At 71.0% G+C, this 55753-nt stretch carries 53 protein-coding genes, 1 tRNA gene and 1 pseudogene (1 of these 55 cut by a window edge); 24 read left to right on the top strand and 31 right to left on the bottom strand.

Annotated features, from left to right (window positions below; all coding sequences use genetic code 11):
• Both IE318_RS25780 and IE318_RS25775 read left to right on the top strand, forming a co-directional pair.
• Positions 1–47, top strand: partial view of a DUF427 domain-containing protein gene (locus IE318_RS25780; RefSeq protein WP_030176678.1) — the 3' portion only. Its footprint begins 259 nt before the window's first position; 47 of the gene's 306 nt are visible here — the last part of the coding sequence; the start codon falls outside the window, past its left edge; its stop codon occupies positions 45–47.
• Between the two features lie 282 nt (positions 48–329).
• Complete coding sequence (locus IE318_RS25775) at positions 330–2675, top strand: FUSC family protein (protein WP_229903746.1); 2346 nt, start codon at positions 330–332, stop codon at positions 2673–2675.
• Between the two features lie 60 nt (positions 2676–2735).
• On the opposite strand, the gene IE318_RS25770 is transcribed toward IE318_RS25775, so the two are convergent.
• From IE318_RS25770 to msrB, 3 genes are all read right to left on the bottom strand, one after another.
• A complete protein-coding gene (locus IE318_RS25770) occupies positions 2736–3065 on the bottom strand; it encodes a hypothetical protein (RefSeq protein ID WP_189904088.1) in 330 nt (109 codons plus the stop codon).
• A 116-nt stretch (positions 3066–3181) separates the two neighbouring features.
• Positions 3182–3655 carry a GNAT family N-acetyltransferase gene (locus tag IE318_RS25765; RefSeq protein ID WP_189904086.1) on the bottom strand — a complete coding sequence of 158 codons (474 nt, stop codon included), beginning with the start codon at positions 3653–3655 and terminating at the stop codon, positions 3182–3184.
• Between the two features lie 365 nt (positions 3656–4020).
• The gene (gene msrB, locus IE318_RS25760; RefSeq protein ID WP_189904084.1) at positions 4021–4488 is read right to left on the bottom strand and encodes a peptide-methionine (R)-S-oxide reductase MsrB; all 468 of its coding nucleotides are present in this window, start codon (positions 4486–4488) and stop codon (positions 4021–4023) included.
• Positions 4489–5056: 568 nt separating this feature from the next.
• Here msrB and msrA (IE318_RS25755) point away from each other — a divergent pair.
• The gene (gene msrA / locus IE318_RS25755; RefSeq protein ID WP_030176669.1) at positions 5057–5611 is read left to right on the top strand and encodes a peptide-methionine (S)-S-oxide reductase MsrA; all 555 of its coding nucleotides are present in this window, start codon (positions 5057–5059) and stop codon (positions 5609–5611) included.
• Positions 5612–5878: 267 nt separating this feature from the next.
• On the opposite strand, the gene IE318_RS25750 is transcribed toward msrA (IE318_RS25755), so the two are convergent.
• Complete coding sequence (locus tag IE318_RS25750; protein WP_189904082.1) at positions 5879–6517, bottom strand: RraA family protein; 639 nt, start codon at positions 6515–6517, stop codon at positions 5879–5881.
• 229 nt (positions 6518–6746) lie between these two features.
• Here IE318_RS25750 and IE318_RS25745 point away from each other — a divergent pair, with 229 nt between their 5' ends.
• From IE318_RS25745 to IE318_RS25735, 3 genes are all read left to right on the top strand, one after another.
• The gene (locus tag IE318_RS25745; protein WP_189904080.1) at positions 6747–7469 is read left to right on the top strand and encodes a TetR/AcrR family transcriptional regulator; all 723 of its coding nucleotides are present in this window, start codon (positions 6747–6749) and stop codon (positions 7467–7469) included.
• Positions 7470–7885: 416 nt separating this feature from the next.
• Positions 7886–9643 (top strand): AfsR/SARP family transcriptional regulator, encoded by a 1758-nt coding sequence (locus IE318_RS25740; RefSeq protein ID WP_229903745.1) that lies wholly within the window; start codon positions 7886–7888, stop codon positions 9641–9643.
• Positions 9644–10188: 545 nt separating this feature from the next.
• Positions 10189–10680, top strand: a complete 492-nt coding sequence (locus IE318_RS25735; protein WP_229903744.1) for a molybdenum cofactor biosysynthesis protein — start codon at positions 10189–10191, stop codon at positions 10678–10680.
• Positions 10681–10740: 60 nt separating this feature from the next.
• Here IE318_RS25735 and IE318_RS46550 read toward each other — a convergent pair.
• The 6 genes and pseudogenes from IE318_RS46550 to IE318_RS25715 form a co-directional block, all read right to left on the bottom strand.
• Positions 10741–10946 (bottom strand): annotated as a pseudogene (locus IE318_RS46550) (NADP-dependent oxidoreductase); the annotation flags it as partial.
• Between the two features lie 50 nt (positions 10947–10996).
• Positions 10997–11305, bottom strand: coding sequence for a DUF6510 family protein (locus IE318_RS45180; RefSeq protein WP_229903743.1), 309 nt, complete (start codon positions 11303–11305; stop codon positions 10997–10999).
• A gap of 1 nt (position 11306) precedes the next feature.
• The gene (locus tag IE318_RS25730) at positions 11307–12062 is read right to left on the bottom strand and encodes a ferredoxin reductase (RefSeq protein WP_189904077.1); all 756 of its coding nucleotides are present in this window, start codon (positions 12060–12062) and stop codon (positions 11307–11309) included.
• Positions 12032–12631 (bottom strand): molybdopterin-dependent oxidoreductase, encoded by a 600-nt coding sequence (locus IE318_RS25725; protein WP_189904075.1) that lies wholly within the window; start codon positions 12629–12631, stop codon positions 12032–12034. The genes IE318_RS25730 and IE318_RS25725 overlap by 31 nt, the downstream gene beginning before the upstream one ends.
• 137 nt (positions 12632–12768) lie before the next feature.
• Positions 12769–13503, bottom strand: a complete 735-nt coding sequence (locus IE318_RS25720) for a sigma-70 family RNA polymerase sigma factor (protein ID WP_229903742.1) — start codon at positions 13501–13503, stop codon at positions 12769–12771.
• 186 nt (positions 13504–13689) lie between these two features.
• On the bottom strand, positions 13690–14151 hold the full coding sequence (locus IE318_RS25715) for a DUF5709 domain-containing protein (protein ID WP_189904073.1): 462 nt from the start codon (positions 14149–14151) through the stop codon (positions 13690–13692).
• Between the two features lie 424 nt (positions 14152–14575).
• Here IE318_RS25715 and msrA (IE318_RS25710) point away from each other — a divergent pair, with 424 nt between their 5' ends.
• Entirely contained in the window at positions 14576–15085 is a 510-nt protein-coding gene (msrA, locus tag IE318_RS25710) for a peptide-methionine (S)-S-oxide reductase MsrA (RefSeq protein ID WP_030176642.1), read from the top strand.
• A gap of 106 nt (positions 15086–15191) precedes the next feature.
• Here the strand turns inward: msrA (IE318_RS25710) and IE318_RS25705 are convergent.
• A tRNA-Pro gene (locus tag IE318_RS25705) sits at positions 15192–15265 on the bottom strand.
• 169 nt (positions 15266–15434) lie between these two features.
• Here IE318_RS25705 and IE318_RS25700 point away from each other — a divergent pair.
• Together IE318_RS25700 and IE318_RS25695 are read left to right on the top strand one after the other, a co-directional pair.
• Positions 15435–16142: a thiamine pyrophosphate-binding protein gene (locus IE318_RS25700; RefSeq protein WP_189904068.1), complete on the top strand. Its 708-nt coding sequence runs from the start codon at positions 15435–15437 to the stop codon at positions 16140–16142.
• A 70-nt stretch (positions 16143–16212) separates the two neighbouring features.
• Complete coding sequence (locus IE318_RS25695; protein WP_189904066.1) at positions 16213–17133, top strand: transketolase family protein; 921 nt, start codon at positions 16213–16215, stop codon at positions 17131–17133.
• Between the two features lie 54 nt (positions 17134–17187).
• Here the strand turns inward: IE318_RS25695 and IE318_RS25690 are convergent, their stop codons facing one another.
• The 13 genes from IE318_RS25690 to IE318_RS25630 all read right to left on the bottom strand — a co-directional run bounded on the left by IE318_RS25690 (position 17188) and on the right by IE318_RS25630 (position 29172).
• Complete coding sequence (locus tag IE318_RS25690; RefSeq protein ID WP_229903741.1) at positions 17188–18612, bottom strand: MFS transporter; 1425 nt, start codon at positions 18610–18612, stop codon at positions 17188–17190.
• Positions 18613–18768: 156 nt separating this feature from the next.
• Positions 18769–19128, bottom strand: coding sequence for an MmcQ/YjbR family DNA-binding protein (locus IE318_RS25685; RefSeq protein ID WP_189904064.1), 360 nt, complete (start codon positions 19126–19128; stop codon positions 18769–18771).
• A gap of 30 nt (positions 19129–19158) precedes the next feature.
• Positions 19159–19653 (bottom strand): GNAT family N-acetyltransferase, encoded by a 495-nt coding sequence (locus IE318_RS25680; RefSeq protein ID WP_189904203.1) that lies wholly within the window; start codon positions 19651–19653, stop codon positions 19159–19161.
• A gap of 50 nt (positions 19654–19703) precedes the next feature.
• Positions 19704–20282, bottom strand: coding sequence for a helix-turn-helix domain-containing protein (locus tag IE318_RS25675; RefSeq protein ID WP_189904201.1), 579 nt, complete (start codon positions 20280–20282; stop codon positions 19704–19706).
• Between the two features lie 85 nt (positions 20283–20367).
• On the bottom strand, positions 20368–21270 hold the full coding sequence (locus IE318_RS25670; RefSeq protein ID WP_189904062.1) for a LysR family transcriptional regulator: 903 nt from the start codon (positions 21268–21270) through the stop codon (positions 20368–20370).
• Positions 21271–21331: 61 nt separating this feature from the next.
• Complete coding sequence (locus IE318_RS25665; protein WP_030176622.1) at positions 21332–22531, bottom strand: glycine C-acetyltransferase; 1200 nt, start codon at positions 22529–22531, stop codon at positions 21332–21334.
• Between the two features lie 37 nt (positions 22532–22568).
• Complete coding sequence (gene tdh / locus IE318_RS25660; RefSeq protein WP_189904060.1) at positions 22569–23597, bottom strand: L-threonine 3-dehydrogenase; 1029 nt, start codon at positions 23595–23597, stop codon at positions 22569–22571.
• Between the two features lie 226 nt (positions 23598–23823).
• Complete coding sequence (locus IE318_RS25655; RefSeq protein ID WP_189904057.1) at positions 23824–24498, bottom strand: GAF domain-containing protein; 675 nt, start codon at positions 24496–24498, stop codon at positions 23824–23826.
• Positions 24495–25184, bottom strand: coding sequence for a GTP-binding protein (locus IE318_RS25650; protein WP_229903740.1), 690 nt, complete (start codon positions 25182–25184; stop codon positions 24495–24497). Before IE318_RS25650 ends, IE318_RS25655 begins: the two co-directional genes overlap by 4 nt.
• Entirely contained in the window at positions 25162–25539 is a 378-nt protein-coding gene (locus tag IE318_RS25645) for a DUF742 domain-containing protein (protein WP_189904055.1), read from the bottom strand. The genes IE318_RS25650 and IE318_RS25645 overlap by 23 nt, the downstream gene beginning before the upstream one ends.
• Positions 25536–25970: a roadblock/LC7 domain-containing protein gene (locus IE318_RS25640; protein WP_030176607.1), complete on the bottom strand. Its 435-nt coding sequence runs from the start codon at positions 25968–25970 to the stop codon at positions 25536–25538. Before IE318_RS25640 ends, IE318_RS25645 begins: the two co-directional genes overlap by 4 nt.
• Positions 25971–26176: 206 nt before the next feature.
• On the bottom strand, positions 26177–28399 hold the full coding sequence (locus tag IE318_RS25635; RefSeq protein WP_189904053.1) for a sensor histidine kinase: 2223 nt from the start codon (positions 28397–28399) through the stop codon (positions 26177–26179).
• Positions 28400–28668: 269 nt separating this feature from the next.
• Complete coding sequence (locus IE318_RS25630; RefSeq protein ID WP_030176601.1) at positions 28669–29172, bottom strand: MarR family transcriptional regulator; 504 nt, start codon at positions 29170–29172, stop codon at positions 28669–28671.
• A 48-nt stretch (positions 29173–29220) separates the two neighbouring features.
• Here IE318_RS25630 and IE318_RS25625 point away from each other — a divergent pair, with 48 nt between their 5' ends.
• The 4 genes from IE318_RS25625 to IE318_RS25610 all read left to right on the top strand — a co-directional run bounded on the left by IE318_RS25625 (position 29221) and on the right by IE318_RS25610 (position 34808).
• Positions 29221–30495 carry an ABC transporter substrate-binding protein gene (locus IE318_RS25625; RefSeq protein ID WP_229903739.1) on the top strand — a complete coding sequence of 425 codons (1275 nt, stop codon included), beginning with the start codon at positions 29221–29223 and terminating at the stop codon, positions 30493–30495.
• A gap of 52 nt (positions 30496–30547) precedes the next feature.
• Positions 30548–31969 (top strand): APC family permease, encoded by a 1422-nt coding sequence (locus IE318_RS25620; protein ID WP_189904051.1) that lies wholly within the window; start codon positions 30548–30550, stop codon positions 31967–31969.
• Positions 31970–32038: 69 nt separating this feature from the next.
• Positions 32039–33061, top strand: coding sequence for an acetamidase/formamidase family protein (locus IE318_RS25615; RefSeq protein WP_189904049.1), 1023 nt, complete (start codon positions 32039–32041; stop codon positions 33059–33061).
• 223 nt (positions 33062–33284) lie between these two features.
• Entirely contained in the window at positions 33285–34808 is a 1524-nt protein-coding gene (locus IE318_RS25610) for a chitinase (RefSeq protein WP_189904046.1), read from the top strand.
• A 177-nt stretch (positions 34809–34985) separates the two neighbouring features.
• On the opposite strand, the gene IE318_RS25605 is transcribed toward IE318_RS25610, so the two are convergent.
• Entirely contained in the window at positions 34986–36425 is a 1440-nt protein-coding gene (locus IE318_RS25605; RefSeq protein ID WP_189904044.1) for a purine-cytosine permease family protein, read from the bottom strand.
• 94 nt (positions 36426–36519) lie between these two features.
• Here IE318_RS25605 and IE318_RS25600 point away from each other — a divergent pair, with 94 nt between their 5' ends.
• The 5 genes from IE318_RS25600 (at position 36520) to IE318_RS25580 (ending at position 41714) form a co-directional block, all read left to right on the top strand.
• Positions 36520–37179, top strand: coding sequence for a TetR/AcrR family transcriptional regulator (locus IE318_RS25600; protein WP_189904042.1), 660 nt, complete (start codon positions 36520–36522; stop codon positions 37177–37179).
• 229 nt (positions 37180–37408) lie between these two features.
• Positions 37409–39031, top strand: a complete 1623-nt coding sequence (locus IE318_RS25595) for an amidohydrolase (RefSeq protein ID WP_189904039.1) — start codon at positions 37409–37411, stop codon at positions 39029–39031.
• A 133-nt stretch (positions 39032–39164) separates the two neighbouring features.
• A complete protein-coding gene (locus IE318_RS25590; protein WP_030176577.1) occupies positions 39165–39521 on the top strand; it encodes a PRC-barrel domain-containing protein in 357 nt (118 codons plus the stop codon).
• Positions 39522–39574: 53 nt separating this feature from the next.
• Complete coding sequence (locus IE318_RS25585; RefSeq protein WP_189904037.1) at positions 39575–41101, top strand: MFS transporter; 1527 nt, start codon at positions 39575–39577, stop codon at positions 41099–41101.
• Between the two features lie 124 nt (positions 41102–41225).
• A complete protein-coding gene (locus IE318_RS25580) occupies positions 41226–41714 on the top strand; it encodes a hypothetical protein (RefSeq protein ID WP_189904035.1) in 489 nt (162 codons plus the stop codon).
• A gap of 69 nt (positions 41715–41783) precedes the next feature.
• Here IE318_RS25580 and IE318_RS25575 read toward each other — a convergent pair whose 3' ends face one another.
• On the bottom strand, positions 41784–42293 hold the full coding sequence (locus IE318_RS25575; protein WP_189904033.1) for a hypothetical protein: 510 nt from the start codon (positions 42291–42293) through the stop codon (positions 41784–41786).
• Positions 42294–42562: 269 nt separating this feature from the next.
• On the opposite strand from IE318_RS25575, the gene IE318_RS25570 reads away from it, so the two are divergent.
• Positions 42563–44821, top strand: a complete 2259-nt coding sequence (locus IE318_RS25570; protein ID WP_189904031.1) for a hypothetical protein — start codon at positions 42563–42565, stop codon at positions 44819–44821.
• Between the two features lie 72 nt (positions 44822–44893).
• On the opposite strand, the gene IE318_RS25565 is transcribed toward IE318_RS25570, so the two are convergent.
• Positions 44894–45490, bottom strand: a complete 597-nt coding sequence (locus tag IE318_RS25565; RefSeq protein WP_189904029.1) for a thioredoxin domain-containing protein — start codon at positions 45488–45490, stop codon at positions 44894–44896.
• A gap of 94 nt (positions 45491–45584) precedes the next feature.
• Here IE318_RS25565 and IE318_RS25560 point away from each other — a divergent pair, with 94 nt between their 5' ends.
• Positions 45585–46514 (top strand): LysR family transcriptional regulator, encoded by a 930-nt coding sequence (locus IE318_RS25560; RefSeq protein WP_189904027.1) that lies wholly within the window; start codon positions 45585–45587, stop codon positions 46512–46514.
• Here the strand turns inward: IE318_RS25560 and fdhD are convergent.
• The 3 genes from fdhD to IE318_RS25545 form a co-directional block, all read right to left on the bottom strand.
• Positions 46468–47421: a formate dehydrogenase accessory sulfurtransferase FdhD gene (fdhD, locus tag IE318_RS25555; protein ID WP_189904025.1), complete on the bottom strand. Its 954-nt coding sequence runs from the start codon at positions 47419–47421 to the stop codon at positions 46468–46470. The two genes, IE318_RS25560 and fdhD, sit on opposite strands and share 47 nt — an antisense overlap.
• Positions 47409–49778 carry an FdhF/YdeP family oxidoreductase gene (locus IE318_RS25550; protein WP_189904023.1) on the bottom strand — a complete coding sequence of 790 codons (2370 nt, stop codon included), beginning with the start codon at positions 49776–49778 and terminating at the stop codon, positions 47409–47411. Before IE318_RS25550 ends, fdhD begins: the two co-directional genes overlap by 13 nt.
• Before the next feature lie 227 nt (positions 49779–50005).
• Positions 50006–50632, bottom strand: a complete 627-nt coding sequence (locus tag IE318_RS25545; RefSeq protein WP_030176553.1) for a DUF1345 domain-containing protein — start codon at positions 50630–50632, stop codon at positions 50006–50008.
• A 175-nt stretch (positions 50633–50807) separates the two neighbouring features.
• Here IE318_RS25545 and IE318_RS25540 point away from each other — a divergent pair, with 175 nt between their 5' ends.
• Positions 50808–52583 (top strand): FUSC family protein, encoded by a 1776-nt coding sequence (locus IE318_RS25540; protein WP_189904020.1) that lies wholly within the window; start codon positions 50808–50810, stop codon positions 52581–52583.
• Positions 52584–52650: 67 nt separating this feature from the next.
• Here the strand turns inward: IE318_RS25540 and IE318_RS25535 are convergent, their stop codons facing one another.
• Entirely contained in the window at positions 52651–53028 is a 378-nt protein-coding gene (locus tag IE318_RS25535; RefSeq protein ID WP_189904019.1) for a DUF488 domain-containing protein, read from the bottom strand.
• Positions 53029–53220: 192 nt separating this feature from the next.
• Between IE318_RS25535 and IE318_RS25530 the strand changes: the two genes are divergently transcribed.
• From IE318_RS25530 to IE318_RS25520, 3 genes are all read left to right on the top strand, one after another.
• Positions 53221–53430: a hypervirulence associated TUDOR domain-containing protein gene (locus tag IE318_RS25530; protein WP_189904017.1), complete on the top strand. Its 210-nt coding sequence runs from the start codon at positions 53221–53223 to the stop codon at positions 53428–53430.
• Between the two features lie 319 nt (positions 53431–53749).
• On the top strand, positions 53750–54766 hold the full coding sequence (locus tag IE318_RS25525) for a cation diffusion facilitator family transporter (RefSeq protein WP_189904014.1): 1017 nt from the start codon (positions 53750–53752) through the stop codon (positions 54764–54766).
• A 333-nt stretch (positions 54767–55099) separates the two neighbouring features.
• A partial coding sequence (locus tag IE318_RS25520; protein ID WP_189904012.1) for a Clp protease N-terminal domain-containing protein occupies positions 55100–55753 on the top strand: 654 nt, incomplete at its 3' end.

Below are 55753 nucleotides of genomic sequence, written 5' to 3'. Positions count from 1 at the left end.
GCGGCTACGTCGCCTTCGATCCACGCCAGGTCAGGATCGAGAACTGACAAGGCACACCGATCACCGACCGACTGGCACGTGGCGGTTGAGCCGCAGGTAAGAACGGGTGGCGCGGCCGACGCCAGTACGGTGATTCGGCACCGGACTTTCCCAGCAGAGAACGGCGGGACCCACCCGTCACCGGCGCCGGAGCCTCTCCGAACCAGAGGATGGACGAGTCTCATGGCGCTGTTCGAAAATCGGATCATGTCCGAGGAGGCGGGGCCGTCGTCCTGTGTTCTTGGTGGCCCTGGCCGCGCGGCGGCGACGCCGGGCGTGAGGGGTGCCTCATGACCTCCTTGCCCGGTCACCGTGTCTCCACCCCGAGGCGGATCGTGATGAATCGGATGCGTCAGCTCACCGCATGGTTGCGCCGCCGGGATCCGGTCCTGGCCGCCACGCGGCGGGCGGCCAGGGCCACGGTGGTGCTGCCCCTCCTCTTCGCGTTGTGCACCCAGGTCTTCCATTCACCGGTCGCCGCCACCTTCGCTGCGTTCGGTGCGTTCTCGATGCTTCTGCTGGTCGAGTTCACCGGTCCCCCGGCCCAGCGGATGCGGGCACACGCGGCGCTCGCCGTTGCGTGGGTGGTGCTGGTTTCGCTGGGTACCCTCGCGGCCCGGTCAGTCTGGACCGCGGTGGTGGCGACGGTGTCGGTGGGCTTCGTCGTGCTCTTCTCGGGCGTGGTCAGCTCGGTTCTGGCCGGCGCCGCGACGTCGCTGCTGCTTGCGTTCATCCTGCCGGTGGCGACCCCTGCGCCGCTGGGGCAGTTGCCCGAACGGCTGATGGGCGTGGTGCTTGCGGCGGGGGCGTCCATGCTCGCTGTCCGGTTGCTGTGGCCGAGGCCGCAGGGCGACCCGCTCAGTGCGCCGGCGGCGCAGGTCTGCCGGGCGGCGGCGGCTCAACTGCGCTCGGAAGCCGACTACTTCGCGGGGCGGTGCCGCGCAACGGCGTTCCGGAAGTGCCGTACTTGCGCTGGGCAGACCGAGTCGAGTGCACACAAGCTGCGGCAGGCCTTCACCGCCACCCCTTACCGGCCCACGGGTCTGTCCACCGAGTCTCGGGCTCTGGTTCGCCTGGTCGATGAGCTGACCTGGCTGAGCACGATCCTGGTGGAGTCCGCTCCCGCGGTGGAGGAAGGCCCGGTGGGCACCTCGGGGTCGTCGGAGGTGCGCAGGGCTGCTGCGGAAGTCCTGGATCTGTCGGCGCAGTTGCTCGACGACCCGGACGACTCACCGGAGCGGCTGCTGGCCGGAGCGGCGGAACTTCGGACGGCTTTGATCGCGCTGGAGGACGAGGCCGTCAGCCGCATGCCGACGCCAGGCGCCGGGGACGCCGGCGAGCCTGACCTCGACACCTTCATCGACAGCCTTGACGTGTCGTTCCGGGCCCAGGAGGTGGCCTTCGTCGTCCTGCAGATCGCGCAGAACGTCAGCGCCGCCCGCGCTGCTCACCGGCGCAGTTGGTGGGATCGCCTGCTCGGCCGCGTGATGGGGGCGCCCGACGGGCCGCTGACCAGCGCAGCGGACCGGGCGGCCGCGCACGTGGCACCGCACTCGGTGTGGCTGCACAACAGCATCCGCGGTGCCATCGGCCTGGGTATCGCGGTCGTGCTGGCCGACGTGACCGGTGTCCAGCACGCCTTCTGGGTCATGCTCGGCACCCTGTCGGTTCTGCGTTCCAACGCACTCAACACCGGGCAGAACGCTTTTCGTGCCCTTGGCGGGACTTTGGCCGGTTCGGTCCTGGGCGTCGCTCTTCTTCAGCTCATCGGACACGACACGACTCTGTTGTGGATCTTGCTGCCGCTGGCGGTGATGTTCTCAGGTGTCGTTCCGGCGGTGGTCTCGTTCGCTGCCGGGCAGGCTGCCTTCACCCTCACACTGGTGATCTTGTACAACGTCGCACAGCCTGCCGGCTTTTCGTTGATCCTGTTCCGCATCGAGGACATCGCGCTCGGCTGTGGCGTGAGTTTGGTCGTCGGCTTGTTCTTCTGGCCGCGTGGCGCCTCCGCGGCGGTCGGCAAGGCGCTGGCGGAGGCGTACGCCGACAGCGCGCGATATCTGCTCGCCGCCGTGGACTATGCGGTCTCGTGCTGTGCTCTCGGGCAGGCGGCCATCCAGGTTCCGCAGGAGGGCCGGCAGGCGGCGGCCGCGGCACGCCGGCTGGACGATGCCTTCCGGACGTTCTTGGCCGAACGCGGGGCCAAGCCTGTCCCTCTGTGCGAGATGACGACCCTGGTCGCTGGTGTTGTCGGGCTCCGGCTGGCCGGAGACGCGGTCCTGGAACTGTGGCGGCGGTCCGCAGACAGAGCATCGCTCGACGACCGTGCCGCCGCGCAGAAGGAACTGATCATCATGGCCGAACGGATCCTGCGGTGGTACCAGAGTCTGGCGCACGGGCTGGAGAACGACGAAGGGCTGGTGCCCGAGCCACTGGACTCCGACCCGAAGAACAACTCCCGGCTGGTCGAGGCGGTTCGCCGTGACCTGCACGATGCGGATGGGCAGGCGACCGGGACCGGCGTGCGCATCATCTGGACCAGTAACCATCTGGAAGCGGCCCGCCGCCTTCAGGTGCCGATCGCAGCGGCGGCCGGCGGCGCCGTCACTCGGGTCACCGTGTTCGCATCAGTTTGAGAGGGCGCCCTCGTCCCTCGCGCTCCCCCGGTCGTTTTCCACCAGGGGCAGGTCCGGCGTTCACTGGTACCGGCCGTCGAAACGGCTTCCGCTTCGCAGATCCGAGAACCGAAGGCCGACGACCTCTCCCCCCTCCACCACCCGGTGCAGGTCGTACGAGGCCCGGTAGGACGGCGGCCAGAACGAACAGAAGTGGCCGTTCTCGTCGACCGACCACGTGCCCTCGGTCTCCCGTCCGCCCTCGAAGTAGCGGGTGGCGCCGTCGGAGTGGAAGGTCTGCGTCGCTCCGTCGCTGTAGACGAGGCGCCCTGCGGTGAGAGCGGCCGGAATCTCCCCAGCCGGCACAGGTGCACCGTCTTCGGCTGAGACACCGTCGAGGTTCTTGGTCATTGCGGGCACCTCCCGTGGGCCCGAACTGGCCCTTTGCGAGCTGTGGTGGTTCGAGGCATGCGGCCGCACACAAGCGGCGGCAACGAGATGGAGGACGGCGTTCTGCCTCCGGAGTGTTACGCCAGGTCGTGCTCGATCGCGGCGAGCTCTGTGTCGTGGCCGCCTTCCGCGCGTTCGTGCTTGGGGTAGGCGCCGGCTCCGGGATGGACCTTGTCGATGAGGTCGGCGTACCCGGGGTTGCGGGCGATGAACTCACCCACGACCGGGCAGATGATGGTGATCTTCTTCCCGCTCTCGCGGATCTCGTCCAGCACGCGAGAGACGAGCTCCGTGGCCACCCGATTCTTGCGGTAGGCGGGGTCGACCCAGGTCGTCAGCAGCACAACGCGACCGCCCACGAACCGGTACGAGAGCTCGGCGATCGCTTCGGGACCGAGGCTGGCGACCCAGCGACCGTGCTCCGCGTCGTTGAGGACATCGAGGTTCCAGCTGGATTCCACCTCGCTGAGACTTCTCTCGTCCAGAGCAGCGATGAGCGCAGCGTTGTTCTCTTCACGGGCCGATGCCTCGGCCTCTAGCTTGATCGTCATCGTCACACTTTCTGTCTTGCCTGCGAACGGACGGGCCCAGCGGCCGGTGATGTGAACCTACGCCCCACGCCGGGCGGGCCGTGGGGGGAAGCACGGCCCGCCCGGCGGTCGGGGGGTCAGGCAGCCGAGACGGGATGCCGGCCGGCAGCGTCGGCGCACGCACGGGAGCCTCGGCGACGCCTCAACGGCCGCCTTCCCAGCTCCGCGAGAGCCAACCAACACAGATGGCGCACTGCCCTCCGTGTGATGCGGCGACCACGTTTCTCTGCAACCTCCGAGAGGAAGGCAACCACGTCGGTATGGACAGGGCGTCTACTGCGAATCGACGAGGCGGGCCGGGGGGATTGCAGCCGAGGGCCTGCCTGTCAGGTTTCGGCGGTGTCTCCCTGCATCGCGTCGAACAAGTGCAGGTACTGACCGTAGCCCTCTCGTTCGAGATCTTGGACGGGGACGAAGCGCAGGGATGCGGAGTTGATGCAGTACCGCAGTCCGCCCTGGTCGCGGGGCCCGTCGGGGAACAGGTGGCCGAGGTGGCTGTCCCCGTGTGCCGAGCGGACTTCGACGCGGACCATGCCGTGGCTGGTGTCGGGGGTCACGACGACATGGTCGGGGTCGAGCGGCTTCGTGAAGCTGGGCCACCCGGTCGTGCTGTCGTACTTGTCGACCGAGGCGAACAGGGGCTCACCGGAAACGATGTCCACGTAGATCCCGGCCGCTTTGTTGTCCCAGTAGGCGTTGGCGAACGCGGGCTCGGTCCCATCCTGCTGGGTCACTCGGTACTGCTGGTCCGTGAGCTGCGAGACGCGCTCAGGACTCTTGCGGTACTCCGTCATGCCTACCTCCCGGGTAGCGCGGCAGCGTCTTGGTTTCCGCGTCGTGCGCCGCCCGTGTTCTTACCGCGACGCCCCGGGCCCAGGGACCGAAGAGCATCCGGTGTGCGCGGCGCCGCAAAGGCGGCAGACTGGGCAGCGAGGGGCGCCGCCCGTGTGCGCGGCCCCGGCCGCCTGCCCCCGGAGGTGGAAAGCCCGCCGGCCGCGTTCGCGCGGTTTTCGTCGCCCAGGCAGCCGACCTGATGGAGCCCGCCATGCCCACGGACCTGTTCGAGGCGCTCCCGGAACCGCGCGCCGGAGAGCTTCGCCGTCTCCGCAGGCGGCGCCTTGCGCTTCCGCCAGACCTCGGAGTCTTGCCGGGCTGATCGATCGGGTGGGGTGCGAGGGCGGCGAGGAAGAAGCCCAATGGCGACGTGGTTCGGTAAGACGGGGCGAAGGATCGACGCTCATGACGTGGGTGCGGGCGCAATGCGGTGGGCCTGGTGGCTCATCGGAGTCGCGCGGTGCACCCCGGGCGCGGGTGAGGCCGTCCCACACCACGAAAGCTGCCCATTGCAGAGGAGTACGCATCATGACCAGCGGAATTCACGACACCGGGCAGATCACTCGGGAACCGGGCACCGAGACGGCCGTCCTGGCCGGCGGCTGCTTCTGGGGCATGGAGGACCTCATTCGCCGGCAGCCCGGCGTGCTGGAGACGCGCGTCGGATACACCGGCGGAGAGAACGATCACGCGACGTACCGCAACCATCCCGGCCACGCCGAAGCGGTCGAGATCGTCTTTGATCCGACGCAGACGACCTACCGTGACATCCTGGCGTTCTTCTTTCAGATCCACGACCCGTCGACCCTGAACCGCCAGGGGAACGACATCGGCACGAGCTACCGCTCGGCGATCTTCCCCCTGTCGCCCGAGCAGGAGCAGGTCGCACGCGACACGATCGCGGATGTCGATGCGTCGGGCCTGTGGCCGGGTAAGGCCGTGACGACGATCGAGCCGGCAGGCCCCTTCTGGGAGGCCGAGCCCGAGCACCAGGATTACCTCATCACATACCCGAACGGCTACACATGCCACTTCCCGCGCGAAGACTGGGTGCTGCCCAAGCGCGCGACGCCCTCCGCCTGAGGGCCTTGTCGCGAGGGCGCCGGAACCCTACCTCGATCCTGGTATCACCGCCTGCGCGGTCGAACGCTGGGTTCCGACGGCTTCGCCGTTGCCGATTGACCGCTCCGCTGTCCGCGCGACCGCCTTCGACCCCGGACACAGAGATTCGGCGCCGAGGCCGGCTCTTCGGGCTCAGAGAGACATCAAGGCCGGAGATGGGCCCTCAGGTGTCCGCCTGTGCCGCACCTGCCCGGCCCACAGCGTGGTTCCCTGAAGTCGCCTCAACTGTCACGGCTGTGTGCTTTCGGCCCTGATGTCTCTGGCAGCCGCGGCTTCATCGGCCGAGATGTCCTCCGCGATGGCGAAGACCTGGTGCAGGCTCGCTGGAGGGATCACGACGCCGCCGGCGCTGTCCATGTAGACGTAGTCGCCCGGGTTCACGCACACGCCGGAGACCTCGACGGCCACGCCGAAGGCGTGAGGCATTACCGTGTCGCCGCCCCAGCGGACCGCCTCCCCGGTGCACCACGTGGCAAACCCGTAGGCGCGCAGCTGGGTGAAGTCCCGGAGGCGGCCGTCCGCCAGGACGCCCGCCAGCCCGGCGCTGTCCGCCCTTGCGAGCTTGGTGCCCCCGCCGTGCGACACGTCGGAGTAGCCGCCGCTGGAGAGCACGAGTACGTGCTCTGCGGGGAGCCCTTCCCCGAGCGCTCCGTAGAAGTAGTGCCTGAAGTCTCGGCCTGTTTCCGTCAGATCCTCGCGGTACGGCAGGAAGGAGATGGTGGCGGCACGCCCGAAGAGGGGGCGAAGGGGATCGGGGCTCGACATGGCGGGAATGTGAGCCCGGTGGCCGTAGACCCGGCCCATGGCGTCGACGAGCGTGGCGCATCCGAGTCGGGCGGCCCTCGTGGCCATGGTGTTGTTCGTCATCGGCTTCTTCCTTTCGCAGCGGCCGACTGCAGGCACCAGGCACGCTCTGTGCACGATGGTCACACAGCGTGTGGCCATCCGGCGCGCGGTCGTGCCCGCGAGGCCTGCCGGCTCTTCGGCGTGCGCAGTCGGTACCGGCCTGGCCGCGTATCCGCACCCGTGGCCGCCGTACTCGAGCACCCCGGCGCCACCGAGCGCGGCCACCGCACCTCGAGGACGGAAAAGGACCTTGAAGTCCATTCTGGATCCTGTTAGCCTCCGCACCGGTACTCTGGCCAATGTGGCGGAACAGGCACGCGACAAAAACGACTCCCGACTGACTGAGCGCGGTCGGGTGACTCGCGAGCGCATTCTGAGGGCCGCCGCGGACATGATGTACGTCAAGGGAGTGGCTCTCACGACCCTCGACGATGTCAGGGCGGCCAGCGGAACGAGTAAATCCCAGCTCTACCGCCACTACCCCGACAAGGATGCGCTGGTGCGGGACGTTGTCGCGTTGCAGGCCGCTGAAGTGCTCGAACGTCACTACCAGCTGCTGCGGCGGCTGAACTCTCTCCGCGGGCTGGAGCGCTGGCGGGACGCGGTGATCGAACGCAACGCGCTCCGGAACGGAGCGTACGGCTGCCCGCTCGGCTCCCTTGCGAGCGAGCTGGCCGATCAGGACGAAGAGGTGCGCAAGGCGATCGCCCGGCACTTCGACACCTGGGCGGGGCTGCTCGAGGCCGGGCTCGTGCGAATGAAGGACTCGGGGGTCCTCAGTGCCGACGCGGACGCCGGAGAACTGGCCACCGGCCTCATGGCCGCCCTTCAGGGCGGCTACCTCCTTGCGCAGACGGCCCAGGACGTCAGACCCATGAGGATCGCCCTCGACATGGCGATCGGCCACGTCAAGGCCTATGCCGTGCCCGCGGAGGAAGGCAATCCGCCTGCGCGGGACGCGGGCGGTCGCTGACCCGTCCCGGGGCGGGACGGCGAAGTCCCGCGCGACGCCGTCGGCGGTTAACTCGCGGTCTCCGTGTCGGCTGGATTTCATCGCCCTGGCAGGCGGCCGTGGTGTGGCGGCGGGACGACACGTTCGTTCGCCCGCCCCACTGCCTGCACGCAGCCCCGCCCCCATCTCGACAAGCGACCCCCGCGCAACGAGCAGGTCGCCTCCCAGTAAGGGGACTATTTAGTCCAGAATATCGGACCGGTCTGCGGTATGTTTGAGGAGAGCGGTCCCCTGCTGGAGGGCCGGTACCCAGCCTCACAAGGATCCCCAGGGCGGTAGGCACTATGCACCCAGGCGTCCAGTTCTCAGTGCTCGGTCCCGTCCGGCTGCACAGGCAGGGAGTCGAGGCCGCAGCCGGTCAGCCGAGGCAGTGCGCCGTGCTCGCTTCGCTGCTGCTCAGGGCGGGCAAGCCGGTAAGCCTCTCGAAACTGGTGGAGGACGTGTGGGGCGACGAGGCCCCGCCGTCGGCCGTGGGCTCCGTGCGCACTTACGTGTACAGGCTCAGGCAGGCACTGGGGGTGCAGAGTGGCAGCTCCGTGCGCTTGGTCGACGGGGGCTACCTGCTGCACATCCGACCGGACGCTCTGGACCTGAACAGGTTCAAGGAGACAGCGGCAAGGGCGCGGGAGGCACGCGGCAACGGCGACCTGGCGTCCGCGGCGAGCCTGCTGACCGAGGGCCTCGACATGTGGAAGGGGGTGGCCCTGGCCGGGGTCCCGGGGCCGTTCGCGGACCAGCAGCGCAGTGTCCTCGGTGAGCTACGCCTCGCCTGTGTGGAGGAGCAGCTCGCCTGCGAAGTGGAGACAGGGCGCTACGCCGAGGCCGCCGCAGAACTTTCCGCCCTGCTTGTCGAGCACCCGCTTCGAGAGCGCATATGCGGCCTCCTCATGACCGCGCTCTACGGCGCTGGGCGGCAGTCCGAAGCCCTGACCATCTACCACACGACCAGTCACCTGCTGCGTCAACGCCTTGGCGTCAGCCCCTCGCCGGAACTGCAGCAAGTCCACGATCGCATCCTCTCCGGGCGATTCCAGCTCCCGCAATGCGCGGACCGTCCGAAGGGGGCGCCACGGACGGCCCCGCCTCACGCCCCGGCCCAGCTCCCAGCCGCCCTGCCGAGCCTCGTCGGGCGCGAGAGAGAGCAGAAGCAGGTCGAGCGTTTGGTCGCCGATGCGGAGGCGTCGTCCTCTGTGGCCATCTGCACGGTCGGCGGACTGGCCGGCGTCGGCAAGACAGCCTTCGCCACCACTGTCGCCCACCGTTTGGCTGACCGCTTCCCGGACGGCCAGCTCTTCGCCGACCTTCAGGGAGCCGGACCGGAGGCCGAGCCACGGGACCCCGCGCACGTACTCGAGGACTTCCTGCAGTCCTTGGGGGTCCGCCCCGAGGACATGCCCGAGACCTCGCAGGCGCGGGGGCTCATGTTCCGCGGCTTGCTCGCCGGCCGCCGAGTGCTCGTCGTGCTCGACAACGCATGGAACACGGACCAGCTCAAGCACCTCCTCCCCGGAGGCCCCGGCTCCATGGCCCTTGTCACCAGCCGCATGCAACTGCACGCGCTCGTCGCCGCCTACCAGGCACTTCCCCTGACACTCACGCCCCTGAGCCAGACGGACGCACGCAGCCTCCTCGCGCGCCGACTCGGCGCAGCGAGGACAGCGGCTGAACCAGAGGCCGTCGACCGCATCATCCGGCTGGCCGGGCAGCTCCCCCTGGCCCTGGCCAACGTCGCCGCCCGCGCGGCCTATCGACCGCAACTGCGCCTGGCGAGCCTGGCCGATGAGTACGAGACGCCGGAGCACGGCGCCCTGGACGCCTTCGCGAGCGACGAGGACCGGGCGCTCGACGTCCGCGCGTCCATCACTCGCTCGTACCGCCTGCTCGACACGGAAACGGCCGCGCTCTTCCGCGACCTGAGCGCCTGCCCTGACCCCATGTTCGCGGCATCGCAGGTCGCGGACCTGGCCGGACGGCCCGAGTGCCGGGTCCGCCAGGTCCTGTCGCGCCTCACTCGAGCGCACCTCGTCTCGGAAATCGGTCCGGGCCGGTACAGCTGGAACCGGCTCGTGGCCGCGTATGCGGCGGAGCAGGCGGGGCGGGGATTCCTCGACCAGGGCGAACCGGCCCGTTGGTAGGGCCGGCGGAGGCCGGCAACCATGTCGTTGTCGCAGGCACCCCGCGGAGAAGATGCCACGGTCCGTAGCCGAGAGGCACGAGGGTGGCCGGGGCCGGGTCTCCGGGCGGGCATCGGTGGTGGTGATGTTCACGGTGCCGGCAGCGGCCTGTGCGTACCGCCGCTCGACTACGCCTGCTGGGCGGTCGGAATCACCGCGGCTGTCGCTTCTCCTCGGTGATCTCGGTCAGGATGCACTGGCCGGTTCCTCTTCCGATGAGCGTCCTGTCCACCGTGCCTCTACTGCGCGTCGACGGGCGGATCGACCGCCTGCCCCTGCTCAGGAAGGCGCACTACTCTGGAGGCCGTGCCAAAGCGCTTGCGGCCCGCGGTCGGGTCGCGGACCGCCAAGGGCACTTTCCCAGCCAAGTGGCTCCCGCGTCGGCCGCGACGCTCTGATGCGGGGCGTGGGCACGCCCGGGGCGGCCTGCGCGGCCCGCCTCACGACCCCTGGAAGGGTGTGGACTCGGTTTGAGTTCCCCACATGTCCCTCAGGACGAGGTGCAGGTGGTGCAGCTCCTCGTGTCGCCAGTGCACCGGTTCTCCGGACGGCCCGCCCAGGGGCCGTCAGCTGACCCTGTCGGCGGCCTGGTGCAGCAGATCCATGTACGCCGTCACCTCGGAATCGTCGGCGACCGGTACTTCGCCCAGCCGGCTCACCGGGACGCGGCCGTGACCATCATGGCGGAAGAGAACCTGCCCACAAGCATCGATCCTGCCGTCGACCTCCAACAGACGCGACGGAACATCCTGCTTCGAGGCGTCGACATCGACTCCTGCATCGATCGGACCGTGGAGCTCGACACCGGCGACGGCCCCATCGCCTTCGCCGTCAATCGCGCGGCACGGCCGTGCGCGTGGATGGACGCTGTCATCGGGCCCGGGGCGCAGCGCGCGCTGCGCGGCAAGGGAGGCGTACGGTGCACGCCGCTGTCAGACGGCGTGCTCCGCGTCGGCAGGGCGAGTTTCCGCGTGGTCGGGCTGCGCGAACGCCGCTAGCCGATCGCCGTCGAAGTCGTGGACTTCGAGGGCGTCGTCGTCGAGGTCGACGAACTCGTGAGCGGTCAGACCGGAGATCGGCAGACTCGCGCCCCCGGGAAGTCGACATCACCCGGCAGCGGCGCGAGGTTGCGTGCCTCGACGGCCACGTACTCAGCCCGTGCCCTAGGGGGTGTCTCGCCGAAGGCGCTGACCACCCCGGCCGGCTCGTGGCCGGGGATCGAATTCCCCGCAGCCTCCGGTTCCGGCCGCTCCGCCAGTGTCATGCGGGCCAGGAAGTGAAGCCAGTAGTACTGGCGCAGCGGTACACGGGCACTCAGGCCTCTCCCAGTGGAATTGCAAGCGAGGCCGCGCCGCTCATGTCGAGCCAGACCGAGTCTCTCGTGCGCGTCGTACGCAGCACGACCCTCCCGCACTCCTGGCAGCGCGCGACGAGACCCGGTGCATGCATGTACACGTGCAGGCAAGCGAGGGGGCCCGTGCAGCCGCAGTTGGCGCATCGGCACGTCGCGGCGGTCACATCAACGGCGAAGACCTCCGACAGGGGCCCTGCCAGCGCGTTTCCGTCGACATACCCGTCATGGGCATCGTCCACATCTGGGCCGCCGGCCTCCACGGACGCCATCTCAACCTCCACTGTCGCCGAAGCGCTCGGTACGTACTCGCTCGGGTGCATGTCCCAGGAGCACCAGGTAGGCGGCCGTCTTCTCGACGAACGCCGTGGGCCCGCAGACATAGCAGGTCGGCTCGAAGTCGGGGGGCCAGCCGCCGCGGACCAAGTCCTCGGGGGCGATGCGCCCCGGCGGGCGCGGCGAGTCCGCGGGGGCTTCTCTGCTGTAGAGGTACGTCGTGTCCAGCCCCGGCGCCCCTTCGCGGAGCTCCGAGCGGTACAGCAGGTCCGACGGGGTCCGCACCGCGTACAACAACCGGAAGGGGACCCGGCTGCCGACCGCCTCGCGCGCGCGGATCATGCACATCAGAGGCACGAGTCCCGATCCGCCCGCCACCAGCAGAATCGGCTCCGTCTGCTGCTGCCTCCAGACGAACCAGCCACCGACAGGCCCGCGCAGCTCCAGTCGGTCCCCGGGCACGAGCTCGTCCACGAGGTAGGGCGACACCTCTCCGCCGGGCGTGCGCTGGACCGTCAGGTCGAGGCCTCGGCCGTTGGGGGCCGAGGCGATCGAGTAGCTGCGCTGGGTGCTGTAGCCGTCTTCCGCGGTCAGCCTGACGTCGACGTGCTGGCCGGCCAGGTGCCCGGGCCAGTCCGGCAGGTCCAGTGTCAGGGTGACGGCCGTCGCCGACTCCACGCGCCGGTCCGTGACCTCGGCGATCCGCCACCGAAGCCGGTCGCCTAGTCTCCCTGGTACCGCTGCTCTCGCCATGGGTCTCCGTAGTTGTGGTAGCCGGCGCTCTCCCAGAAGCCGGGTGTGTCGCTCTGCCGCAGCTCGATCCCGCGCACCCACTTCGCGGACTTCCACAGGTACAGGTGCGGGACCAGCAGCCGGGCCGGGCCACCGTGTTCCGGCGCCAGGTCGCTGCCCCCGTAGCCATAGGCGATCCACGCCTTGCCGTCGACCAGGTCGGCGAGGGGGATGTTCGTGGTGTAGCCGCCGTACGAGGTGACGAGGACGTTCTCCGCGTCCGTCTCCACGTCCGCGAGCAGAACGTCCAGGGACACCCCTTGCCATTCGGTGTCGAACTTCGACCACTTCGTCACACAGTGCAGGTCCACGGTGGGGGACTCCGCCGGGAGTGCCATCAGCCCTGCCCAGTCCCACACGTGCTGGTTCCCGGCTTCCGTGGTCACGGACAGCTTCCAGTCGTCTTTCGGGATGCGGGGAGTGGGCCCGGCGGAGAGCACCGGGAAGCCGGTCGTCTCGTACTGCCCGGGCGGCAATTTCGTGCCCGCCGGCGGCCTTCGGCCGTGGAAACCGCGCGAGATGAAGGTCATGCTCGCCGTCCTTGTCAGTCCGGGGCGGCCCTTGTGGGCCCCTTCGGAAATGAGCGCCCGCGGCTCCTTAAATCTTACCTCCGGCCCCTCGGAAAGGTGAGTTCGTGGCGGCCCGGGCCGACGTGGCCGCCGCTGCATCAGCCCGCAGCGCTGAGATGTCCGCCCGCGATCAGCTGAGCTCGCAGTTTCTTACGGGCGTCGAACATCGTCTTGTAGAGCGCGTTGCGGTTCGTCCCCAGCTCACCGGCAAGCGTTTCCAGGGGGACCCCGTTGACGACGGCGGTGAAGACCTGCCGCTGATGGGCGCTCAGTACAGTCTCGACCACGTTGCGCACAGCTTCGACCAGCTCTCGCGCCTGCCAGTGGTCGACGGGGTCGGTTCCGGAGCGGTCGGGTACCTGCGCCCATTCGTCCGAGTCGAACCATGCGTTCGAAACACGCGCGAAATGGCGGCCCAGCTTGCTGGACACCTCGAGTACGACAAATCGAAATGCCCATGTGGTGAACCTGGCGTCGCCTCGAAATTCCCGGATTTTGTGCGTGATCCTCATCAGAGCGTCGGCGGCCGCCTGGTGGGCGAGGTCGTTCAGCTCGGGCCCGGTGATTCGGTGACGAGGACCCCGGCGGAACACTTCGTCCATGGCAATCCGCACCAGCAGTTCGTGCAGCCGCGTGCAAGCCTGCTCGTACCGCGGCCCATGACCGTCCCCGAGCGCGTCCACCCAGGCGGCGGACTCCGGGTCGAGTTGCCTCCGGCCCTTGGCGGACCCTGCTGCCGGGGCGCTGCCGCTGGTTCCGGCATGTTCGTTCGCAGCCGAGCGGCGCGTTCTTCTGAAATCCGTAGAGTGCATGGCCTTCAATCCCCAGGTCATCTCGTGCACTCAAGCCGAACACGAGACCATCTACAGGACGTCTACGGGAAGTCGCTGTTCTCTCTTTCGCCGTGCGCACATCCGGGGATTTCACGGACGGGGTTTCCGGCGTATTTCGACGAGCGACTCGCGCGCGGCCCGGAGGGGGATTCCGCCCACTGGCCCAGTCGGTGGGCAGACGGTCGCTCAGGAGTTCTCTCGGGTTTCAGGCACCACATGGACAGCCGCCTCCTCGGCGGAGGCTGCACCGTTGTCGATGCCCACGTCCCGCGCCCAGTAGTCGTCGCCGTCGTATCCCTCGGCGAGCACGTCCGTGTCCCAGCCGAGGAGGCGCCCCGCGCGCTCGTCGCCGACCTGGTCGTCGATGAGCTCACCGTCCGTGCCGATCGTGTCGCCCAGCCCGTCGCCTTCGTCCGATGCGCTGACCTCCGGCACCTCGCGCCTGAGCCGGTGCGTGAGGTCCTCGTGGGAGGCGCCTTCCCTCGCAGTGACGCCCCAGTCATTGACGGCCAGAGGCGCATTGGCGGGTGAGTAACCCCGGTCCAGGACGTCCTCTCCCAGCTCGTCCTCGTCGTACTCCTCCTGCGAGCGCAGGGGGTTGGAGGCGGTCACGTCCTCGTAGGGCTGGAAATTGTCCGGTGAAGTCATTACGGCCTCCATGCCGTCGGAGCCCCGCGACATCTCGTGCCGGCACTTCTGTGACGGCGCAGGCGGGAGAAGGCCATTCAAGAGGCCCGGTGTCGACGACGCGTCTATCCGGCATGGTCGCCCAGGTGGCCGGCCATCGGCTCCAGCCAAGTGCTGAGGACGCCCCTCGGGGCTGCCCCGCCGCATTCTCACCTTCCGGACCGGCCCCGCTCGCGCAGTCCCCCGGCCCGGGCACCTGCAGACGCCGGGTAAGGAGTCCGCCGTCGAGGCAGCTAACGGTGAACCAGCCGGCGGTTCGGCGCCATGGAGTCGAGAGCCCTGTCCGGCTGCCGCGATGTGGCGAAAGGGCGGCCCTCGCCGTCGAGGCCGGTCTCGTGTCGGACGGCCTCAGTCGATTCCGGCCTCACCGAAGGAGGAACACGACGTGGTGCCAGCGAAGGGGTACGCGGTGCTGGCGGGCGGATGCTTCTGGGGCATGCAGGAGCTGTTCCGCCGGCTCCCGGGTGTCGTGGGCACCCGTGTCGGCTACACCGGTGGCGAGGTGGTGGAACCGACATACCGAAACCACGGGAACCATGCGGAGGCGGTCGAGGTCACGTACGACCCGTCCGGGACGGACTACCGCAGCATCCTGGAGTTCTTCTTCCGGATCCACGACCCCACCACGTTGAACCGGCAGGGCGACGACATCGGCTTGACCTTCAGGTCCGCGATCTTCTACCTGAACGAGGAACAGCGACGCATCGCGGGCGCGGTGATCACGGACTCCGACGCGTCGGGATTATGGCCGGGGAGGCTGGTTACGGAGGTCGTGCCGTCCGGCACGTTCTGGGAAGCGGAACCTGAGCACCAGAACTACCTCCAGCGCCATCCGGATGCGCACATGAGCCAGTACGTCCGAAAAGACTGGAAGCTGCCCCGACCGCCGGCGTGACCCGCTGACCTCGGTCAAGGACGCCGTCCCCCAGTGGTCCCCAAGAATGATCAAGGGCCGGTTTCGGATGCCTCCGAAACCGGCCCTGACCTGCAACTGTCTCCAGTCGGGACGACAGGATTTGAACCTGCGACCCCTTGACCCCCAGTCAAGTGCGCTACCAAGCTGCGCCACGTCCCGTTGCCCGTCTGACCTGGGGTTTCCCGCGGCCGAACGCGCAGGAAAACAATACCGCACTCGGGCCGATGGTCGCGCACCCCTTTTGGCCGCGCGCTCGGCGAGGCTTCCTCTGCCCAGGGAGACAACTGCACTTGACCTCAAGTTTGGTTGAGGTCGCACGATCGTACGCATGACGATCACCGAAGAACTCGGGCGCACCCACGGGTACGCCGACCTGCCCCGGCTGATGGGGCTCATGACGGGCGACGAGAAGCACGGACCCGCCGCCACCTCCACGCTCGACGTGCTCTGGGTGCTCTACGACCGGGTGCTGCGGGTCCGCCCGGAGCAGCGGGAGGACCCGGAGCGGGACCGGTTCCTGCTGTCGAAGGGGCACGGCCCGATGGCCTACTACGCGGTCCTCGCCGCGAAGGGTTTCCTGCCGGTGGACTGGCTGCCGCAGTTCGGCGCCTACGACTCCCCGCTCGGCCACCATCCGGACCGCACCCTCGTGCCGGGCGCCGAGATCGGCAGCGGGTCGCTGGGGCACGGACTGCCGATCGCCGTGGGCACCGCCCTGGGGCTGCGCGCCCAGGGGCTCGACCGGCCCCGGGTGTGGGCGCTGATCGGGGACGCCGAACTGGACGAGGGCAGCAACCACGAGGCGATCGCCTTCGCCGGGCCGGCGGGACTCGAGCAGTTGCACACCGTCGTCGTCGACAACGCCTCCGCCAGCCATGCCCGTCCGGGCGGGATCGCCGCCCGCTTCGAGGCGGCGGGCTGGTCGGCGCTGACGGTCGACGGCCGCGACCACGAGGCCCTGTACACCGCCTTCACCGCACCGCATCCCGGCCGGCCGCACGTGGTGGTGGCCCGAGTCGAGCCGAAGAACGCCTGACCTCCCGCCCTCCTCCCCTCCTCCACCCGTCTCCACCCGTCCTCCCTCTCCTTGGAAAGGGTCCACCCTCATGGACACCATGCGTGACCGTTTCGCACCCGTCGTCTCCCGCCTGCTCGACGAGGATCCGCGGGTCGCGGTCGTCCTCGCCGAGATCGGCAAGGACGGCTTCGCCGAGGCCCGGCGCCGGCATCCCGACCGGGTGATCAATGTGGGCATCCGTGAGCAGCTCCTGGTCGGCGCCGGTGCGGGGCTGGCGCTGACCGGGATGCGGCCGGTGGTGCACACCTTCGCGAGCTTCCTCGTCGAGCGGCCCTTCGAGCAGGTCAAACTCGATCTCGGGCACCAGGACGTGGGCGCGGTGCTGGTGAGCGCCGCCGCGTCCTTCGACTGGCCCGCGGGCGGCTACACCCACATGGCGCCGGGCGATGTGGCGCTGCTGGACACCCTGGACGGCTGGACCGTCCATGTGCCCGGTCATCCGGACGAGGCCGAGACGCTGCTGCGGCACGCGGTCGCCGCGGGCGACGACAAGGTCTACGTACGGCTGTCCGTGCAGTCCAACGCGCAGGCGCGCCCCGTCGACGGGGAGCGCTTCACCACCGTGCGCGAGGGCCGCTCCGGTGTCGTGGTCGCCGTGGGACCGATGCTCGACGCGGTGCTCGACACGACCGAGGGGCTCGACGTGACCGTGCTGTACGCGACGACCGTACGGCCCTTCGACGCGGCCGCCCTGCGGCGGGCCACTCGGACGGCCGGGGCCGATGTCGTCCTCGTCGAGCCGTACCTGGCGGGCACGTCGACGGCCGCCGCGAACGACGCGCTGTCCGACGTCCCGCACCGCGTCATGGGTCTCGGTGTGGGCCGCGCCGAACTGCGGCGCTACGGGACCGTCGCGGAGCACACCGCCGCGCACGGGCTCGACGCCCGGTCGCTGCGGGAGCGGATCTCGGCGTTCCTCGGCGGCGGGCCGGGGTCGGAGCGCGCCTGAGAACCGTCGGGGCGCGCCCGAGAACCGATGGGGTCGCGGTGCCCGTTCGTCGGGCTACCGCCTCTCCGGGTGCGCCCGCCCGGGTCCGGCCGCCGCACCCGGGGGGCGGGCGGGAGGCCGTGCGTCGGCGCGTATCAGGTCGCGTATCGCGGGGACCGCGAGCAGCGCGGTCGGTACGACCAGGCTGATCGCGGCGGACACCAGCAGCACGTGACCGGCGCCCAGGGCCGAGGCGGCGGGCCCGGCGAGGGCCTGGCCGACGGGCATCATGGCCAGGGAGCCCGCCACGTCGTAGGCGTGGATGCGGTTGAGGACGTCCGGCGGAACCTGTGTCTGGACGCTGGTCGCCCACATCACGCCCCAGAACGACATTCCGGCCCCGGCGACGGCGGCGCCCGCGGCCATCAGGGGCACCCCCAGGCCGGCCCCGACGGCCGCCGGGAACCAGACGAAGGCGAAGAGGGCGACCGCACCGGCGCGCAGCATGCGGCGGGGCCGCAGCCGCAGCGCGAGGAAGCCGCCGACGACGGTGCCCGCGCCGAGGGCGGAGTTGATCAGGCCGTAGGAGCGCGGGCCGTGCTGCTGGACCACTTCCGTGGCCACCAGCGGGACGGTCGGGCCCCAGACGGCGATCATGTAGAGGCACCAGACGGCGATGACGCCCCACAGCCAGGTCCGTGCTCTGAACTCCCGCCATCCTTCGACCAGGTCGGCCTTGAACGTCCCCGACCCGTGACCGGCCGCAGGGTCCATGCCCGCGGGGAGCGGGGGCAGCCTGAGCAGCAGCAGGCACAGTGCGCTGACCGCGTAGGTGGCGGCATGGGCCGCGAACACCCCGCCGGGCGAGGCGAAGCCGACGAGGAGGCCGGCGACGGCGGGGCCGGCGAGCTGGGCGGCGGACTCGGCGATGCGTATGGCGCCGTTGGCCCCCTGGATGTCGGCGGCGAGCCGGGGCACCGTACTGGCCACACCGGGCTGGAACACCGCGCCGGCCACACCGTTGGCGAAGCCGATCGCGCAGATCTCCCAGAGCACCACGTGCCCGGAGTAGAAGAGGACGGCGGCCAGGGACTGGGTGCCGAGCCGGACCAGGTCGGCGCCGATCATCAGTTTGCGGGTGCTGAACCGGTCGGCGATGACCCCGCCGAAGACCACCAGTCCCGCGAAGGCGGCGGCCGTCGAGGCCATGGCGAGGCCGACCGCGCCCGCGCCGTACCCGTGTTCCAGCAGGCCCGCGGCGAGCGCGACGGGCAGCATGGTGTCGCCGAGGCGGGCGACGGCCCGTGCGACGAAGAACAGCGCGAAGTCCCGCGACCAGACCGGCCGCGCCCGCGCACCGTCCTCGGCCCCCGGCCCGGTCCCTGCCCGAGCTCCGGCGTCGGCTCGCCTTCCGGCGGGCGGCGCCCCGGCTCCGGCAACGCTGTCATGCCCTGCTGCCGCCGCCTCCCCTGGTGACGACTGCGATGATGTCCCGGTCATCCCCTTGACGCTCCCCTCCCCGGCCGAACCCCGCCCTGCCCGTCCCCCGCTCGCCCCCCGGCTTCTCCCTCACGGCGGCAGCCGAGGTCCCCTCCGCTCCGGCTGCCTCCGTCCTTCGGATCATGCCATGGCCCGCTGACAACGCCCCAGGGGATTTCAGCGCACGGCGGGCGGCCCCAGCTCCGGGTAGGCCTCCAGCAGCCGGGGCGGGGCCGCCTGGCGCCAGGAGTCGGCGAGGATGTCGCGCAGCTCATCCTCGTCCTCCAGCGCGGCGAGCCGGGCGCGGACCCAGGCGAACTGGGACTCGTGGTCCGCGATCCAGAACTTCTCCGGCTCGGCCAGGACCAGTTCGTCGCGCTCCTCCTTGGGGCAGCGCACGGCGATGGAGGTCTCGTCCTCCGGCAGCGTGGCGAACATCTTTCCCGCGACCCGGAACGTGGGCATGCTCCAGGCGATCTTCTCCGTCGTGTCCGGCAGGGACAGGGCGATACGGCGTACGTCTTCGGCATCCGGCATGGCATGCACCGTAGCCGCCGCCACTGACAATCACCCGCCGCCGGCGGCCGTCCCCACATGCTTGTAGTACAGGGTCGTCGGCCGCAGCACGCCGTCGGGGCTCGCCGCGTAGTCGGGGATCATCCCGGCGCGGGTCCAGCCGGCGGAGCGGTACAGGGCCTCGGCGGGGCTGTCGGTCTCGGTGTCCAGGTGCAGCAGCGTGATCCCGGCCGCGGCGGCGGCCGCCTCGGCGGTGGCGAGGAGGGCGCGGCCCAGACCGCGGCCGCGGGCACGGCGGTGCACCATCAGCTTGACGACCTCGGCGCGGTGGCGGCTGTTGGGCTTGTCCGGGAGGGCGAGGCTCACCGTGCCGGCCGGTCCGCCGGCGTCGTACGCCACCCACACCGTGAGCCGTCCGGCGGCCACGGCCCGCGCGCGCTCCCGCCACCACAGCACGGCCTCGGCCGGTTCCAGGGGCGCGAGGAAGCCGACGGAGGCGCCGCCGTCCACCGTGTCGACCAGCAGCGCGGCCAGTTCCCCGGCCATGTCGTCCAGCCGGGCCGCGTCCAGGGGCTCCGGGGCCGGAAGTCGCACGGTCACGGCCGCACCACCGCCAGCAGATAGCGCGCACCGGTGTCGTCCGGGCACCGGAACCGCGTCGGCCCCCACACCCGCATCCGCAGGCAGTCACCGGCCCGAAGCCGGTGCGCGGTGTCCCGCTCGGTCACCTCCAGGGCCCCGTCCAGCACCCAGATGTGCTGCTCCAGACCCGCGACGGGCGGGCGGTCGTAGGCGATGTCGGCGCCGGCGGCGAGCCGGCCCTCGACGAGTTCGGCGCGCAGCCCGGTGTGCGGCGGCGACACCGAGCGCCGTACGAAGCCGGAGTCCCGGTCCTCCCACACGGGCTGGTCGGCGGCCCGTACCAGCGGGGCGGGCTCCGCCTCGACCTCGCTGAGCAGCTGGGACATGGTCCGCCCGTACACATGGCACAGCCGGTTCAGCAGCGCGGCGGTGGGGCTGGTCTCGGCGCGTTCCGCCCGCGACAGGGTGGACCGGCTCACTCCGCTGCGCTCCGCCAGCTCCCCCAGCGACCAGCCGCGTTCGGTCCTGAGCTGGGCCAGCCGAGCGCCGAGACGGGCGTCCACGGGGTCCGGCGGGCTCAACGGCTCGGGCAGGCCCGCCGGGTCCGGCAGGATCTCCTCGGTTCGTCTCACATCTGGGACGTTATCCCGAATATGAGACGGCCGTGTTACGGAAGCCTCACGTCCGGGCGGCCTCGCCCAGCGCGTCCAGCACCGGGCGGATCAGCGGGTGCTCCTCCGCGCCCCGGCGCACGGCCGCGAAGACCCGGCGCGTGGGCGCCACACCGTCGACGGGCCGGACGACCACGCCCGCCAGGTCCATGCCGCGCAGCGCGGAGCGCGGGACGAGGGCCACGCCCGCGTCGGCCGCGGCGAGGGCCACGACCGCACGGAAGTCGTCCGAGGAGTGGTCGATACGGGGCTGGAACCCGGCGTTCTCGCAGGCCAGAACGACCACGTCATGGCACGGGTTGCCCGGGTAGGGGCTGATCCACGGGTCCTTGGCCAGCTCGGCCAGCGGCATCTCGGCCGCGTCGGCCACGCGGTGGGTGACCGGGACGACCGCGTCGAAGGGCTCGGCGTACAGCGGGACGTGGGTGAGGCGGGGGTCGTCCGCGGGCGGTGCACCCCGGTACTCCACGGCGACCGCCACGTCGACCTGCCGGTCCAGCACCATGGGCAGGCTGGCGTCGCCCTCGGCGTCCCGGACGCGGATGCGGATGCCGGGCGCGGCCTCGGCCAGGTGGGCCACCGCGGGTGCCACCACCTCGGCGATGCCGGTGGCGAAGGAGGCGACGGTGACCGTGCCGGCCGCGCCCGAACCGTAGGCCGCCAGCTCGGCCTCCGCCCGCTCCAGCTGGGCGAGGACGGCGTTGGTGTGGCTGAGCAGGATCTCGCCGGCCGGGGTGAGCCGTACACCCTTCGCGCCGCGCTCCACCAGTCGGTGCCCGGTCTCCTGCTCCAGGGCCGCGAGCTGCTGCGAGACGGCCGAGGGGGTCAGGTACAGCGCGGCGGCAGCCGCCGTCACCGTACGGTGGTCGGCCACCGCACGGAGGATGTGCAACCGCCGCGCTTCGATCATGAGATCGATTATCGCAAGACCGCCGGCCGTCCGGGACGCGGGCCGGGCAGCCGTGCGCCCTTCAGCCCTCCAGCTCGGCGCGGGCCGCGACGAAGGCGTCGATCGCGCGTTCGACGTCCGCGGTGGAGTGCGCGGCGGACAGCTGGACGCGGATGCGGGCCTGGCCCTGGGGGACCACCGGGTAGGAGAAGCCGATCACGTACACGCCCCGCTCCAGCAGCAGCTCGGCCATCCGTCCGGCCTTCGCGGCGTCGCCGATCATCACGGGAGCGATGGCGTGGTCGCCGGGGAGGATGTCGAAGCCCGCCTCGGTCATGCGGGAGCGGAACAGCGCGGTGTTCTCGGCCAGCCGGACCCGCAGGTCGTCGGCCGACTCCAGCAGGTCCAGCACCTTCAGGGAGGCCGCCGCGATCACCGGGGCGAGGGTGTTGGAGAACAGGTACGGGCGGGAGCGCTGGCGCAGCAGGGCGACGATCTCGGCGCGGGCGGCGACGTAGCCGCCGGAGGCGCCGCCGAGGGCCTTGCCGAGGGTGCCCGTGATGATGTCGACGCGGTCCATCACGCCGTGCAGCTCGGGGGTGCCGCGGCCGCCGGGGCCGACGAAGCCGACGGCGTGCGAGTCGTCGACCATGACCATGGCGTCGTAGCGGTCGGCCAGGTCGCAGATCTCACGCAGCGGGGCGACATAGCCGTCCATGGAGAAGACGCCGTCGGTGACGATCAGCTTGCGCCGGGCGCCGCCCTCGTTCGCCTCCTTCAACTGGCGTTCCAGGTCCGCCATGTCGCGGTTGGCGTAGCGGAAGCGGCGGGCCTTGGACAGGCGGATGCCGTCGATGATGGAGGCGTGGTTGAGGGCGTCGGAGATGACCGCGTCCTCGGGACCGAGCACCGTCTCGAACACACCGCCGTTGGCGTCGAAGCAGGAGGAGTACAGGATCGTGTCCTCCTGGCCGAGGAACGCCGACAGCCGGGCCTCGAGTTCCTTGTGCACCTCCTGCGTGCCGCAGATGAAGCGCACCGAGGCCATGCCGTAGCCCCAGCGGTCCAGTGCCTCGTGGGCGGCGGCGATCACCTCGGGGTGGTCGGCCAGGCCCAGGTAGTTGTTGGCGCAGAAGTTCAGGACCTCGCCGGGGCGGCCGCCCGCGGTCACGTTGACGGTAGCGGACTGAGGGGTGCCGATGACCCGCTCGGGCTTGTGCAGACCGGCGGCACGGATCTCGTCGAGGGTGGCGCGGAGGTCGTCGCGGACGGTGTCGAACATAGGGGGATCTCCTGAAGGTGCTTGCGGGTGACGGGGGTTACGCGGTCCAGTCGAGGATGACCTTGCCGCCCTTGCCGCTGGCCGCGTCCGCGAACGCCGCCTCGAAGTCGCGGTAGCCGTACCGGCCGGTGATCACCGGGGCGAGATCCAGCCCGCCCTCCAGCAGCACCGACATCGCGTACCAGGTCTCGAACATCTCACGGCCGTAGATGCCCTTGACGGTGATCATCGAGGTGACGATCCGGGCCCAGTCGACCGGGAACTCCTCGGCGGGCAGGCCGAGCATGGCGATCCGGCCGCCGTGCGTCATGTTGGCGATCATGTCGCGCATCGCCTCGGGGCGGCCGGACATCTCCAGGCCGATGTCGAAGCCCTCGCGCAGGCCGAGCGAGCGCTGCCCCTCGGCGATCGTCGACTCGGCGACGTTGAGCGCGAGGCTCACGCCGACCTTGCGGGCCAGTTCCAGGCGCTCCTCGCTCACATCGGTGATCACGACGTTGCGGGCGCCGGCGTGCCGGGCCACGGCGGCGGCCATCAGGCCGATCGGTCCGGCACCGGTGATCAGCACGTCCTCGCCGACCAGCGGGAAGGACAGCGCGGTGTGCACGGCGTTGCCGAACGGGTCGAAGATCGCGGCGATGTCGAGGTCCACGGGGACGCGGTGCACCCACACGTTGGAAGCGGGCAGCGCGACGTACTCGGCGAAGGCGCCGTCGCGGCCCACGCCCAGACCGATGGTGGCCCGGCACAGATGGCGGCGCCCGGCCAGGCAGTTGCGGCACTTGCCGCACACCAGGTGACCCTCGCCGCTGACCCGGTCGCCGACCTTGATGTCCGCGACGTCGCGCCCGGTCCCGACGACCTCGCCGACGAACTCGTGACCGACCACGAGCGGCGTGCTGATCGCCTGCTGCGCCCAGCCGTCCCAGGCCCGGATGTGCAGGTCGGTACCGCAGATACCGGTGCGCAGCACCTTGATCAGTACGTCACCGGGTCCGATGGCGGGCTCGGGAACGTCCGCGAGCCACAGTCCGGGCTCCGCCTTCTGCTTGACCAGCGCCTTCAACGCTACGGCTCCTGTGGTTGGCGCCCCGGGCGAGGATCCGGGCATGCCGGAGGGACCCGCGTCCGGGGAGGGGGGTGGGATCGCACAGCAATCTGCCGTACGACGGCGCGCCGGTCCATCGAGGATTTCTTAAACGCGGCCACAGCTTTCCTTCACACCGCCCTCCTCGGCCACGCGACAGCCACCTGTGCCGGCCGCCCAGCCCCGACCCGGCCACCCCCGCCCGTCACACACCGAAGCCGTCCGGCTCCCTCTCCTCCAGCCGCCGGGTGAGTTCGGCCGCCGCCGACTTGATGGTGTCCAGGCCTTCCCGCCCCCACGGCCGCGGCGCGATGTCGACGACGCACACCGTGCCCAGCACCATCCCCGTGCTGTCGATGAGCGGGGCGCCGAGGTAGGAACGGATGCCGAACTCGTCGACCACCGGATTGCCCGCGAACCGCGGATAGTCGCGGACGTCCTCCAGCACCAGTGCCTTGCGCCGGGCCACCACATGGGGGCAGAAGCTGTGGTCGCGGGCGAGGTAGCGGCCCACTTCGGGCCGCGGGCCCGCGCCGCCGGCGGGGGCGGGGGCGGTCGCGCCCGCCGGGACGGCGGGGGCCGCCGGGCCGTCGCCGCCCGTGGAAGCGACGGGGGCGGCGGGGGCGGGAGTGTCGACGTTCAGGACGTCCCGTGCGGGCCGGTGCAGCCCGGCGAAGAACTGCCCGTTCTCACCGGGGAAGTTGACCATTGCGTACGGCGCCCGGGTGCGCTCGGCGAGCCGGTCCGCGAAGGCGTCGAGGGCGGGCTCGGGACGCTCCCCCAGACCGAGCCTGCGCAACCGCAGGGTACGGGCGGGGGCCTCGGTGTCCTCGGGGGTGAGCAGCAGGCGACCGGCCGGGCGCGGCGGGTCGTAGCTCATGGCCGGGCTCCGGCGCCGTGCGGGGCCTGGGCGAGGAGGTGCCGTACGAGGGTCAGCAGGGTCTGCACGCCCGAGCTGGAGATACGGGCGTCACAGCGGACCACGGGGATCTCCGGGTCGAGGTCGAGGGCGGCACGCACCTCGTCGGGGTGGTAGCGGTAGGAGCCGTCGAACTCGTTGACGGCGATGATGAAGGAGAGACCGCGCTGCTCGAAGAAGTCGACGGCCGCGAAGCACTCCTGGAGGCGGCGGGTGTCGGCGAGGATCACCGCGCCCAGCGCGCCCTCCGACAGTTCGTCCCACATGAACCAGAACCGCTCCTGACCGGGCGTTCCGAACAGGTAGAGCACGTGCCGCGGGTCGAGGGTGATGCGCCCGAAGTCCATCGCCACGGTCGTCTCGACCTTGTTCTCGATGCCGTCGAGATTGTCGGTGCCCTCGCTGACGGTGGTGAGGAGTTCCTCGGTGCTCAGCGGCGCGATCTCGCTGACGGCGCCGACGAAGGTCGTCTTGCCCACGCCGAACCCGCCCGCCACCAGGACCTTGAGCGCAGTCGGAAACGGGTCGGAGGCGCCGCCCTGGTCGGGCGCGCCATGGCCGTGCCCGCCATAGTCGTGCCCGCCGCCGTCGTACCCGCCGCCGCGGCCGTGGCCGCCGCCGTGGTCAGAGCTGTCGTCGTAGTCCATCGAGCACTGCCTCCAGAAGAGCCCGGTCAGTGGGGTGGTGATGGGTCACGGGGGGTTTCGTGGTGAGGGCGCCGCAGTCGACGAGGTCGGACAGCAGCACCTTGGCCACCGCCGCCGGCAGCCTCAGATGGGCGGCGATCTCGGCCACCGAGACCGGGGCGAGGCACAGTTCGAGCGCCTGCCCGTGCTCGGGGCCGAGATACCCCAGCGGTGTCACCCCGGTCGCCATCACCTGCGACATGAGGTCGAGTGCGATGCTGGGCCGGGTGCGGCCGTTGCTGACCGTGAAGGGGCGCACCAGCCGTCCGGCCGCGTCGTCGAGCCAGGGCCCGTCGCCGGCCGCCGCCGCGCTCAAGGCCGCAGCGCCGGGGGTTCGACGGTGTACTGGCGGGGCGCGGTCACGAGATAGGGGCGGACGCTCTTGACCAGCATCGCCATCTCGTAGCCCAGGACCGCCGCGTCGGCCTCGCGGCCCGCCAGCACAGCGAGGCAGGTGCCGGAGCCGGCCGTGGTGACGAACAGCAGGGTCGAGTCGAGTTCGACGACGACCTGCCGTACGTCACCCCCGTCGCCGAAGCGGATTCCGGCGCTGCGGCCGAGGGAGTACAGGCCGGAGGCCAGCGCGGCCATGTGGTCGGCGCTGTCGGGGTCCAGGCCGTGGACGGACTTCACCAGTCCGTCGCAGGACAGCAGGACGGCGCTGGTGGTGTGCGGTACACGCTGCACGAGGCCGCTCATCAGCCAGTCGAGGTCGGACACTTGGCCGGTCGGCGCATCGCTCGCCATGGTGGATCGACTCCTTGGGGTACGAAGGTCTGCGGGAGCGCTGGAGGTGGGGGTAGGGGTGGAAGTGGGAGTGGGGGTCGGCTTGGGGGTGCGGGCGGATTCGGGGGTGGGCGAGAGAGGCCGGGCGGGGACGGACTCCCGCGCTCGTGGGGACGGCGGGACGGTCCTGCCGGTGATTCCGGTGGTTCCGGTCGTGCTGGTGCGGGTCATCCGGGCGGCGCGCTCCCGTCGTGCCGGGCGGTGAGATCGGACGTGGACGGCATGGGCGCGGGCCGGGTCTCGGGGCTGGGTGACGCGTCATGGGGTGGTACGTCCAGGGAGGGCGCGCCGCCCCTGGATGCGGCCACGGTCGCCACGGTCGAGGAGCCGGGGCCCTCGTCCGGGCGGTTCGCCATCGTGTCCGCCTCTGCCCACGTCTCCGTCCCGGTCCCCGTCACCGTCCCCGTCTCCGCGTCCGCCGGACGCGGTTCCCGGCGTTGCCGGGACTCGGCGAGTCCCATCCCGCGCTGGAACGCGGCCATCAGGCCGGGATCGTGCCCGGTGAAGACCTCGCCGTCCTGACGGGGCGCCGGGCCGCCGCGCAACTGGGGCACGATGTGCTGCTGCGCACGGCGCTGCGGCAGTTGCGGCTTGCCCATGGTGCCGCGCACCAGGCCGTCGCGCGGGGTGGGCACGATCCCCGCGTTCGCGGCCACCGCGGCGCGGTCCTCGGGCCGGATGCCGGGCATCGCCTCCGCGGGGTTCGCCCGCCCCGTACTCGTGCCGCGCCGGGGCAGGGGCGCGGGGCCGCCGGCCGCCGGTGGTGCGTGCGTGCCGGTCGGCGGAAGCTCGCGGGCGGCCTCCGCTCCGGTCGCCGCAGGCCCGTCCGTCGTCCCGTTGTCCCCGGCCGACGGGACGGGGCCGAGGACGCTTCCGCCGCCCGCGACCGGCACCGATGCAGAACCGGCCGGAGGCGCCGAGCGCCTGTCGACGACACGGCCGTCACGCGCGCCGCCGCCCTGTCCGCCCCGGTCATCGGTCCGGCCCTCGCCGCCCTCCCCTCCGCCGCTCACCGCGGGCGCGCCGGGGGGGCCGGTGGTCGGGCCCGCGGCCGCCGGGGCGTAGCCCGGGCCGGCCGCGTACGGCGGTCCTGCCGCCGGGGACCGGCGTGGACCGTCGCCCGGCGCAGGCTGCGGTCGCTGCGGTCGGCGGACGTCCGCCGGGGCGTCGGTGGCCGTCTCCGGCCCGGCCCCCAGCAGCGCCTGCGGAATGACCAGGACGGCCTGTACGCCGCCGTAGATGTTGGTCTGCAACCGGACGGTGATGCCGTGCCGCTTGGCGAGCTGGGAGACCACGAACAGGCCGATCCGGCCGTCCGCGAGCAGACTGGCGACATTGACCTGGTCGGGGTCGGCCAGCAGGGAGTTCATCCTGACCTGTTCGCCGACGGGCATGCCGAGGCCCCGGTCCTCGACCTCCACGGCGAGTCCGGAGGTGACGAGGCCCGCGCGCAGCAGGACCTGGGTCTGCGGCGCGGAGAACACCGTGGCGTTCTCGACGAGTTCGGCCAGCAGGTGGATGACGTCGGCGACGGCGTGGCCGCGCAGCCGTCCGTCGATGGGCGGGACGAGCTTGACCCTGGAGTACTGCTCGACCTCGGCGATGGCGGAGCGGAGCACCTCGGTCATGGAGACGGGGCGGCTCCACTGGCGGCGGGAGACGGCGCCGCCGAGGACGGCGAGGTTCTCGGCGTGGCGGCGGATCCGGGTGGCGAGGTGGTCGACGTGGAAGAGGCCCTTGAGCAGGTCGGGGTCCTCGATCTGGTTCTCCAGCTCGTCGAGGATGGAGATCTCGCGGTGCACCAGGGACTGCAGGCGCCGTGCGAGGTTCACGAAGACCTCGAGCTTCTGCTCGCTGCCCGCCTGGCTGGAGAGCCTGCTGGCCTGGACGACGGCGGCGACCGCCCCGTCGTGGGCGCGGGCCAGGTCGGCGGCGAGCAGTTCGAACTCGTCGGCGTGGTCCGGCGGCCCGCCGCGCGGCTTGCGCTCGGGCGGGCTCTCGCCGTGGCGCAGCGCGTCGACGAGGGCTTGCAGGTCGCCCTCGCGGCGTGCCGTGCCGCGGCGCAGCGCGTCGATCCGCTCGTTCACGGACCGGGCCGCGCGCCCGGCTGCGACGGCGGCGGTGACGATGCCGGCGAGCGCCACCGCCGACGCCCCGGCGAGCACCGCCCACAGGGCGAGTCCGGGGCGGGCGCCGGTGGAGCGCACGGTGAAGAGCACGGCGGCACCCGCCCCGAGGGCGACCGCGGTCGGCGGCAGCACCGCGAGGCGGAGCAGTTGGGGCCGTAGGTGGGTCTCGGGCAGCGAGGGGACGGGGCGGGCGACCGGCCGCCCGTGCCGTCCGCCCTCACGGCGGTCTGCGCGGGCGGCCGGTGCACGGAGGTGAGACATCTGATCCTCGTACTGGTCCGTCGGGCCTGTGAGCTCGCGCGTGGGGCGCGAGCGGGCATGCGCCATCGCTGTGCCGGTCGGCCGGTCCGCGGAGAGCGGCACTGCGTCTCCCGACGACCACTCACCGTAGTCACCCGCGCATCATGTGCGGTGGGCAGTTGACAAAATCGCCCGGGGATCATCCCGCTCTGGTATGAGGGGTCGTACGGCAGTCCGGAAGCAGGGGTCGTACGGCAGACCGATTACCGGGACACCGCCGCTTGCCGGGCTCAGCCGCGGATCTCGCCGCCGGCCGCGAGGTGGGTGACCAGCGGGCCGAGGGAGTCCATGCCGAGGGCGTCGGTGCCGACGGCGGCGCGCAGGGCCGACTCGTGGGCGGCGGCGAGCGCGTCGAGCCGGGCCAGCCGGGTCCGGCCGCGCCGGGACAGGTGGACGCGGATGCGGCGCCGGTCGGTGTCGGACTGGCTGCGGTAGACCCAGCCGTCGTCGGCGAGCGCGTCCACGAGGCGGGTGAGGGAGGCCTGCGGGATGAGCAGTCCCTGGGCCAGTTCGCCCATCGCGCGGCCGTCGTCCGCGAGGGCGCGCATGACCCGCCACTGGTCGACCGTGCAGTGCTCCTCGTCGAGCACGGCGGCCAGGCCCTGGGCGAGCCGGCGCTGGGCGAGGGTGAGCACCTCGACGAGCAGGGGCTCGGCGGGCCGCCCCTCGCCGCCGTCGGCCGCGGCGGACGGTGCCGGGGCGTGTCCTGTCGGATTCGGCCGTACGCGCTCCATGCGTACTCACCTCCTGCGTCGCCCGCGCTCCTGGAGCATACTCGCGGCGTGGATTTCGGCGGGGACTTCGGCGTGGACCTCCAGTCGCGGCTGCTGGAGCCGCTCGACGCGCTGCACGGGCCCCGGGATCCGGCGGCGTTCCGGCTGTGTCTGGTGGTGCCGCAGTCCGGGGCGCTGGGGATGACCGGACCGTCCGCGCTGGACGCGGCCCTGCTGGCGGCGCACGAGGTCAATGCCGGGGGCGGGATCGACGGGTACGGGCGGACGGCGGCGGGTGCGACCGGTGCCGCCCGGCCGGGGCCGGTCCGGTCCGCCGAGCGGCGGCTGGAGTTGGTGCTGGTGGACGGTGGCCGTGCGCCCTCTGCGGTGGCGGCGGAGGTCGCGGGACTGGTCGGGGCCGGCGTGGTGGAGGCCGTGGCCGGCTTCCACGCCAGCGATGTCCACCGGGCCGTCGAGCCGGTGGTGTCGGGCCGGGTGCCGTACGTCTTCACGCCGCCGCACGAGGGCGGCGGCCGGCTGCCGGGCGTGGTGTGCACGGGCGTCGACCCGGAACCGCAACTGGCCGGGGCGGTGGCCTGGCTGACGCGACGTCACCGGGTGCGCCGCTGGGCCCTGGTGGGCAACGACTACATCTGGCCGAGGGCCGTGCACGGGGCGGCCCGGCGGGCGATCGGGCGGGCGCACGCCGAGGTGGTGCTGGAGAGCTGGGTGCCGCTGGGCGGGGTGGGTCCGGCGTTGCAGCGGCTGGTCGAGGGTCTGCGCCGCCGGCGGGTGGACGCGGTGCTGGTGAGCCTGATCGGCCGGGACCTGGTGCGCTTCAACCGGGGGCTGCGGCACAGCGGCCTCGACCACCGGCTGACACGGCTGTCCGGGGCGCTGGAGGAGAACGGGCTGCTGGCCCTCGGCGGCGACGACACCGGCGGCCTGTACGCCTGCATGGACTCCTTCGCCTCGCTGACCGAGGACCGGGCACTGGCGCTGACCGAGCGGCACCGCGCACTGTTCGGTTCCTCGGCGCCGGTGCTGGACGCTTACGCGCGCGGTTTGTACGACGGCGTCCACCTGGTCGCGGCGCTGGCCGCGCGCGGGGCCCTGCTGCCGGACGACCGGCTGCCCCTGACGGTACGCCGGCTGCTGCACGGGACGGACCCGGTGGCCCGGCGGGCGTGGAGGTCGGCGCCGCTGGGGCCGTCGCACCCCCGTATGCACCTGGCCCGCGCGGAGGGCGCGGAGTTGCGGGTCGTCCGGTCGTTCCCGCTCTCCTCCCGCTCCCCCGTACCGGATGCCTCCTCCCCCGCACCGAATACTTCCATCTGGAAATAACCGGCCGTACGCTCTCCCCGCGGCGCGGGCACCCAGCAGCGAGGAGAACGCGATGACCGAACAACCGGCTCCCGGCTCACTCCAGAGCTACGGCTACCGCCAGGAACTCCACCGCTCGCTGAGTTTCCGGGACCTTCTGGTCTACGGGCTGGTCTTCATGGTGCCGATCGCGCCCTTCGGGATCTTCGGCAGCGTCTTCGAGGGCTCGGGCGGCATGGTCGCGCTGACCTACGCGGTCGGCATGGTGGCGATGATGTTCACGGCCCTGAGTTACGCGCAGATGGCGCGGGCGTTCCCGATGTCCGGCTCGGTCTACGCCTACGCCGGGCGCGGGATCGCCGCCCCGGTCGGGTTCCTGGCCGGCTGGATGATCCTGCTCGACTATGTCCTGGTGCCCGGGCTGCTGTATCTGATCGCCGGTATCGCCATGAACTCGCTGGTGCCGTCGGTCCCCGTGTGGCTGTGGCTGGTGGGCTTCGTGGTGCTCAACACGGCGGTCAACTACACCGGGATCCAGATGACCGCGCGGGTCAACAAGGTGATGCTGCTCGCCGAACTGCTGGTGCTGGCCGTGTTCGTGGTGGTGGGCGTGGTGGCGCTGGCCCAGGGCAAGGGCCGCGGTTTCGACTTCACCGCCGTCTACAACGGCGACACCTTCTCCTGGTCGCTGGTCTTCGGCGCGGTCTCCATCGCGGTGCTCAGCTTCCTGGGCTTCGACGGCATCTCGACGCTGGCCGAGGAGAACAAGGACTCGGCGCGTGCCATCGGCCGGTCGATGGTGGCGGCGCTGCTGTTGGCGGGCACGCTGTTCGTGGTCCAGACATGGCTCGCCTCCCTGCTGGTGCCCGATCCCGGCAAGCTCATCAGCCAGGGCGACCCGGACGGCACCGCCTTCTACGACGCGGCCCGTGTGGCCTCCGGCGAGTGGCTGGCCACCCTGACCGCGGCGGCCACCGCCGTGGCCTGGGGCTTCGCCAACTCGCTGGTGGCCCAGGCCGCCACCTCCCGGCTGCTGTACGCGATGGCCCGGGACCGGCAACTGCCCTCGTTCCTCGCCAGGGTTCATCCCCGCCACCGGGTGCCGGTCAACGCGACCCTGCTCACGGCGGTTGTGTCCCTGGGCCTCGGCCTCTACATGAACTCCCGCGACGACGGTGTGACGTTGCTCAGCAGTCTGGTCAACTTCGGTGCCCTGACCACCTTCCTGGTGCTGCACGTGTCCGTGGTCGTGCACTATCTGATCCGCCGGCGCAGCCGCGACTACTGGCGGCATCTGATCGCCCCCGCCATCGGCTTCGCCATCCTGGCGTACGTGGTGGTGAACGCCGACATCGCCGCACAGCGGCTGGGCTTCGTCTGGCTGGGCATCGGCGTCGTGGTGCTGGCCGGGCTGCTGCTGACCGGCCGGCGCCCGGAGCTGTCGGCCGTGCAGAGCGCGGACGAGCCGGTGGCGGCGCCGCCCCGCAACGGATAGCCCGCGCGCCCGGATCGGCGCCGTATTCGGCGTTCGACATTTCCCGCTTCCACAGGAGGAACCATCCCTATGAACACGCCCGCCCAGGTGATCAGCGTCCCCGACGACCCGGAGCGGTACGCCTACTCGTTCGGCGGCGGGTCGCCCGTGGTGACCGTGGAGCCCGGCAGCATCGTGGAGCTGACCACCGAGGACTGCTTCGGCGGCCGGGTGCGCGGGGCGGACGATCTGCCCAGCCGGGTGTGCACGTTCCCGTACCTGAACCCGGTCACCGGGCCCATCGCCGTCGCCGGAGCCGAACCCGGGGACGCGCTGGCAGTGCACTTCGTGGACATCTCACCGGCCCGCGACTGGGGCGTGTCCAGCACCTTCCCGCACTTCGGCGCGTTGACGGCCACCCACACCACGGCCATGCTGCATCCCGCGCTGGAGGAGCGGGTCTGGGTCTACGCCATCGACGCCAAGGCCGGCACCTGCCGGTTCGAGGCGACCCGCGGCGACTTCGCCGTGGACCTGCCGCTGGACCCGATGCACGGCACGGTCGGCGTCGCCCCCGCCGCGGGCGAGCGGCTGACGTCCATCTCCCCCGGCGTCCACGGCGGCAACATGGACACACCCGAGCTGCGCGCCGGAACCACCGTCTACTTCGGGGTGAACGTGGAGGGCGCGATGCTCGCGATCGGCGACGGCCACGCCCGGCAGGGCGAGGGCGAGGTGTGCGGGACGGCGGTGGAGACCGCCATGCACACGGTGGTGGCCGTCGACCTCGTCAAGGGCGGCGCGCCCGCCGTACCGCGGTTGGAGAACGACGACTTCCTGCTGAGCACCGGTCACGCCCGGCCGCTCGAGGACGCCTTCCGGATCAGCCAGCACGACCTGGTGCAGTGGACGGCGGAGCTGCTCGGGCTGGACCGGCTGGACGCCTACCAGTTGGTCAGTCAAGCCGGGCTGGCCCCGGCGGCGAACGTCTGCGACACCCAGTACACGATGGTCGCGAAGCTGCCCAAGCGCGTCCTCGGCACCGCCCGCGCCTACGACGGCGTCCACGAGCGGCTGCGGGCGCTGGGCGCGGACCACCTGCGGCAGCGCTGAGCCTGCGGCGCGGCCGGCACCGGACCATTTCTTGACGCAGGTGGTCCAGTCCGGCCCCGCGGGCTCTGTTCAGGCGGAGGAGGCACGAGGCCGGGAAATTGGTCTAGTCCCTTTTTGGTCCAGACCATTGACCCACCCGGTGAGCGGGCGATATCCCATAGGCACCAACCACTCCCCTCCGTAAGGGAATTGGCGAAACCCCCCTCCTCACACCGGGACTGACATGAGACTCATGCGTTCCTTCCGCGTGGCCCTGACCGCGGCCGCCACGGCCGCGGCCTCGGTGGGCCTCGCGCTGACGGGCACCGGCACGGCTCAGGCGGCGACACCGCTGCCGAGCCATGTCTTCGCTCCCTACTTCGAGGCCTGGACCGGCGACAGCCCCGCCGCCCTCTCCGCCCAGTCCGGTGCCAAGCACCTGACGATGGCGTTCCTTCAGACGGCCTCCGCGGGCTCGTGTACGCCCTACTGGAACGGCGACACGAGCATGCCGATCGCCGCCTCGACCTTCGGCAGCGACATCAAGACCATCCAGGCCAACGGCGGCGACGTCATCCCGTCGTTCGGCGGCTACACGGCCGACACCACCGGCACCGAGATCGCCGACAGCTGCACCGACGTCTCGCAGATCGCCGCCGCGTACGAGAAGGTCGTCACCACCTACGACATCTCGCGGCTCGACATGGACATCGAGGTCGACTCGCTGGACAAGTCCGCCGGGATCGACCGCCGCAACAAGGCCATCAAGATGGTCGAGGACTGGGCGGCGGCCAACGGCCGCAAGCTCGAGATCTCCTACACCCTGCCGACCACCACCAGCGGCCTCGCGGACAACAGCAAGGCGCTGCTGCGCAACGCGGTGAGCAACGGCACCCGGGTCGACGTCGTGAACATCATGACGTTCGACTACTACGACAACCAGCCCCACGACATGGCGAAGGACACCCAGACCGCCGCCCAGGGGCTGTACAACACGCTCGCCTCGCTCTACCCGAGCAAGACGCCCGCGCAGCTGTGGAACATGGTGGGCATCATCGAGATGCCCGGCGTCGACGACTTCGGGCCGGCCGAGACCTTCAGCCTGGCCAACGCCCACACCGTCTACGACTGGGCGGTCTCCAAGGGCATCAACACCCTGTCCTTCTGGGCGCTGCAGCGGGACAACGGAAGCTGCCCGGGCGGTTCGGCCGCGGACAACTGCTCCGGCATCCAGCAGAACACCTGGGACTTCTCCCACATCTTCGAGCCCTTCACCGGCGGCAGCACCACCCCGTCCAACGACTTCTCGGTGGCGCTCAGCCCGGCCTCCGGCTCGGTGACGGCCGGTCAGTCCACCACCGCCACGGTGAAGACGGCCGTGACCCAGGGCAGCGCCCAGACGGTGAACCTCAGCGTCAGCGGAGCTCCGGCGGGCGTCACCGCCTCCCTCAGCCCCACCTCCGTCACCGCGGGCGGCTCCTCCACGCTGACCCTCTCCACGACCTCGGCGGCCCTCAACGGCACGTACACCGTCACCGTCACCGGCTCCAACGCCTCCGGCAGCCACTCGGCGACGTACGCCCTGACCGTCACCGGCGGCAGCGGCAACCAGTGCACCGCGGCCCCCTGGGACAAGACCAAGGTCTACACCGGCGGTCAGACGGTCTCCTACAAGAGCCACACCTGGAAGGCCAAGTGGTGGACGCAGGGCGAGGAGCCCGGCACCACCGGTGAGTGGGGTGTCTGGCAGGACCTCGGTCCCTGCTGACCAGCGGCCCGCTCCCCCGGGACCGCCTCCCCTCTCCCCCAGGGGGTGTCTCGGCCCTGATCGACGAGACACCCCCTGGGACCGCCGGCACCTTCCCAGCGAGCGGCCCGGAGCCTGCACCCCAAGGCAGGCTCCGGGCCGCTCGCCCGTTTCCGGACGGGCCGCGCGCCCGGTGGATCAGGCGCGGGCGGCGGTGGCCCGGCGGCCGCGCATGAGCAGGAGGTAGATCGCGGCGGCGAGGACCACTCCGACGGGCAGCGAGAGGTCGGTGCCGTCCAGGGCGCGGGCGACGGGGCCGACGTAGAGCGGGGTGTCGACGCAGAGGGCGGCCGCGGCGGCGCCCGTCACCAGGGCGGTGGCTCCGGCCGGGTTGACGCCTCCGGCGTACCAGAAGGGGCCGCCGCGGCTCTCGTCGCTCAGTTCGTGTCCGTCGTAGCGGTTGCGCCGCCACAGCACGTCGGTGACGTAGATCGCCATGTTGGGGCCCATCAGGACGACCATCAGCTGGAGCATGCTGCTGACGGTGTCGAGGAAGTTCGACACCAGCAGGGCGTAGAGCGTGAGCGCGACTCCGAGGGCGCCGTCCAGGGCGACGCTGCGTGAGCGGCGGATCCGCAGCCCCACGGCCTGCAGGGACAGACCGGAACTGTAGGCGGTCATGGCGTTGTTGGCGACGGCGGACAGCACGATCGCGAGCAGGAGGGCCGGCCTGAACCAGCCGGGGACGACGCCCTCCAGGGCGCCCTGCGGATCGGACATGTCGAGCGCCGTCCCGGCGAGCGAGCCGAGCGCGGTGAACAGCACGCTGGGCACGAACGCGCCGAGCGCGGTCCAGCCGGCGATGGCCCTGGGGCTGGTGTCACGCGGCAGGTAGCGCGCGAAGTCCGCGCTGTTGCTGTACGACAGCGGCGCCGAGGCGACGAGCGCGAGCGCAGCGGCCAGCGCGGCGGTCAACGCACCACCGTGCAAAGGCTGCTGGGGGTGGTAGCCCCAGTCCACGTGCCCGGACACATAGCCGGCCAGGACCAGGAACACGAGGGTGAGCAGCACGGTGAACGGCAGGTACAGCCGGAGGATGGTGGCGTGGCCGTAGACGCTGATGGCCAGGGTCGCCGCGGCGATCCCGACGATGATCACGACCTTGACGGCGGTGTTCGGGTGCACCCCGGCCTCCTCGACCAGCGAGAACGCGGCCAGTGAGCCGGCGGCCCAGCTGAGGGCGAGGTAACAGACGGAGGCGAACCAGCCGGTGACGGCGATGCTCACCCGGTTGCCGCGGATGCCGTACATGGCCCGGGTGATCACCTCGCTGGGGGTGCCCGAGGCCGGGCCGCTGACCGCGATCAGCCCGACGAACGCCCAGAACAGGTTGCCGGCCACGGTGACGGCCAGCGCCTGCCACAGGCTCAGGCCCATCAGGATCAGCGTGCCGCCGACGACCAGGCTCAGGTAGCTCACGTTCGGCGCGGCCCACACCCCGAACAGCTCCCTGGGCCGGCCGTGGCGCTCGTCGTCGGGGATGACGTCGATGCCGTGCGCCTCCACCCGGCCGACCCGGTCGGCGGTCCGGGCGGACCCGGGCGACTGCGCACCGGAATCGGGAATCGTGGCTGTCATGGAGTCCTCCGCACCGACGGGCCCTGACGGAAACCTCGTCTATTGGTCACGCGTCCAATTGATTATTGGTCGCACATCCAATAGCGTGCGGGGCATGGCGTCAAGCGTTCAGTCGAAACGAGTGCGCAAAACCCCCGAGGAGCGCCGGACCGAGATCGTCTCCGCCGCGGCGGCGATCGCCCTGACCGAGGGGCTGGAGTGCATCACGGTCCGCCGGGTCGCGGACGAACTCGCGGTGCGGCCCGGCCTGATCGGTCACTACTTCCCGGTCACGGAGGACCTGGTCGCGGAGGCCTTCGGGGTCGCGGCGACGGCCGAGCTGGACGAGCTGATCCCGGCCGGACGGCCCACGGACGGCCCGGTCGAGCGCCTGGCACGCTTCTTCTCCCTGACCGTCGGGGAGAGCTACGACGGGGTGAGCCGCCTGTGGCTCAACGCCCGCCACCTGAGCCGCTACCGGCCCACCCTGGCGGACCGGGTCGCCCGGCAGGAGGCGCTGTGGCGGAACCGGCTGAGCGGGCTGATCCGCGAGGGAACCGAGGCCGGCGTCTTCCACACCGACGACCCCATGGAGACCGCCGTCCAGATCCTCGTCGTCCTCGACGGCCTCGGCGCCCACGCCAACACGGACCGCGGCGACCGCTCCCCCACGGTGGCGAACATGGCCGTCACCACCGCGGAACGCGAACTGGACCTGCAGAAGGGCAGCCTCCTCACCCTCATGTCGGCGCCCGGGACGCACCGGGCCCACTGACGCGCGACGCCGTACGTCATACGGCAGCGGCGCCGCACCGTAGATCCACCGGCGCACAGCCACCACAGCACACACCCGCGCCCGCGCCCACCACCGGTCGGCATGACGCGGGCCGACCCCGCACGCCCTCCGGCCGGTCCGCACCCGGCGGCGGAGCCGTACCGCCGTATCCCCGCACACACGCACACCCCAGCCCCGCACCCACCCGCCCAGCGCGAAGGAGCCCCACGTGCCCGCCGACCTCGTCCTGCTCTCCGCCCGGCTGCTCGATCCCGTCACGGGCGAGCTGCTCCCGCACTCCGCGCTCGCGGCGGACGGCGGCCGGATCACCCACCTCGGCGACGACCGCGAGACCCGCGCGCTGGCCGGGCAGGCCACCACCGTGATCGACCTCAAGGGCGCCGTGGTCACCCCGGGCTTCGTCGACGGGCACCTGCACCCGGTCTCCGGCGCCGAGCGCACCACGGGCGTCGACCTGTCCGCCTGCGCCGACCTGACGGCCGTCCGCGAAGCCCTCGCCCGCGAGGCCTCCCGCCTGGCGCCGGGTGCGTGGCTGCGCGGCTGGGGACTGGACCCCAACGTCTTCGGCGACGCGCCCGTCGGCGCCGCCGCACTGGAACCCGTCCTCAACGGCATCCCGGCCGCCATCGACCTGTTCGACGCGCACTCCATGCTGGCCAGCGCCCGCGCCCTGGAGCTGGCCGGCATCGACGGACCCCGCCGCTTCGAGCAGGCCGCCGAGATCGTCTGCGACGCCGACGGCCGGCCCACCGGCCTGCTCCTGGAGGACGCCGCGTGCGGGCTCGTGGACGCGGTGGCGCCCAGGCCGACCGCCGCCGAGCTGCGCGAGCGCACCGCCGCCGTGCTGCGCGGCATGGCCGCCGCGGGCCTCACCGGTGGCCATGCCATGGACGCCAACGGCGACAGCCTGGCCGTGTACGAGGCGCTGGAGGCCTCCGGCGATCTCCCGCTGCGCTTCCGCATCGCCCCCTGGTGCCAGCCGGGCGCCGACGCGGACGCGGTGGACGGGCTGATCCGGCTCCAGGGCACCGGAGGCCGCCTGTGGCGGGTCGCCGGCGTGAAGATGTTCATGGACGGCACCATCGACAACGGCACGGCCTGGCTGGAGCGCCCCGACTGCCACGGGGAGTCCACGCACGCCTTCTGGCCCGACCCGCACGAGTACACCCGGGTGGTGGACGAGCTGCACCGCGCCGGGGTGCCCACCGCCACCCACGCCATCGGCGACGCGGCGGTCCGTCATGTCCTCGACTCCGTCGAGAAGGCCCTCGCCCACGGCGACACCGGGGTGCGGCACCGCGTGGAGCACATCGAGACCGTCCCGGACGACACCGTGCACCGCTTCGCGCGGCTCGGGGTCGTCGCGTCCATGCAGCCCACGCACTGCTGCGAGTTCACCCGCGCCGACCACACCGACAACTGGTCGCGCCGCCTGGGCGAGGAGCGGGCCTCGCGCGCATGGCGCTGCCGGGACCTGTGGGAGGCCGGCGCACGGGTCGTCCTGGGCTCCGACTGGCCGATCGCCCCCTATCCGCCGCTCGCCGTCATGGCCGGCGGCCGCCACCGGCGTCCGAGCCGAGACCTCACCCGGCCCCCGCACGGCGCCGAGCAGGCCCTCACCCCGCTGCGGGCGCTCCAGGCCGTCACCGTCAACCCGGCGTGGGCGGCCGGCGAGGAGCACGAGGCCGGCCGGCTCGCCGTCGGCCACCGCGCCGACCTCACCGTCCTCGCCGACAACCCCCTCACCGTCGCCGACACCGACCTGGCCGGGCTGCCCGTGCTGCTCACCGTCCTGGCCGGGCGCCCCACCCACCGGGACGCGGCCTTGTGACCCGTCCGGACGCACCCCGCGGCCGGACCACGATGAAGTCGGGCATCCGGGGAACAAGAGAAGGAGTCCACCCCGGAATCCGAGATTCCCGTGATCCAGGAGCCCCGGAGCACCTTCCCCCTGGAGGTCAGTGATGTTCGAGGCCGGCGACATCCGTGAATGGCGCGGACACGACGTCGTCGATGCGGACGGCGGCAAGATCGGCACACTGGAGTCCGTCTACGTCGACACCACGACCGACGAGCCCTTCTTCGCGACGGTCACGGTGGGCGTGCCGACCCGGCGGCGCCTGGCGTTCGTCCCGCTCATCGGCGCGACCGTCGGCCCGGGCTATGTGAAGGTCGCCTACACCAAGAAGGTGGTGAAGCAGGCACCGTCGATCGACACCGACGGCGTCCTGCCCGCCACGGAGGAACCCTCCGTCTTCGGCCACTACGAACTGGCCTACAACCCCGGTGCCGGCGGCGAGCGGCGCCTCGCCCGCCGCTGAGCGGGCGAGGACCACCGTCGGGGTCGGAGGACGAACAGGCAAGGCGGCACGGTGTGGATGTGACCCCAGAGGGTCAGGGCGGCCCGTCCGGCGCGGAAGGGCCGCGGAACACCGTCGCGCACCTGCCCCATCAGGTCCGTGAGGAGCTGACCCGCAAGCTGCGCCGGAGCAGGCGCGCCCTGCGCGAGGAGGACGTCCGGATCGTGGAGCCGCCGCTGCTCAGGCGCGCGGTCGGGGCCTCCGCCCTCGGAAACTGCATGGAGTGGTTCGACTTCGGCGTCTACAGCTACCTCGCCGCCACCATCGGCAAGGTCTTCTTCCCCGGCGCCTCACCGGGCGCCCAGGTGATCTCCTCCTTCGCGACCTTCGCCGCGGCGTTCGTGGTGCGGCCGCTGGGCGGTCTGGTGTTCGGGCCCCTCGGCGACCGCCTGGGCCGGCAGAAGGTCCTCGCCACCACCATGATCATGATGGCGATCGGCACGTTCGCCATCGGTGTGATCCCCGGTTACTCGACCATCGGCATCGCCGCGCCGGTGCTCCTGCTGCTGGCCCGTATGGTCCAGGGCTTCTCCACCGGCGGCGAGTACGGCGGCGCGACCACCTTCGTGGCCGAGTACTCCCCCGACCGGCGCCGCGGCTTCCTCTCCAGCTGGCTGGACTTCGGCACCTTCGTCGGTTACGCGCTGGGCTCCGCCCTGGTCACCCTGCTGAACTTCGCCCTGACCGACGACCAGATGATCGCCTGGGGCTGGCGCGTCCCGTTCCTGATCGCCGGGCCCCTGGGTGCCATCGGCCTGTACATGCGGCTGAAGCTGGAGGAGTCGCCCGCCTTCCAGCAGCAGCTGGACGAGCACGAGAAGGGCCTCGCCCAGAAGTCGGCGGGCAGCGAGTTCAGGACCATCGTCAAGAACCACTGGGAGGCCCTGCTCGTCTGCATGGGCATCGTGCTGCTCTACAACGTCACCAACTACATGGTGACCGGCTATCTGCCCACCTACCAGACGGAGACCCTCCACCGCTCCAGCGGCTCCGCGGACCTCCTGGTGCTGCTGGGCATGGTCTGGATCGTGCTGCTGATCACCTTCATCGGCCGGCTCAGCGACCACGTGGGCCGCCGTCCCGTCTATGCCGTGGCGGCCGCCGCGATGATCGTCCTCTCCGTCCCCGCCTTCCTGCTGATCAGGATGCACGGCACCTGGCCGCCCGTCTTCGGCGTGCTGATCCTGTCCACGCTGCTGGCCTGCTTCGCCGCGCCCAGCGCCGCGACCCTGCCCGCGCTCTTCCCGACCGCCGTCCGCTACGCCGCGATGGGCATCGGCTTCAACTTCGCCGTCGCCGCGTTCGGCGGCACCACCCCGCTGGTCACCGCGGCCCTGGTCAACGGCACCGGTGACGACCTGATGCCCGCCTACTACCTGATGCTGGCCGGCGCCATCGGCCTGCTGACCGTGAAGTTCCTGCCCGAGAGCGCCCAGGTGCCGCTCAACGGCTCCCAGCCGATGGTGGGCTCCGAGCAGGAACAGCGCGAGCTGATCACCACCTCCGAGGCCCTCTACCGCGCCACCCGGAAAGCGGCCTGACCGGGCGCCCGACGGGGCGCGGGGCGCACGCGTCATTCGGCGATGCCACGGGCGAGAAGGGCCGTATGATCCGGTCGAATGTGCCGACATCCCGGGGGGATCCACGGAACGCAGCAGCCGTGCCGTGCAGTTGAGGCGCGCGACCTGGTGGTGCCGGACAACCGGCACGGCGGCACTGGTGAGTTGCGCCGTCACCACACTGGAACTGCTCTTCCCGGTCCCGGAATGCGCAGTCCTGCGCGACAGGGCGGTGGGCCGGGCGGCCCTGACAGCGCTGCTGACGCTCCTGTGGTGGGTCGGCGCGTCGCTCGCCCCGCCTCTGACCGGCCCTCCGGTGCCGGCCGGCTCCGGCCCGGCCCCCGTCCCCGCCCGGCTGCCGCGGCGCCGCTCGACGCGGGTGACGCTGTTGCCCTTGCTGTTCCTGGTCGTGCTCCCGCTCGTCGTGGTCCGGACGATCGGTGCCCACGCCGGCCCGCTCGAACCGGCCATGACGGCGTTCACCGTTCTCGCCGCGGCCGTCTCACTGGTCCTGCTGCGACTCTGGCTCGGCGGCCTGACCGGTGGAGGAGCGTCGGCGTCCGTCCGGGCCCAGCGCGAACGACCGAATCCCTGACTCCGGGTCTGTCCTCGCCACCCACGTTCACTTTCCGGGCAGGCTCTTCGCGACGGCGGTTCCCCGGGCTCAGGAGCGGTCCGAGGGCGGTACGTGGATCAACGTGTCCTCGACCAGGTCCCCCTGGTCCGGGAGCATGAATCCGCACAGCCGTTCCACCGGTGTGTACACGGGACGGCCGTCCTCCTCGATGCCGTCCTCGTCGGGGAACTCCTCCAACCGCTCGAACGGCTGGATGACGAACGGGCGGACGGGCGGGTCGACCGTGAGCGAGTCCGGGTGCCACTGCCACACCGACCCGTAGTGCCGGTTGTGGACCTCCCCCAGATACCAGGAGGCGACCTGCAGAAAGTCGCTGTCCTTGTCGGCGTCCGCCCGCGCACAGCTGCCGTCGTAGACGTCCCGCACCAGTTCCTGGAGGCGCCCGATGGACGCCAGGCCGAAGTCCCAGCCTCCACCGTGCCGTTCGTTCCAGGCCGGGAACCTCTTCCGCATCGACTCCAGCCAGTCGTTCAGCTGCGGATTGTCCGCCCGCAGCCGGTCCAGCTCCCGCAGGTTCTCGTACTCCTCTTCGGTCATGGCAACCGACCGTAGCGCCCGCCGGGCGGCCGCTCTTGTAAAAGTCCTGCGAAAGAACCGAGTTGACCGTGTACGCGTCGAACGTGTCGGCGATTTCCGCACACAGGAACTTCTAAGGTTGGGGTTGCTCTGCGGCGCCACACACTGCACGGGGGCCCCTGACGCCACAGAGCTCTGCTCTGCTGGGCCCCCAGGGGGACACACGCATCGTGACATTATCGACCAGAACAGGGCGACTGCGCGCTCTGGGCCGCTCTTCGCTGACTCTGATGTGCGTATCGGTCATGGCCGTCACCGGCCTGACCGGGCTGACGTCCGCGCAGGCCGCTCCGGCGCCCAAGCCGCTGGACCCGGGCAAGCGCTGCGACGAGATGTACGGCCTGCCCAGCACCACGAGTCCGACCGTCGGCCTGCCGGAGTTCGACGCCTCCCGCGCCAAGTCCCAGTGGGACACCTACGAGTACGTCAACCCGGCCAAGCAGTGGGACGGCCTCCAGGGCCCGTCCCAGGAGGACATCGACCGGCTGGACAAGCTGGCGAAGCAGCCTCCGAAGTCCAAGCCCGTCGACCGGATCTGGTGGTCCTGGCTCCAGGCCAGGAAGAAGAACCCCACCGCGTGGGCGGACTTCACCGACTGGCGTGACGCCAAGTACATCACCAACTCCGGCAACTACCCCCGCGGTTACGCCTTCGAGCGCAAGGTGATCAAGGATCACGGCCTGGTCGGACCGGACTGGATCTGCCAGAAGGAGGTCGAGTTCAAGGACCCCGACACCGGCAAGACCTACCGGCGCAAGCTCGACGCCTACAACAAGAGCACGAAGCAGATCCTGGAGATCAAGTCCAACGGCTCCCCCGAGCGGGAGCAGATACCCAAGGACCGGGCCTGGGCCAAGGACCCCGCCTGGAAGGACTCCCGGATGAAGTACGTCTTCGCCGAGGAGCAGAAGAGCGACGCGAAGAACTTCCTGAGGGAACTGAGGCAGACCGCCGGCGGAAACCGGGTCACCGAGTACAACTACCGCTCCGACCGCGTGGAACTCGCCCCGAAGGGCGGTCAGCGCGCCACGAGCAACCTGTTGCAGCCACCCGGCCAGTCAGGTACCAGCCGGGGCGGCGCCACCGACCTGATCCGCCAGTCCCGGCCCACTCCGGCGGACATGGCGCGACAGCTGGAGCGCACGCGGATGGCCAACCCGGGCGGCCTTCCCCGCGGCCCCGGTGGCGTGGACTTCTCCACGCTGGACCTGAAGTACATCGGCAAGCCGGTCAAGGGCAAGGGCGTCGACTTCGCGTTCGACGCGAAGGAGGACCCCAGCGAGCGGTCCGGCTGGGGCGGCAAGGCGAAGGCCCAGCTCATCTCCGACGCGTTCTTCACCTGGCTCGCCCTGACCCCCGACAAGTTCTGGGTCAACCTCAACCCGGACGAGCCCGACCGCATCATGGACGCCAGGTTCGGCAAGACCGACGCCGGACGTGTGCTGCTGGAGGCCGACCTCCGGATGAAGCACGACTTCTACAAGGCCATGGACCCCAAGACCGACCTGGGCAAGCGGTACTGGGCGGCCCTGCCCAAGCAGAACGGCCGCCCGTGCATGCCCGGCCTGCGCAACTGGATCGAGCCGAAGACCGCGCAGGTCCGCGAGCAGGACGGCGGCATCTACATCCTGGACACCCCGCTGCGCCTGAAGTCGACGGCACAGACCACGCGCACCCCGGGCCCCGGCGAACCGATCTGCACCCCGAACGAGGCGGAGACCAGGGCGGCCCAGCGCGTCATCGACCGCATGATCGTGCCCGCGGTAGAGAAGACCATCAACACCGCTCCCCAGTACGCGGATCTGCGGCGCGTCTACACCGCCCGTGTCGCGGCGGAGTACATCCGCCAGCAGGACGCCAAGGCGCCCACCGACTACCACAAGATCATCAACAGTGGTGACGTCTCCCGCTGGCCGCTGCGCGCCCCCAACCAGAACTGGACCCGCGAGGCCCTGTTCCAGAAGTACCGCTACATCTACACGCACGGCGAGTTCCAGTACGACGTCCCCGCCAACGGCACCACGCAGATCTACATCGTGGGCGGCGTCGACATGAGCAAGCAGCCCAAGCAGAACGTCAGCAAGGCCCGCTTCACCGTCGAGCACCGCTATCTGCCGCGGCAGACGCAGACCGGCGTGCGGACCCTCACCGACGACACCGACGCGAAGGGACAGCTGCTCCTCGGCGGCAACACCGCCGCCGACGACACCGGCAGCGGCGGCGGGCAGCCGACGCCCACCCCGACGCAGACGACCGGGCCGACCCCCTCCCCGACCCACAGCCAGGGCGGCGGCAGCACCCCCAGTCCGGCACCCACGGCCAGTGCGCCCGTCTCCCCGGCCCCGGCACCCGGCGAGCCCGGCGGGGACCTCGCCCACACCGGCAACGACGCCCCGATCGGCCTGATCAGCGGCATCGCCGCGGCACTCGCCGTGGCCGGTGGAGCCCTCCTGTGGTGGATGCGGCGCCGAAGGACCGCCCGGGAGTAGTTCCTCCGTCGTAGGAACACCGCCCCGGGGGCCCGTACACAGCCGGTGTACGGGCCCCCTAGTGTGGCCGTGTCACCGCGTCCGAAGCTGGGCCAGGAACTCCTCGGGGCTGATCGCCGGGCCGTCGTCGACGTTCTTCACCACGGGAATCACTTCGCCGTCGCGCCAGACGACCGGAGTCCCCACCACGCCGAAGGACGGGAAGTTCCCGACTGTTTCTCCGGCCCACTCCATGTAGGTGTCGCCCGTGACGTCGCGGTCGAATTCCGGGGATCTCAGCCCTGCGACTTCGCCGGCCAGCGACAGCAGCACGGACGGGTCGGCGAACTTGTCCTCGCCGGGCGGGAACGGCTGATGAGCGAAAAGCACACCGAGATAGTCGATGAATTGCCGCTGCCCGACGTCGGAGGCCGCGCCGAGCGCGCTCAGACCCCGCTGCGAGCCGGCACCGCCGACCGTGTCGTCGAGCAGTGCGGCGAAATGGAATTTCACGACGTACTTTCCCTCGTCGGCGACCTGGCGGAAGACGCCGAGCAGGCTGTCGGCCATGCGATGGCTCGCCCGGTCGCGCAATTCGAGGAACACCTGAAGCGTGTGACGGGTGTCCGGATTTCCGTAATAGAGCGTGGTGCCGTTGGTATCCGTGGTGTTTTTCGGAATCCTGGTCATATCCTCAGCCTCGCACAGACGACTTGGTCGAGCGCGGTGAACGCGGGCCCGTCGGCGACTGGCATTCCGGTGCGTCGTCGGGTAGACCCTTGGCGTGCTGTTTCGTCAACTCGAGTACCTCGTGTCCCTGTCCCGGGAACGCCACTTCGCGCGTGCGGCGCAAGCCTGCTACGTCTCACAGCCGGCGCTGTCGGAGGCCATCCGGAAGCTGGAGGAGGAACTGGACGTTCCATTGGTCCGGCGCGGCCGGAAGTACGAGGGCCTCACGCCCGAGGGCGAGCGCATCGTGGTGTGGGCACAGCGGATCCTGGCCGACCGTGACGCCCTCAAGGACGAGGTGGGCGCCCTGCGCACCGGGCTGAGCGGCACCCTGCGCATCGGCGTGATTCCGACCGCGACCGGTGCGGTCTCGCTGCTGACCAGCCCGTTCTGCGTGGCGCATCCGCTGGTCGGTGTGGAGGTCATGGCGGACCTCCAACACGAGGACATTCTCCGGCAGGTGCAGAACTTCGAGTTCGACGCCGGTATCACCTACCTCCACAAGGATCTGCCGGAGGGTTTCCGGACGACGCCGCTGTACCAGGAGCGGTATGTGCTGCTGACCACCGCCGCCGACGGTATGGGCCATCGGACGACGGCGACGTGGGCGGAGGCGTCGCTGCTGCCGTTGTGCCTGCTGACGGGGACCATGCAGGGCCGCAGGGTGCTGGACGAGCTGTTCGCCGAGGCCGGCGTGCGGCCTTCGCCCCGAGTGGAGACCGACTCGGTGGCCACCTTGTTCGCCCACGTCAGGACCGGGCAGTGGGCGAGCGTCGTGCCGCACGCCTGGCTGCATGTCTTCGGAGTGCCGCCCGGCATGCGGGCGGTACCCCTGGTGGAGCCCGCCCGGACGGTGCAGGTCGGCCTCGTGACCACCGCCCGGGAGCCGGGTTCGGTCATGGCCCGGGCCCTGACCGGCATCGCCCGCCGCGCCGACATCACCGCCGCGCTGGACCGCCTGTCGGAAGCGTGGGCCTCTGACTGACCGCACTCCCGTCCCCTTCCCTGTGTCCTTCTTCCCCCCGTGCTTCTTCCCCCGGTCGTTCTTCCTTCGGTCGGCCGACGAGGTCGTGTCGCAGGCGCTCGGCTCCCGTGTAGACGTTCATCGAGGTCCCGCGCAGGAAACCGACCAGGGTCAGCCCGCTCTCCGCGGCCAGGTCCACGGCCAGCGAGGACGGGGCGGAGACGGCCGCGAGCATCGGGACACCCGCCATGACGGCCTTCTGCACCAGTTCGAACGAGGCCCGGCCGCTCACCATCAGCACCGTTTCGCGCAGCGGCAGCAGCCCGGACCGCAGGGCCTGTCCCACCACCTTGTCCACGGCGTTGTGCCGGCCCACGTCCTCGCGCAGGCACAGCAGTTCGCCGTCGGCCGTGAACAGGCCCGCGGCGTGCAGGCCCCCGGTGCTGTCGAACACCCGCTGTGCCGCCCGCAGCCGGTCGGGCAGGAACGACAGCAGCTCCGGTGTCACGCGCAGCGCGTCCTCGGCCACCGACCATGCCGCCGAGGTGCGCACCGCGTCCAGGCTCGCCTTTCCGCACAGCCCGCACGAGGACGTGGTGTAGAAGTTCCGCTCCAGCGAGGCGTCCGGTGCCGGCACGCCGGGGGCCAGGGCGACGTCCACCACGTTGTAGGTGTTGCCGCCGTCCGCCGTGGCGCCGGCGCAGTAGCGGATCGCGGTGACGTCCTCGGCGGCGTGCACGACGCCCTCGCTCATCAGGAACCCGGCGGCCAGGTCGAAGTCGTCGCCCGGGGTGCGCATGGTCACGGTGAGCGGCCGTCCGCCGACCCGGATCTCCAGGGGTTCCTCGGCGGCCAGGTTGTCCGGCCGGTACGAGGGCACACCGTCCCGTATGCGCAGCACCCTGCGCCGCGCGGTCACTCGGCCCATGATCCCCGCCCGCTTCCGGCGGTCACGCTCTCCTGGCCCAGCTGGTCCGGTTGCGCCTGCTTGTCCGCGCCGCGCGCGGCGGTGGGCTCCAGGCGTACCACGACGGCCTTCGAGGTGGGCGTGTTGCTGATGTCGGCGACGCTGTCCAGCGGTACCAGGACGTTGGTCTCGGGGTAGTAGGACGCGGCGGAGCCCCGGGATGCCGGGTAGGCGACGGCGGTGAAGTCCTCCGCGCGGCGCTCGGTCCCGTCGTGCCAGACGCTCACCAGGTCGACCTGGTCCCGATCGGCGAGGCCGAGGGCGGTGAGGTCGTCCGGGTTGACGAGGACGACGCGGCGGGCGTTGTGGATACCGCGGTAGCGGTCGTTCATGGCGTACGGAACGGTGTTCCACTGGTCGTGGGAGCGCAGGGTCTGCAGCAGCAGATGCCCCGCGGGCACGTGCGGCATGGTGAACTCGTTGCGGGTGAAGACCGCCTTGCCGCTCGGTGTGCGGAAGACCCCGCGGTTGACGGGGTTGGGCAGGTTGAAGCCTCCCGGCTCGGCGACGCAGGCGTTGAAGTCCTCGAAGCCCGGCACGACACGGGCGATCCGGTCCCGGATGGTGCCGTAGTCGGACTCGAACTCCTCCCAGGGGATGGCCGGCTCGTCCCCCAGGGTGCTGCGGGCCAGGCGGCTGATGATCGCGACCTCGCTGAGCAGGTGCGGGGAGGCCGGCCTCAGGCGTCCGCGGGAGGCGTGGACCTGGCTCATCGAGTCCTCGACGGTGACGAACTGCTCACCGGTGGCCTGGACGTCCCGGTCGCTGCGGCCCAGCGTCGGGAGGATGAGGGCAATATCACCGCAGACCGTGTGCGAGCGGTTGAGCTTGGTGGAGATGTGGGCGGTGAGCCGGCACCGTCGCATCGCCTCCTCGGTGACCAGGCTGTCGGGTGTCGCGCGGACGAAGTTGCCGGCGACGCCGAGGAACACCCGGGCGCGGCCGTCGCGCATGGCCCGGATGGCGTTCACCGAGTCCAGGCCGTGCCGGGTGGGCGCGGTGAAGGCGAACTCGCGGCCGAGGGCGTCCAGGAAGGACTGGGGCATCTGCTCCCACACGCCCATGGTCCGGTCGCCCTGGACGTTGCTGTGGCCGCGCACCGGGCACACACCCGCGCCGGGCCGGCCGATGTTGCCGCGCAGCAGCAGGAAGTTGACGACTTCCCGGATGGTGGGAACGCCGTGCTTGTGCTGGGTCAGCCCCATCGCCCAGCACACGATGACCTTCCCGCTGTTCAGGACCCGCTGGTGGACCTGCTCGATCTCCTCGCGGGTGAGCCCGGTCGCGGTGAGGACGTCGTCCCAGGAGACCGCCCGCGCGTGCGCGGCGAAGTCGGCGAAACCGGTGGTGCGGTCGTCGATGAAGTCCTGGTCGAGCACGGTGCCGGGCGCCGCGTCCTCGGCCTCCAGCAGCAGGCGGTTGAGCGCCTGGAACAGGGCGAGGTCGCCGCCGGGCCGGATGTGCAGGAACTGGTCGGCGATCTGCGTGCCGCGGCCGATCACCCCGCTGGGCTTCTGCGGGTTCTTGAAACGGATCAGGCCGGCTTCCGGCAGCGGGTTCACCGCCACGATCCGGCCGCCGTTGCGCTTGGTCTGCTCCAGGGCGGAGAGCATGCGCGGATGGTTGGTGCCGGGGTTCTGCCCCACGACGAAGATCAGGTCCGCGTGGTGGATGTCGTCCAGCGAGACGCTGCCCTTGCCGATGCCCAGCGTCTCCTGCAGCGCGAATCCACTGGACTCGTGGCACATGTTGGAGCAGTCCGGCAGGTTGTTGGTGCCGAAGGCACGGGCGAACAGCTGCAGGAGGAAGGCGGCCTCGTTGTTCAGCCGCCCGGAGGTGTAGAAGAGGGCCTGGTCGGGAGAGTCGAGGTCCCTGAGTTCCCGCGCCAGCAGATCGAGTGCCTCGTCCCAGCCGATCGGTTCGTAGTGGGTCGCGCCGGGACGCTTGACCATGGGTTCGGTGAGCCTGCCCTGCTGATTGAGCCAGTAGTCGGACCTGCCGGCCAGCTCGGCGATCGGGTGCTCGCGGAAGAAGTCCGCGGTGACCCGGCGGGTGGTGGCCTCGTCGTTGATGTGCTTGGCGCCGTTCTCGCAGTACTCGTTGCGGTGCCGTCGGCCCGGCCCGGGCTCCGGCCAGGCGCAGCCGGGGCAGTCGATCCCCTTGACCTGGTTGATGTTCAGCAGTGTCAGGGCGGTCCGCCGCACCGAGGTCTGCTCCAGGGAGTACTCCAGCGCGTGGGCCACCGCCGGTACACCCGCGGCCCAGCGCTTGGGCGGGGTGACGGACAGGTCGTCGCTCGGGTCCTCGATGCCGCTCATCGTCCGCTGTGCCTCTTCCCGTCGTATTGTCCGTGAACATTCACTCAGGCTGCGAGGGCAAGCCTCCGCCCCGTCACGGCAGACAGTCAAAGAGGGATTTTCGATGAGCTGATCGGCGCCGTTTATCACTCCTCTGGGGGCCGGTTCGCCCGTTGAGATAGCCGCCGTTTATCAGGCGATCGAGGGGCCCTCTTTGACCGCAGCGGAACATCACGCGATGCTGGTGCTCAGCGCGTGAGGATTCCCGCGACGAGATTGATGGCGGTCGCCAGAATGCTCGTGCCGAACACATAGGAGAGAAGACAGTGCCGCAATGCCATGGCACGGATCCCCGAACGTGAAATGTCGGTGTCCGACACCTGGTACGTCATGCCGAGGTTGTAGCTGAAGTAGAAGAAGTCCCGGTACGCGGGTGGGACGTCGGAGTTGAAATCGATCCCGCCCTCGGACGACCGGTAGTAGAGGTACGCGTAGCGGGTGGCATACATCAGGTGCAGTGCCGACCAGGCCATGAAGACGCCGCAGAGCGCCGTCGCGGCATGAACGGGGTCCGAGTTGCTGAGCAGTAGCACCGCGATGCCGAGCAGTCCGCAGCAGGCCGCCGCGATCACGACGAGTTCCTCGGCCACGGGCCGCAGGTCCTCGCGTCCGGCATGGCGGTGTGTCTCGGCCGCGTCCATCGGCCACAGCACGATCCAGCCCGACACCACGAAGAAGGTTTCCGTCGCGGCGATGCCCGCCAGGACGCCCATCGGGATGTCGGTCGGCAGGGCGACGACTGCGCCGATCACCGCGCCCGCGATCACCGCGCAAACAAGCCGCGGAATTACGGAGAGCGGCAAGCAGGTGCTCATGCGCCACCACACTAGCGGCATTCCCGCCGCCCGGCGCGGACCCCCGCACCCGTCCGGAGCATTGATCCCTCACATCGGATCCTGTGCGTCGATCCCGTAAAAGTGCCGGTCCCGCAAGAGCATTGATCCCGAAAACACTGATCCCCAAAAGCAGGGCAGAGGACACACACCGACGATGCCGTTTTCGCGCAGGCGCTTTCCCGCCGTGATCAGGGGTGGCCGGCCGCGCCCGCTCTCCGGGGTGGGCCGGGTGCTCTCCCCACGCGGTGCACTGGCCGTGCACCAGGTGGACGGGGCCTTTCTCTTCGCACTGCGCGCGGCACTGGCCATGGCACTGGTGGCCCTGCCGATCGTCCTGGCGGGGCGGCCCGATCTGGCGGTGTACGCCATGCTGGGCTCGTTCACCACCACGTTCGGGCGGAATCTGCCCTACCCGCGCCGTGCCCGGGTGCTCGCGCTGGTCGGGGTGGCCATGACGGCGTGCGTGGGCTGCGGTGCGGCCCTGGCGGCGCTGGCCCAGCCACGGGCGGGCGGAGCCGGTGCGGTCGCGGTGGTGCTGGCGACGGCCCTGGTCGCCGGGCTGGCCAAGTTCGCCTGTGACGCCGCCCGGCTGGGCGGGCTGGGCGCGGTGCTGCTCCTCTTCTCCTTCGCGGTGGCCGCGAACAGCTCCACCGCCCTCGCCGACGTCCTGCCGAGAACCGGGCTGGCCGCCGCGGCGTCGGCGGTGGCCTGGGGGCTGGCCTTGGTGGGTCGGCTCGTCCACCCGGACCGGCCCCAGCGTCTCGCCGTCGCCGCGGCGCTGCGCGCGCTCGCGGAACTCCTGGACGCGGTCGGCGCCGGGAAGGCGACGGGACGGAAGCGGCACCGAGCGACGGTGGCCGTCCTCAACGCGTACCACTCCCTCGGCCTCACGCCGCCCGCGGACGTGCGGTGCACCGGCCAGGAGGGGGCCTGCGCGCGTCTGACGGACATGTCCTGGTCCCTGCTGATCGGCTCCGCGCGGCCGTCGCCCGATGATGTCCCCGTGACGCCGGAGCGCCTGCGGCAGCAGGCCCTGCTCCTCGCGGACCGGCGCCACCGGGTCATCCCGCTGCTGCCCGAACTCGCGTCCCGGCCGGCGGCCGCGGCACGTGGCAGGGCCCTCCCCGTGACCGGGCAGGCCGCCGCAGAGGCCGGCACCGACGTCCAGCGCGCCTCCGAACTGATGCTGGGACCGCGCCACCGCGGCCCCGGCCACATCTCGGCCAGGGTCGTTCCGGCGCTGCGGATGACCCTGGGCACGGGAGTGGCCGGCGGGCTGGCCCTTCTGCTGGGCCTCGGGCACGGCTACTGGGCCGCGATCTCGGCGGCCGCCGTGCTGCACTCGGTCAACATCCGGACGACGGCCCAACGTGCCGCCCAGCGGACGCTGGGCACCGTCGTCGGACTGCTGATCGCACTCGGCGTGCTGGCCGCGCACCCTGATCCCACGACCCTCGCGCTGGTGATCGTGCTCCTGGAGTTCCTGCTGGAGTACGCCGTCGTCCGCAACTACGGCCTGGGGGTCGTCTTCGTGACGCCCCTGGCCCTGCTGCTGAGCGACATGGCCGTCCCCGTCCCGGTCGGCGAGCTCGTCCACGACCGCGGGCTCGCCAGCTTCCTGGGGATCGCCGTGGGGCTGATCTGCGCGTTGCTCGTGGTGGACGACCATGCCGCGGTGCGGGTGGAGAGCGCGCTGGCCGCGTGCACCCGGGCGTCGGAACACGCGGAGCGGGCGCTGGCCGGTCCCTGCGGACCGCCGCCCCCGGACATCCAGGTGCGTCTGGCCGAGGCCGTGGTGGAACTGCGTGAGGCCGACGACGCCGCCGCGGGCGAGCTGTGGCCGGCGGGCATCGATCCCGCCGAACTGGCCGCGGCGGAGCAACGCGGCTACCGGCTGCTGGAGCGCCTCCTGCACCATCGGTGGGAATGACCCCTCGGCGGAAACGACCCCATCGGCGGGAATCACCGGACGCACGGGAGCGAGGGGTGGTGTCGCCTCAGCCGGCGCTGTGCGGCTCGGCCTGGTTCAGCCACTGCGCGAGCACAGCGGCCTCGCTGTGGTCCGCGTCCTTGGTGGCGGTCAGGAGCGTGACCTTGTCGTGGGCGGCCAGGTCGCGCAGTTGTTCCACTGCCTGCTGATGCTCGGGATCGTGCAACTCGGCGATGTAGCGGCGGCGGAACTCGTCGAAGTGTTCCACGTCGTGGTGGTACCAGTGGCGCAGGTCGGTCGAGGGTGCGACGTCCTTCAGCCACTCGTCCAGGTCTGCTCTCTCTTTGCTCACGCCACGCGGCCACAGCCGGTCGACGAGCACCCGTTTGCCGTCCTGCGCTGAGGGTTCTTCGTAGATCCTGCGGTAGGTGACGTGTCCGGCCATGACGGCATCCTCCAGTTCGATCGGCCGTCGGCGGTGGACGGCGGCGCCCGGTGGAGCAGATATCACCCGGCTCGCCATTTTATCGCCGGGTGACAGGCACAGCCGGGCGCGGCAGCGGATCGCCGACACTCCGGCCGCGTGCGACCATGAGGAAGCCAGTGTCACGGAGAGTGCGGATCGAAGGGGCCTGGAATGGTGACGCAGTTCCACGTCGGAGATCACGTGCGGTGGAATTCGGAAGCCGGACACCTCGAAGGCGTCATCGTCAAGAAGCACACGCACGACGTGGACTGCAAGGGCTATACGCACCACTGCTCACCGGACGATCCGCAGTACGAGATCAAGAGCGACAGGACCGGCCACATCGCCATGCACAAGGGAAGAGCCTTGACGAAGCTGTAGAAGAAAGCCGTAGGAGAAAGCTGAAGAAAGCCGTGGAGAGCGACGACCGCGCGGTCGGCCTGCGACGAGCAGCGTCTGCGGTGTCGCGGCCTTCATACGCATGCGCAGCCAGTCGAGTTGAGCCGTGGTCCGCACGGCGCAGTCGTCGATGACGCCCAGCAGTTCGTGATCGCGCAAGGCCTGACCCGCCCGGTGCCCGCGGGGTACGGGGTGCGAGGCCCCCAGATGTCGCGGATGCGGTCACTGCTCATGACCATCGTCCTCTCGTAGCGGGTCATGTTGCCTCGTTCGAACAAGGGGGTGGGCATACGCTGCCGATATGAGCGCACGGGATGAACCGGAACGGAGGACAGGTACGGATACCGGTGGTATCGGGCCGGTTCTGGATCCCCGCGTGGGCTCCTTGGGCGGTCCCGGAGCCGGTGGATCCGCCTTCACCGTCGTCGTGGCGGCCGCGGCCAATCTGGGTGTGGCACTCGCCAAGGCCGTCGCCGGCGTCATCAGCGGTTCCAGCGCCATGCTGTCCGAGGCCGGACACTCGATCGCCGACACCATCACCGAAGTGCTCCTGCTGGTGGCCCTCAAACGCGGCAAGAAGCCCCCCGACGAGGACCACCCTCTGGGGCATGGGCCCGAGCGCTACATCTGGGCGCTGCTCGCCTCCGTCGCCACCTTTGTCGGCGGCGGCGTGTTCGCCGTCTACGACGGCATTCACGCCCTGACGCACGGCGAGAGACCCGGCGACCCCCTGATCTCCTACATCGTGCTGGCTGTCGCCTTCGTCCTGGAGGGCCTGTCCCTGCGCACCGGGCTCAAGCAGGCCACCGGGAGAGCCAGGCACTTCCGGGTCCACCTTCTGCGCTACCTTCAGCACACGCCCGACACCGCCGTCAAAGCGGTCGTCATGGAGGATTCGGCGGCCCTCGTCGGTCTGGCGCTGGCCGCGCTCGGTCTGCTCGGCGGTCAGCTCACCGGATCCGGGGTGTGGGACGGTGCCGCCTCCATCCTCATCGGTCTGCTGCTCGTCCTCGTCGCCTTCGTCCTGGGCCGCTCGAACACCGAGCTCCTCATCGGCCGTGCGCTGCCGGCGCCGGTGCGGGACGCCGTACGCCGAGAACTGACGGGCATCCGGCACATCGAGAGCGTCCTGGAGTTGACGACCCTGGTGCAGGGCCCGGGCGAGATCCTCATCGCGGCGAAGGTCGATTTCCGTGGCCTCTCCACCTCCGACGAGATCGAATCGGCCTGCGAGGAGGCGGAGTCCCGCCTCCGCACGCTCTTCCCGGCCGTCAAACGCGTCTACCTGGATCCGACGCCGCCCCGCCACGGCGACTGAGGCCGGACCCGGCCACCCGCCGACCTCGCGGCCACCGGCCGAGACCTTGCCGCCACCCGCTGACCTCGCGCTTCGCCTTCAAGGCCGGAGCGACACCAGAGGTCAGGCCACTGCGCCCCACCGTGCGCGCGCTGCGGCACGTGACGTCTTTTGGATCGCGCGACAACGTCTGTTGTGAGGCGGTCCAGTGTTGCCCCGAGAAGCTGCCGGGGTCGGCGCCCGGGGATAGCTTGGTCTGAGAGACGGCAATTGTTGCGCACCGATCAGTCCTCCGGCGGGAGGCCTGTGCGACAGCTCATGACCACCCGAAATGCGCATGTGGAGTTGGTTCTCATGTCGATGTCGTTCGGCTCAGCCTTCGGTTCGTCGGATCCGTTCGGTGAGCTGTTGAACCGGTTCTTCGGGATGTCGCCCGCGACGTCGCCTCCGGCGGTGCAGCGGGTGCCGATCGGGCGGCTGCTGAGCGAGCCGTCACAGGAGCTGCTCAATCTGGCGGCGCGGCGGGCACTGGAGGACGGTACCTCCGACCTCGACACCGAGCACCTGCTGTGGGCGGCGACCAAGGTCGATCCCTCGCGAAACCTGCTCTCCCAGGCCGGAGTCGACCCGGAGGTGTTCGCGTCGAAGATCGCCGAGGTGCTGCCGAAGGAATCAGGTGAACCGTCCGCCGAACCGGGACTCACCCCGGCCGCCAAGCGCACCCTCGCCGACGCGTACGGCCGGTCGCAGGCGGCCGGTGCCTCCTACATCGGCCCCGAGCACATCCTCGGCGCCCTCCTCGACAGCACCGGCAGCGGAGCCGCCCGTCTGCTCCAGGACTCGGAACTGGACGCGGAGCAGCTGCGAGGCCTCACCGACAGGCCGGCGCGCTCGGACGGTGCCCAGGCGGCCGAGCGGAAGCCGTCGACGACGTTGGACGAGTACGGGCGGGATCTGACGGAGGAGGCGAAGGCGGGCAGGCTCGATCCGGTGGTGGGGCGTGCGGAG

This window comes from Streptomyces spiralis (genome assembly GCF_014654675.1).
Classification (GTDB): domain Bacteria; phylum Actinomycetota; class Actinomycetes; order Streptomycetales; family Streptomycetaceae; genus Streptomyces; species Streptomyces spiralis.
This window is presented reverse-complemented; position numbering and strand designations above follow the sequence as displayed.

What these genes read in the sequence shown, in the direction of transcription:
- IE318_RS25620 (WP_189904051.1), top strand. Translation starts at nt 30,548, where the DNA reads ATGACCGAACAACCGGCTCCCGGCTCACTCCAGAGCTACGGCTACCGC.
- IE318_RS25715 (WP_189904073.1), bottom strand. Translation starts at nt 14,151, where the DNA reads ATGACTTCACCGGACAATTTCCAGCCCTACGAGGACGTGACCGCCTCC.
- IE318_RS25550 (WP_189904023.1), bottom strand. Translation starts at nt 49,778, where the DNA reads ATGAGCGGCATCGAGGACCCGAGCGACGACCTGTCCGTCACCCCGCCC.
- IE318_RS25765 (WP_189904086.1), bottom strand. Translation starts at nt 3,655, where the DNA reads ATGACGATCAAGCTAGAGGCCGAGGCATCGGCCCGTGAAGAGAACAAC.
- IE318_RS25770 (WP_189904088.1), bottom strand. Translation starts at nt 3,065, where the DNA reads ATGACCAAGAACCTCGACGGTGTCTCAGCCGAAGACGGTGCACCTGTG.
- IE318_RS25685 (WP_189904064.1), bottom strand. Translation starts at nt 19,128, where the DNA reads ATGCCGGATGCCGAAGACGTACGCCGTATCGCCCTGTCCCTGCCGGAC.
- IE318_RS45180 (WP_229903743.1), bottom strand. Translation starts at nt 11,305, where the DNA reads ATGGCGTCCGTGGAGGCCGGCGGCCCAGATGTGGACGATGCCCATGAC.
- IE318_RS25725 (WP_189904075.1), bottom strand. Translation starts at nt 12,631, where the DNA reads ATGACCTTCATCTCGCGCGGTTTCCACGGCCGAAGGCCGCCGGCGGGC.
- IE318_RS25720 (WP_229903742.1), bottom strand. Translation starts at nt 13,503, where the DNA reads ATGACCTGGGGATTGAAGGCCATGCACTCTACGGATTTCAGAAGAACG.
- IE318_RS25690 (WP_229903741.1), bottom strand. Translation starts at nt 18,612, where the DNA reads ATGACCGGGACATCATCGCAGTCGTCACCAGGGGAGGCGGCGGCAGCA.
- fdhD (WP_189904025.1), bottom strand. Translation starts at nt 47,421, where the DNA reads ATGGGCCGAGTGACCGCGCGGCGCAGGGTGCTGCGCATACGGGACGGT.
- IE318_RS25775 (WP_229903746.1), top strand. Translation starts at nt 330, where the DNA reads ATGACCTCCTTGCCCGGTCACCGTGTCTCCACCCCGAGGCGGATCGTG.
- msrA (WP_030176669.1), top strand. Translation starts at nt 5,057, where the DNA reads ATGACCAGCGGAATTCACGACACCGGGCAGATCACTCGGGAACCGGGC.
- IE318_RS25540 (WP_189904020.1), top strand. Translation starts at nt 50,808, where the DNA reads ATGCCGTTTTCGCGCAGGCGCTTTCCCGCCGTGATCAGGGGTGGCCGG.
- IE318_RS25630 (WP_030176601.1), bottom strand. Translation starts at nt 29,172, where the DNA reads ATGGAGCGCGTACGGCCGAATCCGACAGGACACGCCCCGGCACCGTCC.
- IE318_RS25565 (WP_189904029.1), bottom strand. Translation starts at nt 45,490, where the DNA reads ATGACCAGGATTCCGAAAAACACCACGGATACCAACGGCACCACGCTC.
- IE318_RS25525 (WP_189904014.1), top strand. Translation starts at nt 53,750, where the DNA reads ATGAGCGCACGGGATGAACCGGAACGGAGGACAGGTACGGATACCGGT.
- IE318_RS25695 (WP_189904066.1), top strand. Translation starts at nt 16,213, where the DNA reads ATGGACACCATGCGTGACCGTTTCGCACCCGTCGTCTCCCGCCTGCTC.
- IE318_RS25680 (WP_189904203.1), bottom strand. Translation starts at nt 19,653, where the DNA reads ATGGCCGGGGAACTGGCCGCGCTGCTGGTCGACACGGTGGACGGCGGC.
- IE318_RS25650 (WP_229903740.1), bottom strand. Translation starts at nt 25,184, where the DNA reads ATGGACTACGACGACAGCTCTGACCACGGCGGCGGCCACGGCCGCGGC.
- IE318_RS25530 (WP_189904017.1), top strand. Translation starts at nt 53,221, where the DNA reads ATGGTGACGCAGTTCCACGTCGGAGATCACGTGCGGTGGAATTCGGAA.
- IE318_RS25570 (WP_189904031.1), top strand. Translation starts at nt 42,563, where the DNA reads ATGTGCGTATCGGTCATGGCCGTCACCGGCCTGACCGGGCTGACGTCC.
- IE318_RS25670 (WP_189904062.1), bottom strand. Translation starts at nt 21,270, where the DNA reads ATGATCGAAGCGCGGCGGTTGCACATCCTCCGTGCGGTGGCCGACCAC.
- IE318_RS25700 (WP_189904068.1), top strand. Translation starts at nt 15,435, where the DNA reads ATGACGATCACCGAAGAACTCGGGCGCACCCACGGGTACGCCGACCTG.
- IE318_RS25615 (WP_189904049.1), top strand. Translation starts at nt 32,039, where the DNA reads ATGAACACGCCCGCCCAGGTGATCAGCGTCCCCGACGACCCGGAGCGG.
- IE318_RS25605 (WP_189904044.1), bottom strand. Translation starts at nt 36,425, where the DNA reads ATGACAGCCACGATTCCCGATTCCGGTGCGCAGTCGCCCGGGTCCGCC.
- msrB (WP_189904084.1), bottom strand. Translation starts at nt 4,488, where the DNA reads ATGACGGAGTACCGCAAGAGTCCTGAGCGCGTCTCGCAGCTCACGGAC.
- IE318_RS25750 (WP_189904082.1), bottom strand. Translation starts at nt 6,517, where the DNA reads ATGACGAACAACACCATGGCCACGAGGGCCGCCCGACTCGGATGCGCC.
- IE318_RS25610 (WP_189904046.1), top strand. Translation starts at nt 33,285, where the DNA reads ATGAGACTCATGCGTTCCTTCCGCGTGGCCCTGACCGCGGCCGCCACG.
- IE318_RS25535 (WP_189904019.1), bottom strand. Translation starts at nt 53,028, where the DNA reads ATGGCCGGACACGTCACCTACCGCAGGATCTACGAAGAACCCTCAGCG.
- IE318_RS25665 (WP_030176622.1), bottom strand. Translation starts at nt 22,531, where the DNA reads ATGTTCGACACCGTCCGCGACGACCTCCGCGCCACCCTCGACGAGATC.
- IE318_RS25655 (WP_189904057.1), bottom strand. Translation starts at nt 24,498, where the DNA reads ATGAGCTACGACCCGCCGCGCCCGGCCGGTCGCCTGCTGCTCACCCCC.
- IE318_RS25545 (WP_030176553.1), bottom strand. Translation starts at nt 50,632, where the DNA reads ATGAGCACCTGCTTGCCGCTCTCCGTAATTCCGCGGCTTGTTTGCGCG.
- IE318_RS25590 (WP_030176577.1), top strand. Translation starts at nt 39,165, where the DNA reads ATGTTCGAGGCCGGCGACATCCGTGAATGGCGCGGACACGACGTCGTC.
- IE318_RS25635 (WP_189904053.1), bottom strand. Translation starts at nt 28,399, where the DNA reads ATGTCTCACCTCCGTGCACCGGCCGCCCGCGCAGACCGCCGTGAGGGC.
- IE318_RS25575 (WP_189904033.1), bottom strand. Translation starts at nt 42,293, where the DNA reads ATGACCGAAGAGGAGTACGAGAACCTGCGGGAGCTGGACCGGCTGCGG.
- IE318_RS25600 (WP_189904042.1), top strand. Translation starts at nt 36,520, where the DNA reads ATGGCGTCAAGCGTTCAGTCGAAACGAGTGCGCAAAACCCCCGAGGAG.
- IE318_RS25640 (WP_030176607.1), bottom strand. Translation starts at nt 25,970, where the DNA reads ATGGCGAGCGATGCGCCGACCGGCCAAGTGTCCGACCTCGACTGGCTG.
- IE318_RS25730 (WP_189904077.1), bottom strand. Translation starts at nt 12,062, where the DNA reads ATGGCGAGAGCAGCGGTACCAGGGAGACTAGGCGACCGGCTTCGGTGG.